The organism is Cypionkella sp. (assembly GCF_030652235.1).
GTDB lineage: Bacteria > Pseudomonadota > Alphaproteobacteria > Rhodobacterales > Rhodobacteraceae > Cypionkella.
Genome location: NZ_JAUSBA010000024.1, coordinates 1 through 56,284, shown reverse-complemented (window position 1 = coordinate 56,284; position 56,284 = coordinate 1). Strand labels below are relative to the sequence as shown.

52 protein-coding genes (1 of these 52 cut by a window edge) are annotated in these 56,284 nt (G+C 61.1%); 22 read left to right on the top strand and 30 right to left on the bottom strand.

Features of this window, described 5'->3' with window-relative positions; translation table 11 throughout:
* Window positions 1-53, bottom strand: partial view of a YqgE/AlgH family protein gene (locus Q7V03_RS06965; protein WP_304924880.1) — the 5' end (the start) only. The gene continues 502 nt to the left of window position 1, outside the view; the window shows 53 of its 555 coding nt (coding positions 1-53); its start codon is at window positions 51-53; its stop codon lies off the left edge, out of view.
* 115 nt (window positions 54-168) lie between these two features.
* Here Q7V03_RS06965 and Q7V03_RS06960 point away from each other — a divergent pair, with 115 nt between their 5' ends.
* Complete coding sequence (locus tag Q7V03_RS06960; protein WP_304924879.1) at window positions 169-981, top strand: protein-disulfide reductase DsbD domain-containing protein; 813 nt, start codon at window positions 169-171, stop codon at window positions 979-981.
* Between the two features lie 84 nt (window positions 982-1,065).
* On the opposite strand, the gene Q7V03_RS06955 is transcribed toward Q7V03_RS06960, so the two are convergent.
* Window positions 1,066-1,878, bottom strand: coding sequence for a uracil-DNA glycosylase family protein (locus tag Q7V03_RS06955; protein ID WP_304924878.1), 813 nt, complete (start codon window positions 1,876-1,878; stop codon window positions 1,066-1,068).
* A 76-nt stretch (window positions 1,879-1,954) separates the two neighbouring features.
* Here Q7V03_RS06955 and Q7V03_RS06950 point away from each other — a divergent pair, with 76 nt between their 5' ends.
* The 5 genes from Q7V03_RS06950 to plsY all read left to right on the top strand — a co-directional run bounded on the left by Q7V03_RS06950 (window position 1,955) and on the right by plsY (window position 6,285).
* Window positions 1,955-2,764, top strand: a complete 810-nt coding sequence (locus Q7V03_RS06950; protein WP_304924877.1) for a hypothetical protein — start codon at window positions 1,955-1,957, stop codon at window positions 2,762-2,764.
* Window positions 2,765-2,822: 58 nt separating this feature from the next.
* Window positions 2,823-3,785, top strand: coding sequence for an aspartate carbamoyltransferase catalytic subunit (locus Q7V03_RS06945; protein WP_304924876.1), 963 nt, complete (start codon window positions 2,823-2,825; stop codon window positions 3,783-3,785).
* A 161-nt stretch (window positions 3,786-3,946) separates the two neighbouring features.
* Window positions 3,947-4,408, top strand: a complete 462-nt coding sequence (locus Q7V03_RS06940; RefSeq protein WP_304924875.1) for a hypothetical protein — start codon at window positions 3,947-3,949, stop codon at window positions 4,406-4,408.
* Entirely contained in the window at window positions 4,405-5,670 is a 1,266-nt protein-coding gene (pyrC, locus tag Q7V03_RS06935) for a dihydroorotase (RefSeq protein ID WP_304924982.1), read from the top strand. The genes Q7V03_RS06940 and pyrC overlap by 4 nt, the downstream gene beginning before the upstream one ends.
* A 3-nt stretch (window positions 5,671-5,673) precedes the next feature.
* A complete protein-coding gene (gene plsY / locus Q7V03_RS06930; protein ID WP_304924874.1) occupies window positions 5,674-6,285 on the top strand; it encodes a glycerol-3-phosphate 1-O-acyltransferase PlsY in 612 nt (203 codons plus the stop codon).
* Between the two features lie 89 nt (window positions 6,286-6,374).
* Here plsY and Q7V03_RS06925 read toward each other — a convergent pair whose 3' ends face one another.
* The 3 genes from Q7V03_RS06925 to Q7V03_RS06915 form a co-directional block, all read right to left on the bottom strand.
* Window positions 6,375-7,718 carry a glutamate--cysteine ligase gene (locus tag Q7V03_RS06925; RefSeq protein ID WP_304924873.1) on the bottom strand — a complete coding sequence of 448 codons (1,344 nt, stop codon included), beginning with the start codon at window positions 7,716-7,718 and terminating at the stop codon, window positions 6,375-6,377.
* A gap of 95 nt (window positions 7,719-7,813) precedes the next feature.
* The gene (locus Q7V03_RS06920; RefSeq protein WP_304924872.1) at window positions 7,814-8,359 is read right to left on the bottom strand and encodes a hypothetical protein; all 546 of its coding nucleotides are present in this window, start codon (window positions 8,357-8,359) and stop codon (window positions 7,814-7,816) included.
* Window positions 8,356-9,081: a 16S rRNA (uracil(1498)-N(3))-methyltransferase gene (locus tag Q7V03_RS06915; protein ID WP_304924871.1), complete on the bottom strand. Its 726-nt coding sequence runs from the start codon at window positions 9,079-9,081 to the stop codon at window positions 8,356-8,358. The genes Q7V03_RS06920 and Q7V03_RS06915 overlap by 4 nt, the downstream gene beginning before the upstream one ends.
* Before the next feature lie 12 nt (window positions 9,082-9,093).
* On the opposite strand from Q7V03_RS06915, the gene ubiA reads away from it, so the two are divergent.
* From ubiA to Q7V03_RS06900, 3 genes are all read left to right on the top strand, one after another.
* Window positions 9,094-10,053, top strand: coding sequence for a 4-hydroxybenzoate octaprenyltransferase (ubiA, locus tag Q7V03_RS06910; RefSeq protein WP_304924870.1), 960 nt, complete (start codon window positions 9,094-9,096; stop codon window positions 10,051-10,053).
* Window positions 10,054-10,149: 96 nt separating this feature from the next.
* On the top strand, window positions 10,150-12,162 hold the full coding sequence (locus Q7V03_RS06905) for an OmpA family protein (protein WP_304924869.1): 2,013 nt from the start codon (window positions 10,150-10,152) through the stop codon (window positions 12,160-12,162).
* Window positions 12,163-12,178: 16 nt separating this feature from the next.
* On the top strand, window positions 12,179-12,508 hold the full coding sequence (locus Q7V03_RS06900; RefSeq protein ID WP_304924868.1) for a hypothetical protein: 330 nt from the start codon (window positions 12,179-12,181) through the stop codon (window positions 12,506-12,508).
* 86 nt (window positions 12,509-12,594) lie between these two features.
* On the opposite strand, the gene Q7V03_RS06895 is transcribed toward Q7V03_RS06900, so the two are convergent.
* Entirely contained in the window at window positions 12,595-13,377 is a 783-nt protein-coding gene (locus tag Q7V03_RS06895) for an alpha/beta hydrolase (protein ID WP_304924867.1), read from the bottom strand.
* A gap of 109 nt (window positions 13,378-13,486) precedes the next feature.
* Here Q7V03_RS06895 and Q7V03_RS06890 point away from each other — a divergent pair, with 109 nt between their 5' ends.
* Entirely contained in the window at window positions 13,487-14,965 is a 1,479-nt protein-coding gene (locus tag Q7V03_RS06890) for an NAD-dependent succinate-semialdehyde dehydrogenase (RefSeq protein WP_304924866.1), read from the top strand.
* 57 nt (window positions 14,966-15,022) lie between these two features.
* Here the strand turns inward: Q7V03_RS06890 and Q7V03_RS06885 are convergent, their stop codons facing one another.
* Window positions 15,023-15,592: a DUF1190 domain-containing protein gene (locus Q7V03_RS06885; protein ID WP_304924865.1), complete on the bottom strand. Its 570-nt coding sequence runs from the start codon at window positions 15,590-15,592 to the stop codon at window positions 15,023-15,025.
* A 4-nt stretch (window positions 15,593-15,596) separates the two neighbouring features.
* Complete coding sequence (locus tag Q7V03_RS06880; RefSeq protein WP_304924864.1) at window positions 15,597-16,775, bottom strand: glutathionylspermidine synthase family protein; 1,179 nt, start codon at window positions 16,773-16,775, stop codon at window positions 15,597-15,599.
* Between the two features lie 152 nt (window positions 16,776-16,927).
* On the opposite strand from Q7V03_RS06880, the gene Q7V03_RS06875 reads away from it, so the two are divergent.
* The 4 genes from Q7V03_RS06875 (at window position 16,928) to Q7V03_RS06860 (ending at window position 20,732) form a co-directional block, all read left to right on the top strand.
* The gene (locus Q7V03_RS06875; protein WP_304924863.1) at window positions 16,928-17,281 is read left to right on the top strand and encodes a cupin domain-containing protein; all 354 of its coding nucleotides are present in this window, start codon (window positions 16,928-16,930) and stop codon (window positions 17,279-17,281) included.
* A 159-nt stretch (window positions 17,282-17,440) separates the two neighbouring features.
* A complete protein-coding gene (locus Q7V03_RS06870; protein WP_304924862.1) occupies window positions 17,441-17,956 on the top strand; it encodes a peptidoglycan-binding domain-containing protein in 516 nt (171 codons plus the stop codon).
* Window positions 17,957-18,159: 203 nt separating this feature from the next.
* Complete coding sequence (locus Q7V03_RS06865) at window positions 18,160-18,696, top strand: RNA polymerase sigma factor (protein ID WP_304924981.1); 537 nt, start codon at window positions 18,160-18,162, stop codon at window positions 18,694-18,696.
* Window positions 18,693-20,732, top strand: coding sequence for a VWA domain-containing protein (locus tag Q7V03_RS06860; protein ID WP_304924861.1), 2,040 nt, complete (start codon window positions 18,693-18,695; stop codon window positions 20,730-20,732). Before Q7V03_RS06865 ends, Q7V03_RS06860 begins: the two co-directional genes overlap by 4 nt.
* Before the next feature lie 10 nt (window positions 20,733-20,742).
* On the opposite strand, the gene Q7V03_RS06855 is transcribed toward Q7V03_RS06860, so the two are convergent.
* The 6 genes from Q7V03_RS06855 to Q7V03_RS06830 form a co-directional block, all read right to left on the bottom strand.
* Window positions 20,743-21,990: a PLP-dependent aspartate aminotransferase family protein gene (locus tag Q7V03_RS06855; protein ID WP_304924860.1), complete on the bottom strand. Its 1,248-nt coding sequence runs from the start codon at window positions 21,988-21,990 to the stop codon at window positions 20,743-20,745.
* 105 nt (window positions 21,991-22,095) lie between these two features.
* Window positions 22,096-22,572: an Hsp20 family protein gene (locus tag Q7V03_RS06850; RefSeq protein ID WP_304924859.1), complete on the bottom strand. Its 477-nt coding sequence runs from the start codon at window positions 22,570-22,572 to the stop codon at window positions 22,096-22,098.
* A gap of 161 nt (window positions 22,573-22,733) precedes the next feature.
* Complete coding sequence (locus Q7V03_RS06845; protein ID WP_304924858.1) at window positions 22,734-23,534, bottom strand: serine protease; 801 nt, start codon at window positions 23,532-23,534, stop codon at window positions 22,734-22,736.
* Window positions 23,535-23,591: 57 nt separating this feature from the next.
* Entirely contained in the window at window positions 23,592-24,863 is a 1,272-nt protein-coding gene (gene glcF, locus Q7V03_RS06840) for a glycolate oxidase subunit GlcF (protein WP_304924857.1), read from the bottom strand.
* Window positions 24,863-25,924: a glycolate oxidase subunit GlcE gene (gene glcE / locus Q7V03_RS06835; protein WP_304924856.1), complete on the bottom strand. Its 1,062-nt coding sequence runs from the start codon at window positions 25,922-25,924 to the stop codon at window positions 24,863-24,865. Before glcE ends, glcF begins: the two co-directional genes overlap by 1 nt.
* 96 nt (window positions 25,925-26,020) lie before the next feature.
* Complete coding sequence (locus Q7V03_RS06830) at window positions 26,021-27,454, bottom strand: FAD-linked oxidase C-terminal domain-containing protein (RefSeq protein WP_304924855.1); 1,434 nt, start codon at window positions 27,452-27,454, stop codon at window positions 26,021-26,023.
* A gap of 109 nt (window positions 27,455-27,563) precedes the next feature.
* On the opposite strand from Q7V03_RS06830, the gene Q7V03_RS06825 reads away from it, so the two are divergent.
* Window positions 27,564-28,247, top strand: a complete 684-nt coding sequence (locus Q7V03_RS06825; RefSeq protein ID WP_304924854.1) for a DUF599 domain-containing protein — start codon at window positions 27,564-27,566, stop codon at window positions 28,245-28,247.
* On the opposite strand, the gene Q7V03_RS06820 is transcribed toward Q7V03_RS06825, so the two are convergent.
* From Q7V03_RS06820 to Q7V03_RS06805, 4 genes are read right to left on the bottom strand one after another with little or no spacing between them, the layout of a single operon-like run.
* Window positions 28,228-30,297, bottom strand: a complete 2,070-nt coding sequence (locus Q7V03_RS06820) for a hypothetical protein (protein ID WP_304924853.1) — start codon at window positions 30,295-30,297, stop codon at window positions 28,228-28,230. The two genes, Q7V03_RS06825 and Q7V03_RS06820, sit on opposite strands and share 20 nt — an antisense overlap.
* Entirely contained in the window at window positions 30,294-33,044 is a 2,751-nt protein-coding gene (locus Q7V03_RS06815) for a DUF4159 domain-containing protein (protein ID WP_304924852.1), read from the bottom strand. Before Q7V03_RS06815 ends, Q7V03_RS06820 begins: the two co-directional genes overlap by 4 nt.
* Complete coding sequence (locus tag Q7V03_RS06810) at window positions 33,041-33,907, bottom strand: DUF58 domain-containing protein (protein WP_304924851.1); 867 nt, start codon at window positions 33,905-33,907, stop codon at window positions 33,041-33,043. Before Q7V03_RS06810 ends, Q7V03_RS06815 begins: the two co-directional genes overlap by 4 nt.
* The gene (locus Q7V03_RS06805; protein ID WP_304924850.1) at window positions 33,904-34,908 is read right to left on the bottom strand and encodes a MoxR family ATPase; all 1,005 of its coding nucleotides are present in this window, start codon (window positions 34,906-34,908) and stop codon (window positions 33,904-33,906) included. Before Q7V03_RS06805 ends, Q7V03_RS06810 begins: the two co-directional genes overlap by 4 nt.
* Window positions 34,909-34,992: 84 nt before the next feature.
* Between Q7V03_RS06805 and Q7V03_RS06800 the strand changes: the two genes are divergently transcribed.
* Window positions 34,993-35,562 (top strand): DUF1285 domain-containing protein, encoded by a 570-nt coding sequence (locus Q7V03_RS06800; protein ID WP_304924849.1) that lies wholly within the window; start codon window positions 34,993-34,995, stop codon window positions 35,560-35,562.
* Window positions 35,562-36,338, top strand: a complete 777-nt coding sequence (locus Q7V03_RS06795; RefSeq protein WP_304924848.1) for a hydroxypyruvate isomerase family protein — start codon at window positions 35,562-35,564, stop codon at window positions 36,336-36,338. The genes Q7V03_RS06800 and Q7V03_RS06795 overlap by 1 nt, the downstream gene beginning before the upstream one ends.
* 240 nt (window positions 36,339-36,578) lie before the next feature.
* Here the strand turns inward: Q7V03_RS06795 and Q7V03_RS06790 are convergent, their stop codons facing one another.
* The 3 genes from Q7V03_RS06790 to Q7V03_RS06780 all read right to left on the bottom strand — a co-directional run bounded on the left by Q7V03_RS06790 (window position 36,579) and on the right by Q7V03_RS06780 (window position 42,303).
* Window positions 36,579-39,575, bottom strand: a complete 2,997-nt coding sequence (locus Q7V03_RS06790; RefSeq protein WP_304924847.1) for a DNA translocase FtsK 4TM domain-containing protein — start codon at window positions 39,573-39,575, stop codon at window positions 36,579-36,581.
* A 12-nt stretch (window positions 39,576-39,587) separates the two neighbouring features.
* Window positions 39,588-40,766, bottom strand: a complete 1,179-nt coding sequence (locus Q7V03_RS06785) for an aminotransferase class I/II-fold pyridoxal phosphate-dependent enzyme (protein WP_304924846.1) — start codon at window positions 40,764-40,766, stop codon at window positions 39,588-39,590.
* 205 nt (window positions 40,767-40,971) lie between these two features.
* The gene (locus tag Q7V03_RS06780) at window positions 40,972-42,303 is read right to left on the bottom strand and encodes an amidase (RefSeq protein ID WP_304924845.1); all 1,332 of its coding nucleotides are present in this window, start codon (window positions 42,301-42,303) and stop codon (window positions 40,972-40,974) included.
* A 77-nt stretch (window positions 42,304-42,380) separates the two neighbouring features.
* Between Q7V03_RS06780 and Q7V03_RS06775 the strand changes: the two genes are divergently transcribed.
* Complete coding sequence (locus Q7V03_RS06775) at window positions 42,381-43,607, top strand: UbiH/UbiF/VisC/COQ6 family ubiquinone biosynthesis hydroxylase (RefSeq protein ID WP_304924980.1); 1,227 nt, start codon at window positions 42,381-42,383, stop codon at window positions 43,605-43,607.
* Between the two features lie 135 nt (window positions 43,608-43,742).
* Here the strand turns inward: Q7V03_RS06775 and Q7V03_RS06770 are convergent, their stop codons facing one another.
* The 4 genes from Q7V03_RS06770 to Q7V03_RS06755 all read right to left on the bottom strand — a co-directional run bounded on the left by Q7V03_RS06770 (window position 43,743) and on the right by Q7V03_RS06755 (window position 46,436).
* Window positions 43,743-44,486 carry a hypothetical protein gene (locus tag Q7V03_RS06770; protein ID WP_304924844.1) on the bottom strand — a complete coding sequence of 248 codons (744 nt, stop codon included), beginning with the start codon at window positions 44,484-44,486 and terminating at the stop codon, window positions 43,743-43,745.
* A 173-nt stretch (window positions 44,487-44,659) separates the two neighbouring features.
* Window positions 44,660-44,854: a Trm112 family protein gene (locus Q7V03_RS06765; protein ID WP_304924843.1), complete on the bottom strand. Its 195-nt coding sequence runs from the start codon at window positions 44,852-44,854 to the stop codon at window positions 44,660-44,662.
* Complete coding sequence (locus tag Q7V03_RS06760) at window positions 44,851-45,492, bottom strand: LON peptidase substrate-binding domain-containing protein (RefSeq protein WP_304924842.1); 642 nt, start codon at window positions 45,490-45,492, stop codon at window positions 44,851-44,853. The genes Q7V03_RS06765 and Q7V03_RS06760 overlap by 4 nt, the downstream gene beginning before the upstream one ends.
* 26 nt (window positions 45,493-45,518) lie before the next feature.
* The gene (locus tag Q7V03_RS06755; RefSeq protein ID WP_304924841.1) at window positions 45,519-46,436 is read right to left on the bottom strand and encodes a co-chaperone YbbN; all 918 of its coding nucleotides are present in this window, start codon (window positions 46,434-46,436) and stop codon (window positions 45,519-45,521) included.
* 114 nt (window positions 46,437-46,550) lie between these two features.
* Between Q7V03_RS06755 and Q7V03_RS06750 the strand changes: the two genes are divergently transcribed.
* On the top strand, window positions 46,551-47,183 hold the full coding sequence (locus Q7V03_RS06750; RefSeq protein WP_304924840.1) for an SGNH/GDSL hydrolase family protein: 633 nt from the start codon (window positions 46,551-46,553) through the stop codon (window positions 47,181-47,183).
* A 315-nt stretch (window positions 47,184-47,498) separates the two neighbouring features.
* Here the strand turns inward: Q7V03_RS06750 and rfbA are convergent, their stop codons facing one another.
* The 5 genes from rfbA to Q7V03_RS06725 all read right to left on the bottom strand — a co-directional run bounded on the left by rfbA (window position 47,499) and on the right by Q7V03_RS06725 (window position 52,303).
* On the bottom strand, window positions 47,499-48,371 hold the full coding sequence (rfbA, locus tag Q7V03_RS06745; RefSeq protein ID WP_304924839.1) for a glucose-1-phosphate thymidylyltransferase RfbA: 873 nt from the start codon (window positions 48,369-48,371) through the stop codon (window positions 47,499-47,501).
* The gene (gene rfbD / locus Q7V03_RS06740) at window positions 48,368-49,219 is read right to left on the bottom strand and encodes a dTDP-4-dehydrorhamnose reductase (RefSeq protein WP_304924838.1); all 852 of its coding nucleotides are present in this window, start codon (window positions 49,217-49,219) and stop codon (window positions 48,368-48,370) included. The genes rfbA and rfbD overlap by 4 nt, the downstream gene beginning before the upstream one ends.
* Window positions 49,220-49,274: 55 nt before the next feature.
* Window positions 49,275-50,315 carry a dTDP-glucose 4,6-dehydratase gene (rfbB, locus tag Q7V03_RS06735; protein ID WP_304924837.1) on the bottom strand — a complete coding sequence of 347 codons (1,041 nt, stop codon included), beginning with the start codon at window positions 50,313-50,315 and terminating at the stop codon, window positions 49,275-49,277.
* Entirely contained in the window at window positions 50,312-50,875 is a 564-nt protein-coding gene (gene rfbC, locus Q7V03_RS06730) for a dTDP-4-dehydrorhamnose 3,5-epimerase (protein ID WP_304924836.1), read from the bottom strand. Before rfbC ends, rfbB begins: the two co-directional genes overlap by 4 nt.
* Window positions 50,876-50,950: 75 nt before the next feature.
* Window positions 50,951-52,303, bottom strand: a complete 1,353-nt coding sequence (locus tag Q7V03_RS06725; RefSeq protein WP_304924835.1) for an oligosaccharide flippase family protein — start codon at window positions 52,301-52,303, stop codon at window positions 50,951-50,953.
* A 163-nt stretch (window positions 52,304-52,466) separates the two neighbouring features.
* Between Q7V03_RS06725 and Q7V03_RS06720 the strand changes: the two genes are divergently transcribed.
* From Q7V03_RS06720 to Q7V03_RS06710, 3 genes are all read left to right on the top strand, one after another.
* Complete coding sequence (locus tag Q7V03_RS06720; protein ID WP_304924834.1) at window positions 52,467-53,738, top strand: glycosyltransferase family 4 protein; 1,272 nt, start codon at window positions 52,467-52,469, stop codon at window positions 53,736-53,738.
* Window positions 53,735-54,520: a hypothetical protein gene (locus Q7V03_RS06715; protein WP_304924833.1), complete on the top strand. Its 786-nt coding sequence runs from the start codon at window positions 53,735-53,737 to the stop codon at window positions 54,518-54,520. The genes Q7V03_RS06720 and Q7V03_RS06715 overlap by 4 nt, the downstream gene beginning before the upstream one ends.
* An 829-nt stretch (window positions 54,521-55,349) precedes the next feature.
* The gene (locus Q7V03_RS06710; RefSeq protein ID WP_304924832.1) at window positions 55,350-55,982 is read left to right on the top strand and encodes a sugar transferase; all 633 of its coding nucleotides are present in this window, start codon (window positions 55,350-55,352) and stop codon (window positions 55,980-55,982) included.
* Window positions 55,983-56,284 lie beyond the last annotated feature (302 nt).

The following is a 56,284-nucleotide window of genomic DNA, read 5'->3' as shown; positions in this document are numbered from 1 at the left end:
CTTGGATCGCCCATACCGGGCATCGCCACCAGTAGCTTTCCGCAGAGATCCATCGAATCGCGCCCTTTTTCTTGCTTCAGTCTTAAGATGGGCAAAGCCGGATTTGGTTACAAGCCTCTCGCCGGATCGTGATTTCCCCGAAGGCGATGCTTTGCTTATGACAGGGGGATGTTGAAAGTCTTAACCTTCGCGCTTTGTGCCGCCGCGCCCGCCCTTGCCTTCTGCGCCGCGACTTCTGCTTTGGCCACCACACAGGACGAGGTCTTGCAGGCCGATCTTTTGCCGGGCTGGCAGATGCAGAACGGCCACCATATGGCGGGCCTTCGGCTGCAACTTGCGCCCGATTGGAAGACCTATTGGCGCAGCCCCGGTGAGGCGGGCATCCCGCCTTTGTTCAACTGGTCGGGTTCGGTGAACGTCAAATCGGTGCTTGTGCATTGGCCAAGCCCGGTGGTGTTTCACACCAATGGCATGCAGACGATTGGTTATCATGAGGGCGTGGTGTTGCCGCTGGAGGTGGTGCCGCTGGATGCGTCCAAGCCTGTGGAGTTGCGGGCCGGGGTTGATCTGGGGGTGTGCAATCAGATTTGTATGCCTGCGGCGGTGCAGCTTGCCGCCGTTTTGGATGCGGGCGGGCCGGATGCGGCGATCAACTCGGCTTTGCAGGCGCAGCCTGTTGGCGGCAAGGCTGCGGGGTTGCGGGCGATTTCTTGTGAGGTCTCACCGATTGCCGATGGGTTGCAGTTGACCGCCGTGTTGGATTTGCCGCAGCGCGGAGCCGAGACGGTGGTGTTTGAGACGGCTGATGCTGGGGTTTGGGTCGGTGAGGCGAAAAGTGTGCGGGCTGGTGGGCGATTGACGGCATCGGTAGATTTGGTTGCTAGCAGTGGAGCGCCGTTTGCGCTGGATCGCTCGGGTGTGGTGGTGACGGTGTTGGGGGCGGGTGGGTCGGTGGAGATCGCCGGATGTCCAGCGCCGTGAGGGTTGTGGGTGGGATGCCTCCGGCGGGGATGTTTGAGCAGAGAGGATGGCCTTAAGGGCCATTTTCATCCGACCGAGATGGATTTAGCCGCGTAGTTTGGCGTGGAGTGACAAAAGATCAGCCCAAGCCTCACGTTTGGCAATCGGGTTGCGCAGCAGGTACGCGGGATGCGTCATTGGCAGCACGAGTTTGCCGAGAGCTTCGGTCCAGTTTCCCCGCGCGCGCAGGATGTCTTTGGTGTTTAGGATGGTTTGCAGCGGCGTGTTGCCGACCAGCACGATGACATCGGGGTTTATCAAGGCGATGTGACGTTCCACGAAGGGACGCATCATCGCGATTTCATCGGGCGAAGGGTCGCGGTTTTGCGGCGGCCGCCATGGCAGGCTGTTGGTGATGTAGATCGCGGTTTCAGGGTCTGGCGCGGTGCGCGACAGGCCGATGGCGGCGAACATTTTGTCCAGAAGCTGCCCTTCACGGCCGACGAAGGGGCGGCCTTCGCGGTCTTCCTCGACACCGGGGGCTTCGCCGAGGATCAGCACGCGGGCTTTGGGGTTGCCATCGGCGAACACCAGATTGCGCGCGCCACGTTTGAGTTCGCAATGCTCAAAGCTGGCGAGGGCTTCGCGCAGGGCTTCCAGCGTTTCGCATTGGCTGGCCGCCGCGCGGGCCGCGAAGATGGCCGCGTCGGGGTTGGGGGTTTCGGGTTCTGGTGGCGGCGTCGGGGTTTTCGGCGCGGCGATGATCGGCGTGGGCGGGGGGGCTTTGATCGGCTCGGGCAGGTCATAGCGGTTAAGCGGGGATTCGGCACTGATGTCGGTCAGGCCAAGATCAACTTGCCACGCCAATGCGGCCAAGGCGGCATGCCAGTCGCCTGCGATGTCATGCTCGATTCCCATGGTTGCAGGGTATTGGGGTTGGCGGGGGGGGGCAAGTGCGGTTGCGTTGCGTCGGTCTGGTGGGTAGCTATGCTACATGTTCAGCGCGATCATTTATGCCGTTTTGATATTCTTGCTGGGTGTCTTGCCGCCTGCGCGTTGGGGCTTGCGCATTGCGGCTTTGATCGTGTTGGCTTTGGCGTTCATGGCTTTGCTGTCGCCCACGCCTTATGATCCTGACTGGGGCTATGATGTTGTGCGTGCTGCGCTGTTCTGGGCAGTGGCGATTGGCGGCTTGGGGATTTTGCTGCGGGTTTTGGCCAATTTGGCCAAGTATAATACTGGCGCGCGCATTGCCACGCATCCGGAGGAACGCGCAGCACTTGCCGTTGTGGACGCGGCTTTGTGGCTGATTTTCGCGGGGTGGCTTGGCTGTGCGGTGTTCTGGAGCGCGGCGGTTGGATTGCAGGGCGTGCGCGGCGGCTTGGGCGTTCATCTTGCATTTTCTGGTATGGCGATGGCGGTGGGCCTTGCCATCGGTGTTGCCGCGCGAGGGCTGTGGCGATTTGTTGTGCCTGCTGCCGCTGTTGTGATGGCCTTGCTGTCGTTGGATGGTGGCTTGCGTTATCCGGGTTTGATCTTGGAAAGCGCGATGCGGCTAGGCCCTGAGCGTTGCCTGATGTTGGGTGATGATCTGCATCCGCCGCAATCTCGGGCCGATCTGATGGCGTTGACCTTGGCGAAAAATGCGCGCGGGCCGTCAGATGTCTTGCTGCTGGCGCGATCTGAACACGGCACACAGCTGTATCGCTGGTCATTTAGCGCGCGCAGCTTCGTGCACGCCCCGGCCTATGTTTATGACACGCCGCTTTGCACGCCAAAATCCGCGCCGATCCTGCCCGATTGAGCGTTGCCGCGGGGGGCCAGCTTTGGCATAAGCCCTTAAACATGCTCTGGAGATGCCGATGAGCTTTCGCGCCCGCCACCTGCTTGGGATCGAGCAACTTTCGCCCTTGGAAATCACCACGATCTTGGATTTGGCGGATCGCTATGTCGATCTGAACCGCCGCACGGTGAAATCGTCGGATGCTTTGGCGGGGCTGACGCAGATCAACATGTTCTTTGAGAATTCGACCCGGACGCAGGCCAGTTTTGAGCTGGCGGGCAAACGGCTGGGCGCGGATGTGATGAATATGTCGGTCGGCTCGTCTTCCGTGAAGAAGGGCGAGACGCTGATTGATACCGCGATGACGCTGAATGCGATGCACCCGGATTTGCTGGTGGTGCGGCATGGCGCGTCTGGGGCGGTGAATTTGCTGGCCTCGAAAGTGAATTGCGCGGTGCTGAATGCGGGCGATGGGCGGCATGAGCATCCGACGCAGGCTTTGTTGGATGCGCTGACGATCCGGCGGGCGAAGGGGCGGATACAAAGGCTGACGATTGCGATTTGCGGCGATATTGCGCATTCCCGCGTGGCGCGTAGCAATTTGATTTTGCTGGGCAAGATGGAGAACCGGCTGCGGTTGATTGCTCCGCCAACTCTGATGCCTGCGGGGGTCGAGCATTTCGGATGTGAGTTGTACGACGACATGCGCAAGGGGCTTGAGGGCGCCGATGTGGTGATGATGCTGCGCTTGCAGAAAGAACGCATGGACGGCGGGTTTATTCCCTCGGAGCGGGAATATTACCATCGCTACGGGCTGGACGCCGAGAAGCTGTCGTTTGCCAAGCCGGATGCGATTGTGATGCATCCGGGGCCGATGAACCGCGGCGTCGAGATTGACGGCGAGTTGGCCGACGACATCAACCGCAGCGTTATTCAGGATCAGGTCGAGATGGGCGTCGCAGTGCGGATGGCCTGTATGGATTTGCTGGCGCGCAATTTGCGGGCCGAACGTGGGCGGGCGGCTGTGGGGGTGATGGTATGAGCGAGAAGCCGAAGCGGAAATGGTCAGACGCCCGGATGAGCGGGATGGTGGCGACCGGGGTGCTGGTGTTTCTGGCGGTATTTACCGTGGCGTTTGTTTGGATGGCGGGGTGAGTTGATGCAAACCGACAGGCCACAGCTAACATTATTGGGGAGTGTCTGATGGATTTGATGATGGGTCTTTCCGCTATCAAGCAGACGCTGGACATAACAAAAGAGCTTAGAAGCATTGATGATAAGATAGTTGTCGCTGAGTTTAAGCTGAGAATTTCAGATATTGTTGATAGGCTACTTGATGCAAAACAGGCGCTCATCGAAGCCCCAGAGCGAGAGTTAGAGCTTCGAAATGAAGTGTCGGAATTGCGTTCTGCACAGGTTTTGAGGGCGAAACTTCAGGACGAAAACGGCCTTCTCTACGAAATTGGTGCAGATGGAGAACACGCGGGTGAACCATACTGTAATCTATGCTTCGTAACTCAAAACTCGCTGATCAGATTGCGTCACCACGCCGCCAAGGCTGGAGGCGACGCCCATTATCAATGCGATAACTGCAAGACGCGCATCACAACTGGTCCTGCACTTCCATTTCCGACAATTTCTAGGCGTGCAAAACAATGGCCATGACCCTCCACTTCACCAACGCCCGTCTGATCAACCCGGAGTCCGGCACCGATGAGATCGGTTCTTTGACCGTCGACAACGGTGTGATTGTGGCCCTCGACGGCGATGCGCCTGCGGGGGCGACGGAGGTCGATTGCGGCGGGCATTGTCTGGCTCCGGGCATCGTCGATATCGGCGTCAAGATTGGCGAACCCGGCGAGCGGCATAAGGAATCGTTCCGCTCGGCGGGGTTGGCGGCGTCAGCCGGGGGGATCACCACGATGGTGGTGCGGCCCGATACCACGCCCTCGATCGACACGCCGGAGGTGTTGGAGTTTGTGACCCGGCGCGCGGGCGAGGCGCGGGTGCGGATCAGGCATATGGCGGCGCTGACCAAGGGGCGCGCGGGGCATGAGATGACCGAGATCGGGTTTCTGCTGGATGCCGGGGCGGTGGCGTTTACCGATGTGTTCAAGGTCTCGACCGATACCAAGGCGTTAAGCCGGGCGTATACCTATGCGCGGTCTTTGGGGGCTTTGGTGATCGGGCATCCGCAAGAGCCGGGGCTTTCAGTTGGGGCGGCTGCGACCAGCGGTAAATTCGCCAGTTTGCGCGGGTTGCCGGGGGTTTCACCAATGGCGGAGCGGATTGGGCTCGACCGTGATCTGGGCCTCGTTGAGATGACCAGGGTGCGCTATCACGCCGATCAGATCACCACCGCGCGCAGTTTGCCTGCGCTGGAGCGCGCCAAGGCCAATGGGTTTGATGTGACGGCAGGGGTGTCTATCCACCATCTGACATTGAACGAGATTGATGTCGGCGACTACCGCACGTTCTTCAAGTTCACCCCGCCGCTGCGCTCGGAAGAAGACCGGATGGCGCTGGTGCAGGCGGTGGCCGAGGGGCTGATCGACGTGATCGGCTCGTTCCATACGCCTGCGGATGAGGAGAGCAAGCGATTGCCGTTTGAGGAGGCGGCGAGCGGGGCGGTGGGGTTGGAGACTCTGCTGCCTGCGGCGCTGCGGCTGTATCATGCGGGGCAGTTGGATTTGCCGACTTTGTTCCGGGCGTTGTCGTTGAACCCCGCGAAACGGCTGGGGTTGCCGCAGGGGCGGCTGGCGGTGGGCGCACCTGCGGATCTGGTGTTGTTCGACCCCTATGCGCCATATCTGCTGGACCGGTTCACATTGCACTCGAAATCCAAGAACACGCCGTTTGACGGCTGCCGGATGGAGGGTAAGGTGCTGGCAACTTATGTCGCGGGCCAAGCGGTTTATCAGGGGTAAGACATGCCAGAGATTACATCTGCGCCTTTGCTGTTGGGGCTGGTGGCCGTGCTGGCTTACCTGCTGGGGTCAGTGCCGTTTGGCGTGGTGATCACTAGGGCGCTGGGTTTGGGCGATTTGCGCAGCATTGGCTCGGGGAATATTGGCGCGACCAATGTGCTGCGGACGGGGAATAAAGGCGCGGCGCTGGCGACCTTGCTGCTGGATGCCGCGAAGGGTGGCGTTGCGGTGCTGATCGCGCGGTATGCGGTGGGCGAGGATGCAGCACAACTGGCGGGGCTCGCGGCGTTTCTGGGGCATTTGTTCCCGGTCTGGCTGGGGTTCAGGGGCGGCAAGGGGGTGGCTACATTCCTTGGCACGCTGCTGGCGCTGGCCTGGCCAGTGGGGCTGGCGGCCTGTGCGACTTGGGCGGCGGCAGCGGCTGTTTGGCGGATATCTTCGTTGGCGGCATTGGTGGCGGCGGCTTTGTCGGGGTTTTGGCTGTTCATCTTCGATCAGGGCCACATGCTGGTGCTGGTGTTTATCCTGACCGTGCTGATCTATGCCAAGCACTGGCCAAATTTGCTGCGGCTGAAGGCTGGGACCGAGCCGAAGATTGGTGCGAAGAAGGCCTAAGGGATTTGCTCTTTCTGAAATACTCCAGCCGGAGGCATCCGGCATAAATGCAGGCAGCCTCCGGCCGGGCATTCTGGCCAGTGTGGAAGTTAAAGGCTCGACGCCTCATAGATTGGTGTCAGGGCTTTGCCCCAGGCGCCGTTGTACAGATCCAGCCAGCGGTCGGCTTGGGTCTTCTCGGTGGCGAGGTTTTGCACCAGCGGGGCGAGGTAGCGCTGCTCATCAAGGCCACGGGCAGCGAGGCCTGCGTGCGACAGGCCGACAGCAGCGCGGGCGAGGTCTAGCAGTTTGATGCCATTGGCTTCGGCTTGCAGGGCGCTGACAGAGGCGTTGACGCGCAGGGTTTCGCGGGTCTCGGTATCAAAACCTTTGACCAAATCCCATGCGGCGTCCAATGCAGCGTCGTCATACATCAGGCCGACCCAGAAGGCGGGCAGCGCGTCAATATGGGCTTGATCGCCGCAATCGGCCCCGCGCATTTCGATGTATTTCTTGACACGGGCTTCGGGGAAAACCGTTGTCATATGGTCGGCCCAATCGGACAGCGTTGGTTTTTCACCGGGCAGGGCTGGGAGTTCGCCTTTCAGGAAGGCGCGGAAGCTCTGGCCCAAGGCGTTGATATATTTGCCGTCACGGTAGACGAAATACATCGGCGCATCCAAGACCCAGTCTACATATTGCTGGAAGCCGAAACCTTGATCGAAGGCGAAGGGCAGCATGCCGGTGCGGGCGTTGTCCAAGCCGCGCCAGATGCGGCTGCGCCATGATTTATGGCCGTTGGGCTTGCCATCGAAGAATGGGCTAGAGGCGAACAGCGCGGTGGCGACGGGCTGCAAGGCAATGGCGACGCGCAGCTTTTTCACCATATCTGCCTCGGACGCGTAGTCGAGGTTCACTTGCACTGTGCAGGTGCGATACATCATCTGGGTGCCGTGGGTGCCGACGCGGCCCATATAGTCGGTCATCAGGCGGTAGCGGCCTTTTGGCATCACGGGCATCGTCGTCGCGGACCATTCGGGGGCAGCACCAATTCCCATGAACTTGATGCCGAGGGGGTCTGCGATGGCGCGGACCTCATCGAGGTGGTTTTGCAGCTCCGCCGCACCTTGGTGCAGGTTTTCCAGCGGTGCGCCGGAGAGTTCAAACTGCCCACCGGGTTCCAGCGAGATGTTCGCGCCCGCGCGGGTCATGCCGATCACGTTGTCGGCCTCGGCCACGGGCATCCAGCCAAAGCTTTGCAGGCCAGCGAACAAAGCCGAAATCGAGCGGTCGCCAGCATAGGGCAGCGGCGCGCGGCTGTCAGTCAGCCAGCCGAATTTCTCGTGCTCGGTGCCAATGCGCCAATCGGCTTTTGGTTTGCTGCCAGACTCCATCATCTCTGCAAGCTGCGAAAAATCTTCGATGGGGCCGCCGCCGGACTGGGGAATCGACATGGGGCAGGGCCCTTTCGCGTTGGAAATTTCAGGATGCAACAGGTGGAGCGGAGCCGTGCCTAAGTCAAGAGAGGCTGCGCAGCGTTACAATTGCTTCACGATCCGGGCAACACCCCGCGACCGGGGCGATACCAGATGGTTTTTGTCTCGGCGGCGAGGGAAAGCGTGGTGCTGCCAGTGCTGGGTTTGGCATCAAGGGCGGCGACAAGGGCAAGGGTGTTCATGCCGGGCAGGCTGGCGAAGGCGTCGAACAATTTCTCCGCACCGGTGGCATCGATCGGGATCAGCAGGGCTTGGCCATCGGCTTGTTTCAAGCGCCAGACTCGGCGACCACGTAAGCTGAGCAGGCGCAGCTCGGTCAGTTCGGGAATTGAGACATAGCCGCCGGTTTGGGGGCCGAGATAACCGATCTGGCCCTCATCGACTTCGACAATGCCGGGAGCCTCGACGGTTTGGGCAAAGCGCAGGCGGCGCAGCGCGAGAAGGCCCCAAGCCACGCCAAATGCGCCGATGGCGGTGCCTAACGGGGTGAGCAGGTAGCCACCTAATAGGATCAGCCAGAGGCCGAAGCCTAAGATGGCAGCGGCCCAGATCACTTCGGAGAAGCGGTGCAGCAGGGCGCGGAATTCGGGGCGGATCATGCCCAATCGCCCAGGGCAGCTTGCCACAGGGTCAGGGCGGCGACGGCGGCGGTGTCGGCGCGCAGGATGCGAGGGCCGAGGGCAGTGGGATGGATTTGCGGCAGGGCACGCAGGCGCTGCTGTTCGTCTGCCGAAAAGCCGCCTTCGGGGCCTATAAGGATGGCCCATTTTTCGCCACGGGAGCCACTTAGGGCGGGGGCTTGGCCGACCATCGCCTCGTCACACCACAGCAGTTTGCGGTCGGTGGGGAAGGTGGTGAGGAATTTGTCGAGGGAGGTCAGGTCGCTGACTTCGGGGACTGATGTGGCACCGCATTGCTCGGCGGCCTCAAGCGCGTGGGCTTGCAGGCGGTCTTGCCGGATGCGTTCGGCATTGGTGTGGCGGGTTTGCACCGGGATGATGCGGGCAGCACCCAGTTCGGTGGCTTTTTCGACGATGAAATCGGTGCGGGCTTTTTTGATCGGTGCGAAGGCAAGCCAAAGGTCGGGCGGCAGGCGCAGGGGGGCGGTTTGTTCCGTGCAAATCAGGATGCCACCGCGCTTGCCAGCCTCGGCCACTTCGGCGCGCCATTCGCCATTGCAGCCATTGAACAGCGAGACGGCAGCGCCACGCGCAAGGCGCATGACGTTGAACAGGTAGTGGGCCTGATCGGCATCGACGGCCACGGCTTGCCCCTGTGCCAAAGCCTGATCTACATAGAGGCGGATTTTTGCATCTGTCATGCCGGGGAATCTATGTCTGAGTTTGCGGAAATGCCAGAGGCGAGCGTCGCGGATGCGTCGAAAGACAACTGGGTGGATCGCTTTGCGCCGCAGGTGGCGCGGCCCTATCTGCGATTGAGCCGTGCAGATCGCCCGATTGGGACATGGCTTTTGCTGATCCCGTGCTGGTGGGGGATTGCGCTGGCGGGGCTTTCGGATGGCTTTCAGCTGTGGGATCTGTGGCTGGCGGTGTCTTGTGCGCTGGGCGCGTTTCTGATGCGCGGGGCGGGGTGTACTTGGAACGACATTGCCGACCGTGAAATTGACGCGAGCGTGGCGCGGACGCGCAGCAGACCTTTGCCGTCGGGGGCGGTGACGGTGAAGGGCGCGCTGGTGTGGATGGCGGTGCAGGCGGCTTTGGCTGCGGTTATCCTATTCAGCTACAACTGGTTGGCGATTGGGTTGGGCGTGGCGTCACTGGCGCTGGTGCTGATTTATCCGTTTGCCAAGCGGTTCACGTGGTGGCCGCAGGCGTTTCTGGGGTTGGCGTTCAACTGGGGCGCGGTGCTGCTTTACGCGGCCCATGCGGGCGAAGTGCAGTTGCCTGCGGTGTTGCTGTATGGCGCGGGGATCGCTTGGACGCTGTTTTATGACACGATTTATGCGCATCAGGACCGCGAGGATGATGCGCTGATCGGGGTGAAATCGACGGCGCGGCTGTTTGGCGATAGCTCGCGGGTCTGGCTGCGCGGGTTCTTGGTCGTGGCGGTGATTTTGATGGCGGGCGCGGTGATCACCATCCCGATTCCCCCCAGCAAAGTGCTGGCGTTGATTTTGGCGTTGGCGGGCGTTTGGGGCTTTGGCTGGCATATGGTGTGGCAACTGCGCAGGCTGAATATCGACGATCCGGCGAATTGTCGGCGATTGTTTTTATCCAACCGCGATGCGGGGCTTATTCCTGCGCTGTTTCTTGCCGTTGCGGTGTTCCTTTGATTGATCCGGGGGAATGCGCGCTTTATGCAGACCGGAACAGAGCAGCCTGCTGTGCTCCGGCTGGCTTTCTGAAAGACCGAGTTGAATGACCCCGTGGTGACATTGCCCAATTTCAGCCTTACCCAGCTTCCCGCGAAGTACCTTGCCCCCTGCGCCTTTGTTGCGGCGGGGGTGGTTTCGGTGCTGGTGGCTTGGGGGGCGGCTGTGCTGGTTGAGAATATTTCGGCCCGTGTGGTGAAATCCATGCTGCTGACCGAGGGCATCACTTTTGCCAGTGTCGCCCCGGATGGCTTGCAAATTCACCTCAGCGGCACAGCCCCGAATGAGGCGATGCGGTACAAGGTGGTTAATCTGGTTGGCGGGCTGATCGATTCGGCACGGATCCGCGACCGGCTTGAGGTGACCCCGGTTAAAGCCATCGAAGCGCCTCGGTTCTCGGTGGAAATGCTGCGCAATGATGATGGCATCCAGATGATCGGTTTGCTGCCGGAAAGCGATGCGTTGCAAAGCGTGAAGGATAGCGCGCAGGCGCTTTCCCCGGATATTCCACTGTCAGATATGCTAGAGACGGCGGCTTACCCTGCGCCTGAAGGCTGGGACGCGGCGCTGACTTATGGGTTGAACGCGCTGAGCATGTTGCCGCGGTCAAAAATATCGGTGGCGGCGGATCAGGTGGCAATCACCGCAATTGCCAGTTCAGAGGCTGAAAAGCGCAGCTTTGAGCAGCAGTTGAACAGCGCCAAGCCAGCGGGGCTGGCGGTGACGATTGAGATTTCTGCGCCGCGTCCGGTGCTGACTCCGTTCACGCTGCGCTTTGTGAAGGATGCCGAGGGCGCGCGGTTTGACGCATGTTCCGCCGATACCGAGGTGGCGCGGGCGAAGATTTTGGCGGCGGCAGGGGGTGCGGGGACTGTTGGGCGCAACAGTTGCACCATCGGGCTGGGCGTGCCGACGCCGCGCTGGGCCGATGCCACCATCGCCGGGATCAAGGCGGTGGCGCAGCTGCAAAGCGCGACCCTGACCTTCGCGGATGCCGATGTGACCCTGCTGGCAGGTGCGGATGTGCCGCAAGCGGATTTTGACCGGGTGGTGGGCGAACTGGGCGCGGCGCTGCCGGATGTGTTCTCGCTGAAAGCCACGCTGGAGAAGAAAGCGGTTGGCGGGGTTGTTGGCCCCGCTGAGTTCACTGCCAAGCTTGCGCCCGAGACGCATCGGTTGGAAATGCGCGGTCGCCTGACGGATGAGGTGCTGCGCAAGGCCGTGGATAGCTTTGCCAAGGCCGAGTTTGGCAGCAACACTTACCTTGCGACCCGGATGGACCCGGATCTGCCGACTGGCTGGCCCATGCGGGTTTTGGCGGGGTTGCAGGCATTGAGCGAGTTGGACAATGGCACGCTGCTGGTGCGGGCGGATACGGTGGAGCTGAAGGGCATCACCGGATCGCAATCCGCCAAGGTGCGGATCTCGCAGATTCTTTCCGAAAAGCTGGGGCAGGGCCAGACCTTTAAGGTCGATGTGAAATATGACAAGGCGCTAGACCCGTTGGCTGGGATTCCAACGCCTGAGGAATGTGCGCAGGACGTTGATGATGTGGTGGCGCGGCAGAAGATCACCTTCACGCCAGGGTCAGCCGAGATCGACGCCGCGGCGAGCGGTGTGATGAAATCGCTGGCGGATGTGCTGAAATCCTGTCCCGGCGTGAAGCTGGAAGTGGCGGGTTATACCGATTCCCAAGGCTCGGATGGGGGCAACCTTGCGTTGTCGCAGGCGCGGGCGGAAACCGTGGTGCTGGCTTTGCTGGGGCGGCAGATTGATGTGTCGGGGATGGTGGCGCGCGGCTATGGCGAGGCGGATCCATTGGCTGACAATGGCACGGATGCCGGGCGTGAGGCCAATCGGCGGATTGAATTTCGGTTGATTGGGACTTTGAGGCCCGCCTCACCGGATGCGGGCAAGGCGGCGGCGACGGCGGCGCAGGGCTCGGATGCGGCACAGGGTGCTGCCATGGCCGCGCAGGAGGGGCCAGATTTTTCGGGCGATACCAGCCCCTCGGTGGCACCGCTGGAAAAAACCATCGCGCCGAAGCCACGGCCGAAGAAGTCAGAATGATGATGGGGGCACGCCTATGAACCGCACCGAATTTATCGCGGCCACCGCCGTCATCCTGCTGTTGGCCTTCGCGGCGGGCTGGTTCACTTATTGGCTGCTGCACCGTTTTACCCGGGTGGCGGGTGGCGATATGGCCGAAATGGACCGGATGGCGCAATCTTTGCACGAGGCGGAGGAGATGCGCGATCAGGCGATTGTTTACCTCGAAAGCCGTGAGGGCGAGTTGATGAACCAGATCGCCCAGACTGAAGCCGAATTGCGCGCTGCGATGGAGGGGTTGCGCGATGCGCGGCACGAGGCTGAAGAAATGCGCGCTTATATCGAGCGGATGCACGCGAATAGTTGAGCCGGCTTCGACGACAACCTTTGCCTCCAACGCCTCACCGCCCCGAGCTTGATCCGGGGCGGCGAGGTTCTACAGGGGTGTTGCGTTCACAGATCGCCCAAGCAGGTTTGCATCAGGGGCGAAGACGGGTCTTCCAGTGCGTTGATCACGTTGAAGTGGTGGGCGCCGGGATCGATCGTCCAAGGGCAGTTCCAGTTTTCGGATAGAGTGCGGGCTTGCCACAGGAAGGCGGGGCGCTCGGCGCTGCCGACCCAGATATGGGCTTGGGTGGTCAGGGCGTGGCGGGCGGGACTTTCTGCCGCGATTTCGGGCGGGTCGAGGCGCAGGTTGGTTTGCATCTCGGTTTGCGACAACGGCTCCAACTCGGCCAATGGCGAGATTGGCACAATGCGGGTGAGGCGGGCTCGCAGGGCGGGGCTACAATCGGGGTTGCCCATGCGGGCAGCGAGGTGGCCGCCTGCGGAATGGCCGGTGATCACCAACGGGCCTGCGACTTCGGCGCAGGCGGCGGTGATGGCCTGGTCAACTTCGGCGGTGATTTGGGCGATGCGGGCCTCGGGCGCGAGGCTGTAGCCGGGCAGCGCACAGGCCCAGCCTTGGGCCAAGGCACCGGCGGCGAGGTGGGACCAGAGGCTCTTATCGGTTTCCAGCCAGTAGCCGCCGTGGATGAACACCATCAGGCCTTTCGGCGTGGTTTCGGGCAAGAACAGATCGAAGCGGTTGCGCGGGGCGGGGCCGTAGGGAAGGTCAAGTCGTGCGCGCGGGCCGAGGGTGTCGCGGAATTGTGCGGCTTTTTGCGCCCAGAGTGCGGGCATCGCCTCGGACCCCGGAATGAAAGCGCCGTTTAGGTATTCGCGGGTCATGTCCATCGGGATCACTCCAGTTTGCCGCCAGCTTTAGGTCCAACATTGGTGGAGGATGTGGACTTTTATGTCCAGAGCGGGCAAGCAGGGGCAACCCGTGCTAATGGAGGCCCCCATGCTCGATTCCGTGACCGATCTGCGTTCTTTGTTGAAAGACGCAAGCCTGCTGCCGAATAAGGCCTATGTGGCGGGGCAGTGGATTGAGGCCGCCGATGGCGCGACATTCGCCGTGACCAACCCGGCGCGCGGCGATGTGATTGCTCATGTGCCGGATTTGACTCGTGCGGATGCGGCGCGTGCGATTGCGGCGGCGGACATTGCCCGTAAGGAATGGGCGGCGCGCACCGGCAAAGAGCGCGCGCAGGTGATGCGCAAGTGGTTTGATCTGTGCATGGCGGCGCAGGAAGATCTGGCGACGATTTTGACGGCAGAGATGGGAAAACCGCTGGCCGAGGCCAAGGGCGAGATTGCTTATGGGTCGGCCTATATCGAATGGTTCGGCGAAGAGGCCAAGCGCACTTACGGCCAGATCATCCCTGGCCATATGCGTGACAAGCGGATTTCGGTGCTGAAACAGCCGATCGGGGTTTGTGCCTCGATCACGCCGTGGAACTTTCCGAATGCGATGATTGCGCGCAAAGTGGCCCCGGCTTTGGCTGCTGGTTGCGGGTTTGTGGCGCGGCCTGCGGCGGAAACTCCGTTGTCGGCGATTGCATTGGCGGTGTTGGCGGAACGGGCCGGGGTGCCTGCGGGGGTGTTCTCGGTGATCACGTCTTCGCGGTCGTCTGAGATTGGCAAGGAGTTCTGCGAGAACCCGGCGATCCGCAAGATCACCTTTACCGGGTCGACCGAAGTGGGGCGGATTTTGCTGCGTCAGGCGGCGGAGCAAGTGCTGAAATGCTCGATGGAATTGGGTGGCAACGCGCCGTTCATCGTGTTTGACGACGCCGATCTGGATGCGGCGGTTGAGGGCGCGATGGTGTCGAAATTCCGCAACAACGGGCAAACTTGCGTCTGCGCCAACCGGATTTATGTGCAGGCGGGGGTGTATGACGCTTTTGCCGAAAAGCTGGCGGCGGCGGTTGGCAAGCTGGCGATTGGCGATGGCTTGACGGCGGGTGTAACCACCGGGCCGCTGATCAACGAAGATGCGGTTGAGAAGGTTGAAGAACATATCGCCGATGTGCTGGCGGGTGGCGGTAAGGTGTTGACGGGCGGTAAGCGGCACACTTTGGGCGGCACGTTCTTTCAGCCGACCGTGGTGACGGGGGTGACCAAGGATATGAAGGTTGCCAACGAGGAAACCTTTGGGCCGCTGGCACCTTTGTTCAAGTTTGACACCGAGGAAGAAGTGATCCGCCGCGCCAATGATACGATCTTTGGTCTGGCCAGCTACTTCTATGCCAAGGACATTGGCCGCATCACCCGTGTGCAGGAGCAGTTGGAATACGGCATGGTTGGGGTGAACACCGGGCTGATTTCCAACGAAATGGCACCGTTTGGTGGCGTAAAGCAGTCGGGTCTGGGCCGCGAAGGTTCGAGCCACGGCATCGACGATTATATGGAACTGAAATACGTCTGTTTGTCGGTTTGATCCGCTTAGACGACCACTGAGATGAGAAACGGCGCCGGGCAACCTGCGCCGTTTTGTTTACCCGCCCACCGCCCGGTTCGCGCCCGCGCTACCAAAGCCGCCGCGCGATTGGACTTGGGTTTTGGTCATCGGGGCCAAGCCTTTTGTCACCGGGGCTTTGTTGAACGCGCTGGCATTGATCGTGCCGCCGCTGTTGAGATTGCCGATCCGGGTGCCGCCATCTGGCGTGGCAAAACCGCCGCCCGATGTGCGCACCACCGGCTGCGACATCACCCGACCGCCGCCCAAAGCCTGCCCGATCATGTAGCCCATCAGCAGTGGCATGAAGACCGAACCGCCACCGCTGTTGGTCGCCGCTGCGTCGCCGCCGCACGCCCCCGCGCCATGCTCTGCCTCACACAGCTCTCGGCTTTCGTAGCGCGGCGCGGTTTCCTCGTGCAGCTTTTGCGCCTCGGCGAAGGCGGTGTCGCAATCGGCTGCTGAAAACCAGCCGTCAGGGCTGGCTGCGGCCAAACAGCTTGCCTTGTCGGCAAAGGCGCTGGCTTCGGTTTTTTCCTCGGTGCAGCCGGCGATCCCGAAGGCGGCGGCCCCAAGCAAGGCGAGTGCAACATGACGTGAGCGTTTCATCGCCTTACCCCTCAATAAAATGCGGCTTGAACCGCGACAAATCTTGCGTGATCCGGCTGCGATCTTCGCGCAGGCCCATGCCGACGCAGACCTCTCCAACCATCCACGCGCCGATCACCGGGCGCATATCGGCAAATATGGGCAGCGGGTGGTAGGCTTGGACGATCTTGGGGTGCTGGTCGTAGTCACGTGCGGTGGCGGATTCTAGCACGGTGCCATCTTGATGGATCGTCACCGACTGGCCTTCGCGTGAGAAGATCGGCTTGGTGACATAGCCTTGTGCCAGCAGATCGGGCGCGCGGCCCAAAGCGGCTTCATCCTCGAAATAGGCGGGCAGCAGGTTAGGGTGGCCTTCAAACATCTGCCACAGTACGGGCAGAATCGCTTTGTTCGACAGGATTGCCTTCCACGCGGGTTCGATGAAACGACAGCCTGAGGCCGCGATCTTGTCGGCAAACGGATCGCGCAGCAGGTCTTCCCAAGGGTAAAGTTTGAACAGCGCGCCGATCACCCGGTCTTCGGCATCGGTGAACTGGCCGTCCGGGCTGATGCCGATTTTGTCGAGATCGGTGTAATGCGCGCCCAAACCTGCCTCACGCGCGGCCCAAGCCATGGTTTCCACCGTGGCGTAATCTTCTGGTGCATCCGCTATGGCGGCGAAATGGATGTCGGTGTCGGGGGCAAACATCTCGGCCAGACGGGCAACCAAAGCCTCGTGCACGCTGTTGAACTGATCCGCGCCTTGCGGCAACACCCGTGCGGCCAGTTGTTGTTCAAACCACAGCCACTGGAAGGATGCGCTTTCATACAGCGAAGTCGGCGTGTCGGCGTTGTATTCCAGCAGCTTGGCCGGGCCGTTGCCATCATAGGCCAGATCGAAACGGCCATATAATTCCGGCTCGGCATCGTGCCAGCTTTGCGCCACCAGATCCCAATGCGCGCGCGGAATATCCATCCGCTGCATCAGGCTTTCTGATGCGATCACCTGTGCCACAGCCTCACGGCACATCGCATGCAGGGCTGTGCTGGGGTCTTCGATGTCATTTTCGATCTGGGCCAAGGTGAAACTATAGGCCGAGGTTTCATCCCAATAGGGTTCGCCATACATATCGGCGAAGGTGAAACCAAGCTTTTCGGCCTCAGTGCGCCAGTCGGGGCGTTCGGGCAAGGTTATACGGTGCAAGGGCTACTCCAGAAGGTTGTGGCAGATATCGGGTCTGGTCTGCGGCAAAGCAAGGCCCTTCTGTCGGGTCTGTCGAGGTGGATGTCGGGGATGGCAGCGACAAACCTAAGGCAAGCGCCAAACTGTGCCCCGACCCAAACAGGAGAATTCCCATGCAAAGCGTCACCAAACTTGCCTCAACCGAGGGGCTTGAGCCGTCAACCGCTGATCTGGATGGCTGGACTGTCACCGAAGGCAGCCCGAAAATGAAGACTTGGGCGCTGCACACTTCGGCTGCGGGCGACATGGTTTCCGGCATCTGGGAATGTACGGTTGGCAGCTATCATGCGACCTACACGGCTTACGAATATGTCGTGCTGATCGCGGGCAAGATCACCATCACGCCGGATGGCGGCACGCCGGTGACCGTCAAGGCGGGCGATTCTTTCGTGGTGGAGCCAACTTTCAAGGGTATTTGGAAAATCGAAGAAAACGTCCGCAAGCATTTCGATTTCCGTATCAAATAAACCATTTGCGGCGGGGTGCGTGCTGCATCCCGCTGCAAGCACCGCATTGTTATCGCCTATCAAGGCAACGATTTTGCTTATCGCGCGTTCAATCCACATGTTGCTCTCATCGGCCCACCGAGGCTGCTCTCGCCGGCCAACAACGTGAAAGGATATGACATGCTGCCCGCTGTCTCAAACATCAAACGGAACACCATCGCCGCATTGCTTGCCCTTGCGGTTGCTTTGCCTGCAGCCCCTGCATTGGCTTGGGGCCAACGCGAGCAAGATGTGCTGAAAGGCGCTGCTGGCGTCATTCTGTTGCAAGGCATCATCCGCGAAACCAAGCCGAACAAGAAGCACTATGAGCCACGTCACGAGCCTCGTTATGAACCACGCTATGAACAGCCGCGCTATCAGCAGTACCAACCACGCTATGAACCGCGTTATGAGCCGCAGCGCGTCTCGGTCTACAGCACCGCCGCCGCACGGGCGTTCAACAATTATTCGTGGTCCGAGCGTCGGCTGATCCAGCGCCGCCTGTCGGCCTATGGCTACTATCGCGGTGGCATCGACGGCTCGTTTGGTCCCGGCACTTACAACGCTGTGGTCGCCTATGCCAACGCCCAAGGCCAGACCCGGCAGTTGGCTTCGACCAATAGTGCTTATGGTGTCTATGACGGGCTGATCTATTGATCTGTTTCGGAGCGCATGCCTGAAAATCCATCCCCGCGGGGAATGACTTGTGGTTTTTGGCGATTTTATCTGCAGATTTCCACAACATGTTGTGATGATTTGCTCTTTAAGCGGTTTGGCGCGTCCGATGTTTCGGGCGCGCTTTTATTTTGCATGATTGCCAAGGATTGCCGGATAGCCTGCGTCTGAATAAAGTTATGCTGATGGAAACCCCGGATGAGATCCTTGCGACGGCTGCCGCTGGCGGTGATCGCAGCGCCTTTACGGCGCTGGTGGAGCGGCATTACGACCGAATCTATGGGCTTGCCTATCGGTTGATCGGACGGCAGGCCGAGGCGCAAGATCTGGCGCAGGACATTTGCGCGGCCTTGCCCGTGAAGTTGCGGCATTGGCGTGGCGAGGCACGGTTTACCACTTGGCTTTACCGGGTGGTGATGAACGCCGCCCACGACTTGCGCCGGCGTCAGGCCACGCACGCCAAGGCCGCAAGTGGCTGGGGTGATTGGGAAATTGCGCGGCAGGATGAGATTAAAGTGCAGGCCGAGGCACAGGATTGGCTGGCGCAGGCAATGGCGCGGTTGTCGGTTGAGTTGCGCGATACCGTGGCTTTGGTGTTGGGCGAAGAGATGACTCAGGCCGAGGCGGGCGCGGTGTTGGGGATTTCTGAAGGCACGGTGGCTTGGCGGATGTCCGAGGTGAAAAAACGCCTGCGCACGATGGCGGCGGAGGATGCAAGATGAGCAATGAATTTGATGCCCTGAAGGCTGCGCTGCGCGCGGTGCCGCCGCCTGATGCCAATGCGAAAGCGGCGGCGATGCGGTTGGCTGTGGAAAATTTTGATCGGCTCCAAGGATCGACGGAGGCTGCGCGTCCTATGCCAGACCGCCCTGTGAGGGCGGGTCTTTTGCAAAAGGGTCTCGCCATGTTGAACGCTTTAAAGATGAAACCTGTTCTTGCCGCTACCACTTCGGTTGCCGCCCTGCTGGTGGGGTTTGTGGTGATTTTGCCGCTGTCGGGCAAGGGGCCGATGCAGGAGGCGCAGAACGGCTTGCAGGTGCCTGTGCCGCCGGAAGTCGCAGTCAAAACTGCGCCTGCACAATCGCTGCCGACTGAGCCCGCAAAGCCCTTGGCTGAGATGAAACCTGCGGCAGTGCAACTCGCAACCGATGCTCTGGCCAAGACCGAAGCAGAGGCTCCGGCGCAGTCGATGGCAGATGCCTCGTCCGAGGTGGCGGGTCTGACCGGGCCTATGACGGAGGCCGCTCCAGCGCCGATGGCGAAAGCCCGCGCGGGCGCTGCGATGGACCAAGCCGTTGAAAGCTATGCGGCCCCCGCTGGCAGTGTCGCCGATATGCCGGTGATGGCGCCCGCGCCCATCCCGATGGAAAACACCGAAACCTTCGCCACTGCTGACGCCAATCCGGTGAAGGTGACGGAGGAGGAGCCGGTTTCGACCTTTTCGATTGATGTGGATACGGCATCTTATGCGACGGTGCGATCCAGTTTGAACGCGGGGTTTTTGCCCGATCCGCCTGCGGTGCGGATTGAGGAGATGGTGAATTATTTCCCCTATGCCTATCCGAAACCGGAAGGTGATCAAGCATTTCGGCCCACCATTACCGTGATGCCAACGCCGTGGAACCCGAACACGCGGTTGGTGAATATCGCCATTCAGGGTGCGGTGCCGTTGGTGGAACATCGGCCTGCGTTGAATTTGGTTTTCTTGGTGGACACCTCGGGGTCGATGGAGGATGCCAACAAGCTGCCGCTGTTGAAGCAGTCTTTGGGGCTGATGTTGGGGCAGTTGCGGGCGGAAGATCAGGTGGCGATTGTGGCTTACGCGGGAAGTGCGGGCGAAGTTTTGCCGCCGACCAAGGCGAGCGATACGGCGACGATCCTGGCGGCGTTGGATCAACTTTCGGCGGGGGGATCGACTGCGGGCGCGCAGGGGTTGGAGCTGGCCTATCAGGTGGCGGAAAGTATGGCTGCCAAGGGCGAGGTTTCTCGAGTGCTGTTGGCGACCGATGGCGATTTCAACGTCGGCATTGATGACCCAGAGGCGTTGAAAACCTACATCGCCAAGAAGCGCGAAAACGGGGCGTATCTGTCGGTCTTAGGTTTTGGGCGCGGCAATCTGGATGATGCGACGATGCAGGCACTGGCGCAAAACGGCAATGGCACAGCGTCTTACATCGACACGCTGAATGAGGCGCGCAAGGTGTTGGTTGATCAGTTGACCGGGGCGCTGTATCCGATTGCGGATAATGTGAAAATTCAGGTGGAATGGAACCCGGCAGAGGTCGCGGAATATCGGTTGATTGGCTATGAAACCCGCGCTTTGGCGCGTGAAGATTTCAACAATGACAAGGTGGATGCCGGCGATATTGGTGCGGGCACGGCGGTGACAGCGATTTATGAGGTGACGGCGCCGGGGAGTGCGGCTTTGAGGAATGATCCGTTGCGCTATGGTTCGGCTAAGGCGCCGGAAGGGTCCAGTGAGTTGGGTTATCTGCGGCTGCGGTCGGTGGCACCGGGGGGCAAGGACAGCACCTTGCAGGAAACTCCGATTGTGCCGGGGATGCCGGTGACGGATGAAACCCGTTTTGCCGCCGCGATTGCGGGGTTTGGCCAGTTGCTGACCGATGCCAAATATCTGGGCGACTGGGGCTGGGATCAGGCGATTGATCTGGCCCTCGCCTCACGCGGGGCGGATGAGTTTGGCTATCGGATTGAGGCGGTAAACCTTATGCGCACTGCCAAGGTTCTGTCTCGCTAAAGCAGGCGCATTAATCCGCCAGCGCGCGGTCCAGATCCTCGATCAGATCGCGCGCATCTTCCAAACCGACCGACAGGCGGAACACGCCTTCGCCGGCAAAGCGTTTGTAATCGGCAAGGCTTTCGCCTGTCATGCGGTAGGTCGAGGCCATAATATCATCGGTGCCGATATGGACGCAGATGCTGCGCTGATGGCCCAGCGAGAAGGCGTAGTGCATCACCCGGAACCGCGCGGCCATCTTTTGCGCCACCGCTTCGGGATCGGCGGTTTGGAAGGTGATCATGCCGCCGGGTAGCGTCATTTGGCGGTTGGCAAGGGCGTGTTGCGGGTGGCTGGCAAGGCCGGGGTAGGTGACGGCCAGCACTTTTGGGTGTGCCTCAAGATGGTTTGCCAGTTGCATGGCGTTTTCCGAAGCGGTGCGCAGGCGGGGGAACAAAGTGTCGATGCCGCGCAGGATCAGCCAAGCGTTTTGCGCTGATAAAGCCGCCCCGAGATAAACCCCGGAAGAGGCGCGGATGCGCGAGATCAGCTCTTTGCGGCCAATCACGGCGCCGCCTAAGGCATCGCCATGGCCGTTCATGAACTTGGTTAACGAATGGATCACCAGATCCATGCCATGGGTCAGCGGTTGCGTGATCACCGGGGTGGCAAGGGTGCTGTCTACCGAGGTCAGCACGCCTGCGGCGCGGCCGATCTTGGCCAGCGCGGAAAGATCCGTCAACCGAAGTAAGGGGTTACAGGGGCTTTCGGCATGGATCAGTTTGGTGTTCGGGCGCAGAGCTGCTTTCAGCGCGTCGAGGTTTGAGAGGTTCACGGGCGTGACCTCAATGCCAAAACCGGGTAGAATCCGGGTGGCGAGTTCGTAAGCCCCGGCATAACAGACGTCAGAAATGATCAGATGGTCGCCGGATTTCAGCAGCGCCAAGAAGGTGGCGGCGATTGCGGCGACCCCGGTGGCGGTGGCAAGCGCATCCTCGGCGCCTTCCAGACTGCACAGGCGACGTTCCAGGTCGCGGACGGTCGGATTGGTCCAGCGGGCGTAAAGGTAGGGCAGGTCGGTCAGATCGCCGATGCCATCAGCGGAAAACGCCGAGCCGCCGGGGGTGAAGACGTTGTTCACCGACATCGAAATTCCCGGCGCAATCGCTCCGGTGATCGGGTCGGGGCGCAGGCCGCCATCCAGCGCGCGGGTGGCGGGGTGCATCGGGTGCGCGGTTTCAACAGCCGTGATTTGCTTGGGGGGAAGGTGGGTTTTCATCTGCTCTCCATACGGCTGGTCGCGGCTGTGGCCAAGAGTATCGCAGAGCCTGGGCTAAAGCAAAAGGCCCGGCGCTGGGCCGGGCCTTTTGGGTTGGTGTGGTGTTTAGGCGTTGGCGGTTTCGACCTGTGCCTCAACCGCTTTCGTCTCAACATCGACGCGGCGACCGATTTCGATTCGGCGCGGTTTCAGCGCCTCGGGGATTTCGCGCACGAGGTCGATGTGCAGCATACCGTGTTCGTGGCCGGCCCCGGTGACGCGGACATGATCGGCCAAAGCAAAACGGCGATCAAAGGCACGGGTGGCGATGCCACGGTGCAGATAAGCGCGGCTTTCGGCCTCGGGCGCTTTGCGGGCGGTGACGTGCAGCGCACCGTCCTTCACCTCTACCGACAGCTCATCGGGCGAGAACCCGGCGACGGCGATCGAGATGCGATAGGCATCTTCAGCAGTTTTCTCAATGTTATACGGGGGATAAGTGGGCTGGGCTACGTCGGCGGTCAATGCCCGGTCGACCAGATCGGCGATACGGTCAAAGCCAACGGTGGCGCGGTAGAGCGGAGCAAAATCAAAATTGCGCATAGTCATCCTCTTTCAAGCGATGGCCGTCTTGCGACGGCGCGGAAGCCTTCCCAGACGGGCAAGGCGATTGAAGCCCCCGAAGCCCGATTGCGGCACCTTGGGGACTACGCTGATTTGGGAAGCGCCTTGGCGGGTTTCAAGACCCATCCAGAGTCGTGGAATCAGGGTTTGATGAATTTCGCGCCACTGGCTTTGCCACCCGAAAGGGTGTTGACCTTGGTGCCTGCGACCGAAACCGCCCGGCCTTCCTTCGCCAGTTCTGCCATCACCACAGCCAAAGGGGCTTCTAGCGTGGTGCCAAGCGAAACCTTTTTGCCATCCGATTCAGCCTTGGCCGAAACCACCGAGACAATCTGTGGCACGCCGTTTTTCACCGTGAAAATCGGCGCACCGGAGGAGCCGAAATCCACATCGCACGACAGCACCAGCACTTTGTCCGAGCCATCAATCACATGGCACATCTGTTGCAGCGAAGGCGCTTCAGCGCGATCCTGCGCGTAGGACACCACGCCCACCTCATCGCCGACGGAGGGCGGCGACGTGGGGCTGATCGGCTGGATTGAAGGTAAGCGGATCGGCTGATCGAGTTCCAGCACAGCTACATCAAAGGCGGTGCGATCTAGATCATCCGCGCCAGAATAGGCGTAATCGGGATGCGCGACGGCGCGGGCCACGTTGCGATAAGCCTCGGCGCGGCCATTGCGCAGACCAGCAAGGAAATGGATGTCGCGGGCGTCAATCCGCGCCCCGGTTTCTTTGTCGAACAGGCAGTGGGCGGCTGTCAGCACCAGATCGGGGGCGATCAGGGTGCCGGTGCAAAAGCCACGGTCGCCAAGGTTCAGCCGCCCAACCGCGTTCCAACCCTTTGAATCATTGGCAGTTTGCAGGCTGACAAGCGGGGATTCCTGTGCGCTTATGGGGAGGCTGGCAAGGCAAAGCAGGGCAATCAGGGCAAGGCGCATGGGTTCTCCGGTCTGGTCGCCCGATCTAGCCAAAAACTGCGGCAGATGTGAGGCAAATCACCCCAAGGCGCGCGGTTTCGGCCCACCTGTGGCCCAATCGAGCAACTCGACGGTATGCACGATGGGGATGGCGGTGGCCGCACCGATTTGCATCATGCAACCGATGTTGCCCGCTGCGATGATGTCGGGGCGTTTGGCTTCCAGGGTTTGCACTTTGCGGGTACGCAGTTGCGCGGAAATTTCGGGTTGCAGCAGGTTATAGGTGCCTGCCGAACCACAGCAGAGATGGCTGTCGGCAGGCTCGACCACGGTGAAGCCCACACGCTTCAGCAGGTCTTTTGGCGCGGTTTTGATTTGCTGGCCGTGTTGCAGGCTACAGGCGGCATGATAGGCCACGATCAGGCCCTTGGGTGCGCCTTCCGGCAAGGTAAGACGTTGCAACAACTCGGATATATCCAGCGTCAGGGCGGATACTTCAGCGGCATCAGGCGTGCCGATCATATGGCCGTAATCCTTGACGGTGGTGCCGCAGCCAGAGGTGTTGATGACAATCGCATCCAACCCCGCGCCCCGCGTTTCAGCGATAAAGGCGGCGATATTGGCCCGGGCGGACGCATGGCTTTCGGCTTCGCGCCCCATGTGATGCGTCAGCGCACCACAGCAGCCCATACCGCGTGGGATGACCACCTCGCAGCCCAAACGGCGCAGCAGGCGGATGGTGGCGTCGTTGATGTCGGTGTTCAGCGCCTTTTGCGCGCATCCGGTCATCAGCGCCACCCGCATCCGTTGTGGAGCGCTGGGTGCAAAGCTTTGCGGATCATCGTTGCGGCTGACCGGGGGAATGGTTTTCGGGGCCATTGCCAGCATGGCCCGCAGCCGCGCATCTGGGATCAACCGTGCGAAGGGGCGGCCCAATTTGGCGGCAAACAGCGCAAGCCGGAAGCGGGTGGGATTTGGGATCACTTTGGCGAGCAGCCAGCGCAGGGCACGATCTGACAGCGGGCGTTTGTAGGTTTTCTCGATATAGACCCGCGCCTGATCAATCAGATGCATATAGTCCACACCAGACGGACAGGTGGTGGTGCAGGCAAGGCACGACAGGCAGCGATCCAGATGCTTGACGGTGCGCGCATCGGCGGGCCGCCCGGTTTCCAGCATTTCCTTGATCAGATAAATCCGACCGCGCGGGCTGTCCAACTCGTCACCCAGCACTTGATAGGTCGGGCAAGTGGCTGTGCAAAACCCGCAATGCACGCAAGAGCGCAAGATCTTGTTGGCCTCGGCCAATTTGGGGTCTTGCAGTTGAAGGTCGGTGAAATGCGTTTGCATCAGCCCATCATCCCCGGATTGAAAACACCGCGCGGATCAAATTTTTCCCGCAGGCCTGCCGTGAGAGAGGCCACGGCGGGGGCTTCGGGTTGGAAAGTCGGCTGTATCATTCCGGGGATGGTGCGCATCAGGGTGGCATGGCCGAAGCCCGCCACGGCGGCGCGTACGTCGGCTGTGCCCGCTGGATCAAGCAGCCAGACCAGCCCGCCGCCCCAATCACAGATTGCCTCAAGCTCAAGACGGTGGATCAGGGCCGCAGCTTCGGTGGGCTTGACTGACAATTTCCACACAGCGCCGTGCCTTGCCGCAAAAGCTGTTACATCGCGGATTGCCGCCCAATCTGCCTCGGCCTGCTTAAATCCCAGCAAATCCTGCAACTTGCCCGCACGGTAGGCGACGGAACCTGCCATGCCCTCCAGCCGGATCATCGCCCTGCCCTGCGCCCAAGCCGCCCCCGAAATGTCGTAGGGAGAGCCAAGTGCGGCGCGCAGATCGGCCAACCCTTGCGGCACATCGCGCTCTGCCACCAGAGCAACACTGGCCTCTGGCATCGCTTGCACCTTGAAACTGATCTCACTCAGAACCCCCAAAGCGCCCTTTGATCCGGCCATCAGTTTGACCAAATCATAGCCGGTGACGTTCTTCATCACCCGCCCACCGTTCTTGATTACATCTCCCCGGCCATCGACAAAGCGCACCCCCAAAAGCGCATCGCGGCAGGCCCCAACCTGCACCCGGCGCGGGCCAGAGGCATTGCTCGCCACCACTCCGCCGATGGTCGAAACGCCCTGACGGCCCAAAAGTGCGCGCATATCGGGCACCTCGAAGGCCAAGCGTTGCCGTTCAGAGGCCAGTAAAGCCTCAATCTCGGCCAGCGGAGTGCCGGATCGCGCCACCAAGGTCAAAGCGCCGGGTTCATAAAGTTCAATGCCGCTTAACCCACTGGTATCCAAAACCTCGCCCACCGCATGCCCAACGCTGCGCGTGCCGCCGCCTTGGATATGCAAAGCCTGCGCGCCTAGGATGATCTCGCTTAATTCGCTTTCGGAAGCAGGCCGCATGGTCATCCTATATGCTCAAAATTCTTGGGGTGGTCCGTTGGTTTCGCCATTGGTTCAAGAAACCAATGGACTGGTGGGCAGACGGCCCCGGCGACTTCAACCCGCGCGCCGCGCGGCGGTTATATCCAGCGGAAACACCTTCGCCGGGTTCAAAAGCCAAGCCGGATCGAACACGTCCTTGACCCGCAGTTGCGCTTCAAGGTCCACTGGATTGAACTGCACCGACATCAGATCGCGCTTTTCGATGCCGACGCCATGCTCTCCGGTCAGGCAACCGCCAACCTCGACACACAGCTTCAGGATGTCGGCGCCGAAGGCCTCGCACAATGCCAGATCGCCGGGTTTGTTGGCATCATACAGGATCAAGGGGTGCATGTTGCCGTCGCCTGCGTGGAAGACATTGCCGACATCAAGGCCGTAGGCAGCACTCATCTCGCCGATTCGGCGTAGGACATAGGGCAGGGAGGACACGGGAATAGTGCCATCCAAGCACATATAATCATTGATCTTCCCCATCGCACCGAAGGCGGATTTGCGGCCCAGCCAGATGCGTTTGGCTTGGTCTTCGTCGGCGGCTTCGCGAAATTCGACCGGGTTGTGACGCAGGGCGATGGCCTTGATGCGGGCGAGTTGTTCGGCGATCTCGGGCGGCGAGCCTTCGACCTCGATTATCAGCAAAGCTTCGCAATCGGGGTAGCCGGCTTTGGCGAAGGCCTCGGTCGCGCGGATGCAGGGGCGGTCCATGAATTCGATGGCGACGGGCAGGATGCCGGCCTTGATGATGTCTGACACGCAAGTGCCTGCGACTTCGTTTGAGTTAAATCCAACCAACACCGGCCGCGCGCCTTCGGGTTTAGGCAGGATGCGGAGGGTGGCCTCTGTCACAACGCCAAGCTGGCCTTCTGCACCGCAGATCACGCCGAGAAGGTCGATGCCGGGGGCATCCAGCCAAGGCCCGCCGATTTCGATCACGGTGCCATCCATCTGCACCAAGGTCACGCCCAGCAGGTTGTTGGTGGTCACACCGTATTTCAGGCAATGCGCGCCGCCCGAATTCATCGCGATGTTGCCCGCGATGGCGCAGGCAAGTTGGCTGGAGGGATCGGGGGCGTAGAACCAGCCATCAGATTCGATGGCTCCGGTGACGGAGAGGTTGGTGCGGCCCGATTGCACCCGGATGAAACGGTTGTCGTAGTCGGTTTCCAGCACCGCGTTCATCCGCGCTACGCCCAAGATCACACAATCGGCAGTGGGCAACGCGCCTCCGGCCAGTGAGGTGCCAGAGCCGCGCGGCACGACGGGCACTTGTTCTTCATGGCAAATTTTCAGAATAGCGGCGACTTCGGCAGTTGTGCGGGGCAGGACGGCGACCATTGGAGCGCAGCGGTAGGCGGTCAGCGCATCACATTCGTAGGCGCGGGTTTCCGCCGGATCGCTGATCACCGCATCCGCAGGCAGAACGCTGCGCAACCGCGTGACGATGGCAGATTTGCGCGCGACGATGGCGGCATTGGGGATCGGCATATCCATGGCAGACTCCTTGCGTGGTCAGAAAATATAACCAATTTTTAGAAATGGCAAGATACTGTTGGCCCTTCCCAGATTTGCCGTGAAAGCATAGATTTGGCGGATGCAGAGCATGATCAGCATCGGCCCATTCAGCACCATTGACGCGCTTGCCGTGGCGTTGACTTTAATTGCTTGGGCGGGGATCGGCTGGTTGATCGAGCATCCGCCCGTCAGCCGCCCCTCGGTCACTGTGCTGATGAAAGAGTATCGGCGCGAATGGATGCGGCAGTTCTTGACCCGGCAGCCACGGATCTTTGACGCTTCGATGATTGACAGCCTGCGGCAAGGCACGGCGTTTTTTGCCAGCGCTTCGCTGATCGCGATTGGTGGCGGCATCGCGCTGATCGGCAATCCGGCAGCGATTGTCGGGCTGGCTGAAGATCTGACCCTGCCCGCCGATGCCTCCGGGTTGCAACTGCGGGTGCTGCTGGTGATCATGTTTCTGGCCAATGCTGTGCTGAAGTTTATCTGGTCGAACCGGCTGTTTGGCTATTGTGCGATCATAATGGCGGCGGTGCCGAATGATCCCAGCGAGCCGGTCGCGCCGCATCGGGCGCAGCAGGCGGCAGAGTTGAACATCACGGCAGCGAAAAGCTTTAACCGCGGCCTGCACTCGATCTATTTCGCTTTGGGCAGTCTGGGCTGGTTGCTGGGGCCTTATGTGTTGATCGCCACCACATTGCTGACCTCGGCGATGCTGATCCGGCGCGAGTTTGCGTCGGAATCGCGCAAGGTTATGCTGGACGCCGCTTAAAGCGGCCCTCGACCAGCCAAGCGGCCACTGCCAATCCTGCCGCCAAAATCAGCATCAGCCACCCGGGCACCAAGGGGCTGATGCGCAAATCCTCGGTGACAAAAGCGCCGCGTGGGGTGATGCCGATCCAGCCGCGACCCGCTGCGGGGCGGCCTTCACGGACGGTGCGGATACCGGGCAGGCCAGCCTCGATCGGCAGGATGCCGCCTTGCATGGTGGCGACGAGGGGGGCGAGGATTTCTGGGTTGGCGAGGGTTTCGACAAATTCCTTCGGGGCCGAAGGGCCGACCGCGACGACGCGGACGAGGTCACCCTGTTGCAAGCGATAGAGTCCCAAGACCGGGGCTTTCCATTCGGTGCTGTATTTGCCGGGGCCGTCTGCGGGCAGGGTCAGGGTTTGGATTTTGCCATCCGGCCCGGTGATGGTCAGATCTCCGGGTGGCTTCTCGGACACGGTGCGGCGGGTGATGGTCAGCAGGTCGGCTTTGTTGGTGGCAGTGAGGGATTCTTCCTCTAGCTCCGGCTCTTTCAGCATCCAGTGGGCGAGGCGGCGCAAAAGTTCCAACTGCGGCCCGCCGCCTTCATAGCCACGGCCCCAAAGCCAAGCCTGGTCGGAGGCGAGCACCGCGATACGGCCCTTTTCAACGCGGTCCAGCACCAGCAGGGGTTTGTCTTGCGGGCCGGACATCAGCACTTGGCCACGCAGCAGGTTCACGTCGATCAGACGGAACCAGCGACCCCAGCCTTTTGGAAACAGGGCTTCCAGCCCTTCGGTGACGGGATGTCGGCGGCCAAGATCTGTCAGTTTGGGCCTGTAACCTTCTTCGATGACTTGGCTGGTGGGCTCAACAGGCAGGATTTCTGCAAGCGGCGAGCGCCACAGGCTATCAACCGCCCCAAATTCGGGGCCTGCGGCGACCAGAACGGTGCCGCCATTTTTGACATATTGCACAACGTTATCAATATATTCCATCGGCAGAATGCCGCGCATCCGGTAGCGGTCAAAGATGATCAGGTCGAAATCGTTGATCTTCTCAACAAACAATTCGCGGGTGGGGAAGGCGATCAGCGACAGTTCTTCCACTGGCACGCCATCCTGCTTTTCGGGCGGGCGCAGGATGGTGAAATGCACGAGATCGACCGAGGGGTCAGATTTCAGCAGGTTGCGCCAGACGCGTTCGCCTGCGTGCGGCTCGCCCGATACCAGCAGCACGCGCAAACGATCCCGCACACCGTTGACTTGCACCACGGCTACGTTGTTTCGGTCGGTCAGTTCACCATCGACCGGGGCGACCGAGAATTGCAGCACGTTCATCCCCGCATGAGGCAAGCGCACGGGCAGTTCCATATCCTCATTCACCGGGATCTGAAATGTCATCGGGGCGTCTGAATCAACGCCAATGGTCAGGGCCACGCTTGTGCCTGCCGAGGCTGGCACTGCGCCCTTGTCTTCGACCTTCAGCTTCAGGGTGAATTCTTCGCCCAAGATCGCGAAGGCCGGGGCGTCTTTGATGATCAGGTGGCGGTCCCAATCTTGCGGCTTGCCTGTCAGCAGCACTTGCAACGGCGCGGGCAAAGCGGGGGCGAGGTTGAGGTCATGCACTTGGCCATCGGTGATCAGGATGGTGCCAGCAATGCGGGCGCGGGGTTCTTCGGCCATGGCTTGCGACAGCGCTGTCATCGCCAAAGTGCCCGCATCCTCTGCGCCATCGCCGAAGCGGATCAGGCGCAGCTCGGTGCCATCCAGCGCTGCGACTTCGGCGGTGATCTTGGCAACGGCGGCTTCTGATTGCGCTTTGCGGTCGGACAGGCTTTGGCTGGAGCTTTCATCGACCAGCAGTAAAACGATGTCCGACAAGGGCTTGCGGTTTTCTTCCTGCAAGGACGGGTTTGCCAAAGCCACGCCCAAAGCGATGAACGCAAGGCCACGCAGCGGCCAGCCACGCAGACCTTTCCACAAGGCGAAAGCCACCAGCAGGCCCGCGATGATCGCCAAGGCCCAGATCACGGGCAATGCTATCAGGGGGTCGAAAACCACGGTCCGGCTCATTCGCCTAGCCTTTCCAGCAGGGCAGGCACATGCACCTGATCCGATTTATAATTTCCGGTCAGCACATGCATGATGACGTTGATGCCAAAGCGGTAGGAAATCTCGCGCTGATCCTCGCCCGCATAGCCGCGCCCCACCGGGAACATTGGCACGCCGTCAGGGTCGGTGGCCCAAGCCGAGGCCCAATCGGCGCTGCCGATGATCACTGGCGTCACGCCATCATTCAGGTTGCGGAAGGGCATGCCTTCGGTCTGCTCGGCTGTGGGGTCTGACGCTTCGACCCAGACAGCACCGCCTGCGTAGCGACCGGGAAAATCTTGCAGCAAATAGAAGCTGCGGGTCAAAACGTGGTCTTTCGGCATCGGTTCTAAAGGCGGAACATCAAGACCAGAGGCGATCAGTTGCAGGGTTTGACCTTCCGGCGTGGTGTCGCCCGAATAGCCCGCGATATCGCCATCGCGGGTGTCAAACAGGATCATGCCACCCGTGCGCAGAAAGCGGTTCAGCTTGGCATAGGCAGAGGTCGAAGGGATCGGTTGGTTCGGGGTGATCGGCCAATAGAGGAAGGGGTAGAAGGCAAGTTCGTCTTTCTCTAGATCGATGCTCATCGGGGCTTCGGGCTCAACAGCGGTGCGCAGCCAAAGCTGATCGCTGAGGCCGCGCAGACCCGCTTCCGAGATCTGATCCATCGCCGCATCGCCGGTCTGGACATAGGCAAGAACGACGCCACGGGTTGCCTCTATCGCTTTGATGTCATCGGGGGTTTGGGCGCGGGCGTCGTGGGGCAGCATCAGGGCGAGGAGGATCGTGGCGGTGCGGCCAAGGCCACCAATGCGGCCTGACACCCAAAGCGCGGCGAGCACATCCAGAGCCAGCGCGATCATCGCGGCGGTCAGCAGGATGCCCTTCAGCGCTTGGGCTTTCACGGTTTCTATGCCTTCGATGCTGGTGCCTGCGGGCCAAGTGGCGGCGGTGATCTGGGTTTTGGCAGAGATCACGTTCAGCGCCACTTTACGATCTGTGCTGGCATAAAGTCCGGCTGGCAGGTTCGGGCCGGGGCCAGAGGCCATGGCTTTGCCCAAAGTTTCGCCGGGGACGCCTGCGATTTCGCCTGCGTCACGCTCCACCCCGTAGCCATCCATGATCTTTTGCGGCACCCATGTTAGGCCCGCGAGATCCTGTGCGTTAGGCTGCGCGGGTTTGGTGGACACCGCGAGGCGTTCCAGTATCTGCACGAACAGACCCGACAGCGGCAGGCTGGACCATTCGGCATTGGCGGTGACATGCACCAGCACCACTTGCCCCGCGCCGATTTCTTTGCGCGTCACCAAGGGAGTGCCATCGGCCAGCGCAGCAATGGTGCGGCTGGCGAGGTCTGGATCGGGTTGAGCCAAAACCTGCTGACTGACGGTCACATCCTCGGGGATGGCCAAGCCATGAAAGGGCGAATCTTCGGGGAAAGGTGCCAAGGTTTTCGGCTCGCCCCAGCTCATTGCTCCCCCTACTGACCTGCCACCCTCGCGCAGCCGCACGGGCATGAGCGGGTCTTCTTCAACGCGGGAGAGTTCCGAGGCGGCAAGGCGGGGGCCAGCAAAGCGCAGCAGCAGGCCGCCTTTGTTGATCCACTCCAGCAGAGAATCGGCTTCCACCGGGGTCAGCTTGGCGACATCGGCAAGGATGATCACATCGGGGTTGGCCGGGATTACGTCTGACAGGCCGCCTTCCACCAGATCGGCGACGGGGGTGAGGGCTTGGCGCAGGTAGTAGGTGGGTTGCAGCAGCGGTAGGCCCTCGCGGTCAGTCGTGCCGCCGATCACCGAGATTTTGCGGCGTTTCAGGCTGTCATCGCTGAGGCTGACCGACCCTGCGCTGCGTTGGCCCAAGAGTTCAAAACGGTTAACGCGGTTGCGCAGTTCGGGCGGCAGGTCGAGTGTGGCTTTGGCCTCGGGTGCATTCGCGTCGAAATGCAGCGGTGCGCGGGCGAGTTCGCGGTCGATGCCGGAAGGGTCGGGGCCGCGCGCGATCACGTCAAGGTCTGCCGGATCACCCGGCAGGCGGGCGGCGGTGAGGATGATTTTGCCATCCTCAAATGCGGCGGGGCGCAGAGCGAACACCGGGCGGGGGGAGAGGAATGCGGTGAGGCTGCCTTTGGATTGCAGGGTTTTGAGCAGCGCATCGCGGCCCGGATGGTCTAGGCCGTCGGAAAGCCAGTAGCTGTCAAAATTGTCCGCCGTCAGGATTTTCGCCCAATCGGCGTAACCTTGCGGGGCGAAGGGTTGCGGCTCCATCGCGGCCAGACGGCTTGCCCAAGCGTCGGCATTTTGGAATTCCACCGGCTGCGGCAGGTCTGTCAGGCGGATCACCGCGACAGTGCGACCTGCCCGCCCCGCGTCGGTGAGCAAAGTGCTGGCCTTATCCAAGCGACCCGTCCAGTCGCGCGCGTCGGCCCAGCCGCCATCCAGCACGATCAGCAAAGGCCCGGACCCCGACGCGCGGTTTTCGGGGTTCAGAATCGGCCCCGCAAAGCCGATGATCGCAGCGGCAACGGCCAAGGCACGCAGAAGCAGCAGCCACCACGGGGTTTTGTCGGCTTGGCGGTCTTCGTCGGCGAGGCCAAGAAGCAGAGCCACCGCCGGAAAGCGGCGGCGGATCGGCGCCGGAGGAATGGCGCGCAGCAAGAGCCACAGGATCGGTAAAGCGATCAGGCCCCAGAGCAGCCACGGCGTGGTGAAAGCCAGCGCACTCACCGGCCGCCCTCCAGCGCGCTATAGGCCCAAAGCAGCGCCGTTTGCGCCGATTGTCCGGTGTGGTGGCAATGATAATGCCAGCCCATCGCGCGGGCGAGGGTTGCCAAGCGGGCTTTGCGCTCGGCGAGGCGATCAAGGTAGCGGGTGCGCAGATCGCCTGCGGATTGGGTTTCGTGACGGAGGCTGCCTTGCATGGATTCGAACACAGTGCGGCCTTGGTAGGGGAAATCTTCCTCTGCCGGATCAAGCACTTGAAGCAACACGCCGCGCACGCCACGATCTGCTGCAAGGGTCAGCGCGGTTTCCAGCGGGTCGATCTGCCCGAGGAAGTCTGACAGAAACACCGCGCGGCCATGGCTGACCATGCCAGCGACATCGGCGGTGCCGTAGTCGTCGGGGTTATCCGAAGACAAACCTTCGACCAAGGCCATGATCTGCGCTCGGCCCGGTTTTGGGGCAGTGCCAGACAGGCCAACACGCTCGCCCCCGCGCAGCAGCAGGACGGAAAGTGCCAAGGCCAGCAGACGGGCGCGGTCAAGTTTCGGCGCGCGGTCTTTGTCGCCCGAAAACGCCATCGAGCGCGCGGCATCTACCCAAAGCGTCACCGATTGCGCGGCTTGCCATTCGCGTTCGCGGACGAAATGCGCGTCTGATTTTGCCGATCTGCGCCAGTCAATCGAACGTGCGGCATCGCCCTGATGCGCGGGTCGATATTGCCAGAATTCGTCACCTTGGCCGGCGCGGCGGCGGCCATGTTCGCCCAGCATCAGCGTTGCGGCCAAATGTTCGGCCTCTGCCAAAAGCGCTGGCAGGGATTGACCGAGCGTTTCGGCCCGCGCACGCAGATCGGCGGAAATGCTCACGCAGCGGCCTCAAGGCGCAGGCTGCGGGTGATGGTGCGGTCAATCAAGCCCGACAGAGTTTCGCCCCGCGCACGGGCAGCGAAGGACAAAGCCATGCGGTGTTCCAGCACCGGCTTTGCCATCGCGGCCACGTCAGCGATGGAGGGCACCAAGCGGCCATCCAGTAGCGCGCGGGCGCGGACGGTCAGCATTAGGGCTTGGGCAGCACGCGGTCCCGGCCCCCAAGACAAGCTGCCCGCGAGATCGCGGCCCTCGGGTTCGCCCGGACGGCAGGCGCGGACCAGATCAAGGATGGCTTCCACCACCTGATCGCCGACCGGCATCCGGCGCAGAACGGTTTGGGCGGCGAGCAGTTCATCGGCGCTAAACACTTGATGCGCTTGCGATTCTGTCGCGCCTGTGGTGGCAAGCAGGATGTCACGTTCATGCGCGCGGGTGGGGTAGTCGACATCGACTTGCAGCAAGAAGCGGTCCAACTGCGCTTCGGGCAAAGGATATGTGCCTACCTGCTCGATCGGGTTTTGCGTCGCCAAAACATGGAACGGGCGGCCCAAGGCGCGGTGCTGGCCTGCGATGGTGACCTCTTTTTCCTGCATGGCTTGCAGCAGGGCCGATTGGGTGCGGGGCGAGGCGCGGTTAATCTCATCGGCCATCAAAAGCTGGCAAAACACCGGGCCTTCGATGAAACGGAAGGCGCGAGAGCCATCGGCGGCGGTTTCTAGCACCTCGGACCCCAGAATATCGGCAGGCATCAGGTCTGGCGTGAACTGGATGCGGTTGCCTTTCAGGCCCATTACGGTGCTGAGGGTATCGACCAAAAGCGTCTTGCCGAGACCCGGCAGACCGACCAGCAGCGCGTGACCGCCACACAGCATCGCTGCCAAAACCTGATCCACCACTTTGTCTTGCCCGATAAAGCGCTGGTTGATCGAGGCCTTCGCCTGCGCCAGCCGCACGCCTAAGCTTTCGATCTCGGCGACGAGTTGGGTGGGATCGGCCATGACAATTCTCCGGAACAGGTTATATGCTGTCATATGATCTAATCTGGACGCCGGGTACAAATGCCAAAAAGCGAAGATGCACAAATGATCGTGAAACCGCTGGCCGAGGGGCTGGCTGCTGTGCAGCTTGCCGCAAAAAAAGGCCCGCCGCCGGTGCATTTGTGGCATCCGCCATTTTGTGGCGACATAGATATGCGGATCGCGCGGGATGGGAATTGGTTTCACGATGGGTCGCCGATTGGGCGGATGCCGATGGTGAAGCTGTTTTCCTCGATTCTGCGACGGGAGGGGGATCAGTATTTTCTGGTCACTCCGGTTGAGAAGGTGCGGATCCGGGTCGATGACGCGCCGATGCTGGCGGTGGATTTTGAGGCGGAAGGTTCGGGGGAGACGCAGCGTCTGCGGTTCTTCACCAAGACCGAGGATGAGGTGGTGGCTGGGGCGGATAACCCGATCCGGGTGGTGCTGGGGGAGGGTGGCGAGCCTTCGCCCTATGTGCATATCCGGGCGGGGCTGGAGGCTTTGATTGACCGCAAATCCTTCTATCGGTTGATCGAATTGGGGGTGCATCACGACCATTTAGGGGAACGCTGGTTCGGGCTTTGGTCAGATGGTTGTTTCTTTCCGGTGATTCCTTCGCTAGACCTGCGCTGATGCCTTTATTTGCCGCAAACCTGACGATGTTGTTTACCGAGGTTTCCCCCCTCGACCGCCCCGGCTTGGCCGCGCAGGCGGGGTTTGATGGCGCGGAAATCCTGTTTCCCTATGATTACCCGGCGAAGGACTGGGAGACTGCTTTGGCGGGCCTTCCACTAGCGATGATCAACACGCCGCCCGGCGATTGGGCGGCGGGGGATCGTGGCTTTGCGGCTGTGCCAGGCGAGGAGACTCGGTTCCGCGAGGGCTTTTTGCGGGCGGCAGAACTGGCATCTCGGCTGGGGGCGTCTCGGGTGCATGTGATGGCCGGGGTGGCGAAGGGGCCGCAGGCGGAGCAGGTTTATGTGGAGAACTTGTTGTGGGCTGCGGGACAGGCGCCGGATTTGGCGATCACGCTGGAGCCTTTGAACCCGGATGATATGCCGGGGTATTTCCTGAACGACTTCGATCAGGCGGGGCGGATTGTGGATGATCTGGGGCTGACGCAGGTTGGGATTCAGTTTGATCTGTGGCACGCGGCGCGGATTCATGGCGATGCGGCGGCGGTTTGGGCCAAGCATGGCGCGCGGGTCAATCATGTGCAGATCGCGGGTTTTCCGTCGCGGAATGAGCCAGGCGGCGGCGGGTTTGATTTGACGGGACTGTGCACGGCCTTGGATGAGAGCGGATATGCGGGCTGGGTCGCGGCGGAGTATCGGCCTTCGCGCGCTACCGTGCATGGGCTGGCTTGGCTGGGGGCTTTGAAGGCGCGATCGCGGTTGATCGGGGTTTGAGGCTGTGGTCCCAACGCGGGACCTTTTTTTATTGTTTTATTTCAATAAGATGATCTTGACGCGTTAAGGTATTTTTAAGAATTTGTTTGTGATGGTGGGGTGAAACCCCACCCTACGCTGGCTTTCGGGCTGCTGTATCGAAGTCTTCGTCGGTAGTATTTTGGCCAATGTGAAATGGCAAAACGCGCGAAGTTGCCTTCGCGCGTTTTTGTATGTTTGGGGTGTTTTGCGGTCGCGCGCTTAATGCTCTGGCAGCAAAATCTCGCGTTTACCGACGTGGTTTGCCGCCGTGATGACTGAGTGTTCTTCCATCTGTTCCACCAGTTTCGCGGCTTTGTTATAGCCGATGCCGAGTTTGCGTTGGATATAGCTGGTGGAGCATTTGCGGTCTTTGGCGACGATGGCGACGGCTTGGTCGTAGAGGCTGTCGTCTAAGCCGTCAGAGCCGAGGCCCAGCAGGCCGTCGATTTCGGCGGCGTTCTCATCCTCGGGGCCTTCCATCACGCCTGACATATAGACGGGGGGGCCGTAGGATTTCAGGTGGTTGACGATTTCTTCGACTTCTTCATCAGACACAAACGGGCCGTGGATACGACTGACGCGACCGCCGCCTGCCATGTACAGCATGTCGCCCATGCCAAGCAGTTGTTCGGCACCCTGTTCACCGAGGATGGTGCGGCTGTCAATTTTGCTGGTGACTTGGAAAGAGATCCGGGTCGGGAAGTTGGCTTTGATTGTGCCGGTGATCACATCGACCGAAGGCCGCTGGGTGGCCATGATCAGGTGGATGCCGGACGCGCGGGCCATCTGGGCGAGGCGTTGAATGCAGGCTTCGATTTCTTTGCCTGCGACCATCATCAGATCGGCCATCTCATCGACCACCACCACGATATAGGGGATGGTGACGGGCTGGAATTCATCGGTTTCAAACATCGGCTCGCCGGTGTCTTCATCGAAGCCCGTTTGAATTGTGCGCTTGAACATCTCATTTTTGGACAACGCTTCGCGGACGCGGCCATTATAGCCTTCGATGTTGCGCACGCCCATTTTCGACATTTTGCGGTAGCGTTCTTCCATTTCCGACACGACCCATTTCAGGGCCACGACGGCTTTTTTGGGGTCGGTGACGACAGGAGACAGCAGGTGTGGGATGCCGTCGTAAACGCTGAGTTCCAGCATTTTCGGGTCGATCATGATCAGGCGGCATTCCTCGGGGGACAGCTTATACAGCAGCGACAGGATCATGGTGTTGATGGCCACCGATTTGCCCGAGCCGGTGGTGCCTGCGATCAGCAGGTGGGGCATTTTTGCGAGGTTGGCGATGATGGGCTCGCCGCCGATGTCTTTGCCCAAGGCAAGGGGCAGGCGCATGTTGCTGTCGCCAAAGTCGCGGGCGGCGATGATTTCGCGCAAGACCACCTTTTCGCGGGTGGCGTTGGGCAACTCAATGCCGATCACGGTGCGACCAGGGACGGTCGAGACGCGGGCGCTGAGGGCGGACATCGAGCGCGCGATGTCGTCGGCAAGGCCGATCACCCGGCTGGCTTTCAGGCCGGGGGCGGGTTCGAGTTCATACATCGTGACGACCGGGCCGGGGCGGACCGAGACGATTTCGCCTTTGACGCCGTAATCGTCGAGGACCGATTCCAACATGCGGGCGTTTTCTTCGAGGGCTTCATCGGACAGGGCGTGGCGTTGCACGGAGGACGGCGGGGTGAGGAGTGAGATGGGGGGCAGTTCGTAGGCGGGGGCGGGGTCGTCAAAGCGCAAGCGGGGCTGCGCTTCGGATGCCGCACGGGCCGAAGGCGCGATGGGTTTTTTGACGGCGTGCTGAACGACCGGGCGACGCTCGGGCGTGGGGGCAGGGCGGGGGGCGGTGAGGACGGGGATGTAGGGTGCTGCGTCATCCACGGCGTTGTCGTCTTCATCTGCGGCGTAGTCATGGGCATCATCGCTTAGCGTGAAGCCGTGATCGTCAGGCAGATCAAAGGCTTGATCGTCTTCGGATTCGACAAAGGCGTTGTGAAGGGGGGCTTTTGGGGCAGTGACGGGCGGCTCGATGCGCGTGATAGGGCGGGTGTCGGCGATCAGCGGCGCGGGGCTGCGCGGGCGTTGCAAAGGGGGCTCGCGGCGCTGGATGGCGGCGGCGAGCGGGGAGAGTTGGGCTTCAGGCGGGCGGGTGCGCGAGCGGATGGCGTCTGAGATGCGCGACTTGATGCGGTCATCAGAGGGCATATCGGCGTGGTCGGCGGCTTGCGAGAGGGTGGGTTCGATCAGTTCGGGTTCAGGATCGACGGCGCGGCGCATCAGGGCGGGCATCCGGGCCAGCAGCCCGAGTTTTTCGCGCGGCGGGGCGTATTGGGGGGCCTCGGCCAGCGGTTCGGCGTAGCGGGCGTCGGCGCGTAGGGTGGAGGGGCGACCGAAGGCTGCGGGCTCTACGCTTGATTCGGCGCGGCGGATGGTGGATTGCGGGCGGTCTTCGCGCCAGTCGGTTGGCGCGCGCAGGGTTTCGTCTGGACGGGCGGTCGCGGCGGCGTTGCGGCGGCGGCGGGCGTGGATGGCGGCCGCCGCGCGGGTGGTGCCTTGCGCACCTTTGCCAGCAGCCCCAAGCAGGATGGAATAGCTGTAGATCAGGCTGGTGATCAGAAAGCGGAAGCCTGCGCGAATTTCGGGGAAGTTGAAGCCGGTGACGAACAGCATCAGGGCGACCATTGCGACACCGGAGGCCAGCGAGATCAGTTTCAGCCCAATGGCCGATCCGCCGGGGATGATGTTCATCAGCGCGCCGACCACGGTGTCGCCGAACAAGCCGCCCATGCCGAAGCTTTGCACCCACATGGCAGAGGGCAAAAGGGTGGCTGCATAGACCGAGGCCATGGCGATGGCGATTACGGCGAAGACCATGCGGGAGACGGCGCGCTCGGCCCCGCGGTGGAGGACGAAACGCAGGCCCCAGGCGGCGAGGATCAGCGGGATCGCCCAGGTGCCTTTGCCGCCAATGATGATCAGGGTCGAGGCAAGGGCAGCGCCGAAGCGGCCCAGGGTGTTGGCGGCGGGCTCGTCTGTGGCGACCATCCAGCCGGGGTCTTCGGGGGAATAGCTGTTCAACATCAGCATGAATGCGAAGGCGAGCGCGATCAGGGCCAGCCCCAACAGCTCACGCCCCCGGCGTTCCAGCATCGCTGTGGTGCCTTGGTCGAGAAGCGGATCGCGTTGCCGCGCTTGATAAGATGCCATGTTACCCTGTCCTCAACCGTAGAGGCAGTCGCGGAGTTGGATCAACCCGCGCTGCATTTCTTCTTTGGGGGCCACAAGTGCGACCCGAATATAGCCTGTTCCGGGGTTTTCCCCGTTCGCATCGCGCGACAGATAGGCGCCGGGGAGAACCCGGACGCCGGTTTCGCGCCATGCTTTGAGCGCGGCCTGCTCGCCATCTTCGACGGGCAGCCAGAGGAAGAATCCGCCTTCGGGGGTTTTGAAGCCCTGTAGGCCTGCGAAAATTGCATCCGCCGCGTCGAATTTCGCGTGATAAAGCGCGAGCGAGGCCGCGACATGGGCGTCATCGTTCCAAGCGGCTTCCGAAACCTTTTGGATCGGCAGCGGCAGGGGCGCGCCCGCGAAAGAGCGCAGCTTGCGGATTTGCGCGATGCCTTTGGCCCCGCCCGCGACGAAGCCAGAACGCAGGCCGGGCAGGTTGGAACGTTTGGAGAGCGAGTGGAAGGTGAAGACGCGCTCGGGGTCGGCGTTGGTGGCTTGCGCTATTTCGAGGATGCCTGTCGGGGCGGTATTGCGCCAGATCTCAGAGTAGCATTCGTCGGCGAAGATGGTGAAATCGTGTTTTTCGGCCAAGGCCAGCAGGGATTTCCAATAATCTGCACTGGCAACTGCGCCCTGCGGATTGGCGGGCGAGCAGATGTAGGCCACCGTCACACGATCTAGGATTTCGGACGGCAGGCCAGCATAATCGGGTAGGAACCCGGTGGCGGCGGTGGCGGGGACATAGAGCGGTTCGGCCCCGACGGTGACAGCGGCGACAGCGTAAACTTGGTAGAAAGGGTTCGGCATCAGCACGATGGGCTGTTTGCCGTTCTTGGTTTCAGGGCAAAGCGCGATGCAGGCGTTGTAGAGGCCTTCGCGGGTGCCGTTCAGCACCATCAGTTGATCTTGCGCGATCTGCGCGTCGTAGCGGCGTTTGATCCAACCGCAAATCGCGCCCAGCAGTTCGGGCGTGCCGTCATTCGGCGGATATACTGCGAAGTCTTGGATACTGGCCGCCAGAATCGGCGCGACAAAATCGGGAATCGGGTGCCGGGGCTCTCCGATGGTCATCGAAATGGTCTCGCCACCGGGCGCATGCGCGTCCAGAAGCTTCCGCAAACGCGGAAACGCATAATCCGGCAGGTTCGAAAACCGCTTGGGAAACGCCATGACTGCCTCATCTCAGGGTCATATCGCCCCGTTCTGGATCAGGATAACCAGATCATGCGGGCGCGTCCAGAAAAACCCATATGGGATATGGGCTTGGTTACTGCGGTTGTGGCTTTTTCGCCGGAGGTGACACATGGCGGCCCTTGCAGGCCTTTTCGCTTGCGCCAAGCGATACCCGTTGCGCCAGCGAGGGCAGAGCGGCGGGTCAAGCCAGCGCGCGTTCGGCGGCAGCCCCTATGCGCAGCAGGCGTTCTTCTTGGCCGGGACCCGCCATGAAAGAGATGCCGCAAGAGGGCTGTGCGGTGGGCAGGGTCAAAGCGCAGAGGCCCATCAGATTGCCGATGCGGGTGTTGCGCAGGGCCAGCAGATTTTCTGCGACATAGTAGGCGTCGTCAATCATCAGGCGGTGGGCGTTGGGCGGCAGAATGGGCGAGGTGGGCAGCAGGATTGCATCGTATCCAGCGGTTTTCTTGGCCCAAATCTGGCGGATGTCGTGCAGGCGGCGCCATGCGGCGACGTAATCGGTGGCTTTGAACGCAGCGCCTGTGCGGAAGCGTTCGAGGATGCGGGGAAACATCTTTTCGGGGGCCGCTTCGATGGTTTTACCCCAGATGCCATAGGCTTCGGCGGTGAACAGGATGCCTGCAAGGGCCATGGCTTCGGCGGTTTCGGGGATGTCTGCGTGAGAGATTTGCGCACCTGCACGCGAAAGACGGCTGAGGGCGTCTTCAAATCCTTGGGCGGGGCGGGGGCGCAGATCTTCGAGCGCTACAGTGTTGAGGACGAGGAAGCGGGCGTTGCTGAGGCTCGCGCCTGCAAGGTCGGCGGGTTTGCCGGATTCGAGGGCGGCAAGGAGCAGGGTACAGTCTTCGACGCTGCGGGCCAGTGGACCAACGGTGTCGAATTGCTCGCACAAGGGCACGGATCCGGTCAAAGGCAGGCGGCCGTGGCTGGTTTTCAGGCCGACAAGATCGTTCCACGCGGCGGGGATGCGGACGGAACCGCCGGTGTCCGAACCAATCGCGGCGGGGGCGAGGCCGTAGGCGACCGAAGCGGCACCGCCCGAGGTCGAACCGCCCGCGACGGCTTGCTCGTCATTGATGCAGGGCGGGGTGGCGGTGACGGGGTTGAGGCCGAGGCCAGAGAAGGCGAGTTCGGACATATGGGTTTTACCAAGGCAAACAAGGCCTTGGCGGGTGGCAGTTTCCAGAACAGTGGCGTCGTTCAGGGGTATGCGGTTTTTCAGCAGGGCCGATCCGGATTCGGTGGCGATGCCTGCGGTGTCGAACAGGTCTTTCCAACTGATGGGCACGCCATCCAGCAGGCCCCGGCGCAGGCCAGATTTGGCGCGGGCGGCTGCGCCCATCGCTTCGCCGCGCGCACGGGACGGGGTGGGACGGGCGTAGATCCGGGTGGAATGTTCATGGATGGCGATTTTTTCGAGGAAAAACTCGGTCAGTTCAACGGGGTTAATGCGACCTTTGCCGATGTCACGGCCAAGCTCGGCGGCGGTCATGTTGGACCAGGTTTTGCTCATGTTATTCCCCATTTTGGACAAGCGTAGCGGCAAGGCGGCGCATGGACAATCCTGTAGGTTGGGCCATATTTGACGGTATGGAAAAATATGCTGACATTGTGATCGTGGGCGGGGGCTTGAATGGCCCGGCCTTGGCTTTGGCTTTGGCTAAGAGCGGTTTTCGGGTGGTGGTGGTGGATGCGCGGGTGGCAACGGCGCGGGCGGATGTGGGGTTTGACGGGCGGGCTTATGCGTTGGCTGTGGCGTCCAAGCGGTTGCTGGAGGTGATCGGGGTTTGGCCCCGGCTTGAGGGACGGGTGCAGCCGATCTTGCAGATCAAGGCCAGCGACGGGGTGGCGGGGCAGGGGCCCGCGCCGTTCTTTCTGACCTTTGATCATGCCGAGATGGAAGAAGGCCCGATGGGGTTTATGGCCGAGGACCGGCTGCTGTATGCCGCGTTTTTGGCGGCGATGGCGGAGGTGGGGATTGAGTTGATTTCCGGGGAGACAGTTGTTTCTCAGGAGGTTACGGCGCAGGGGGCTGAGGTTATTTTGGCCTCTGGCCGTGTCGTTCGCGGTTCGGTTCTGATCGGCTGTGATGGGCGTGGGTCTGGTGTGGCTGCACGGGCGGGGATCGGACGAACGGGTTGGCGCTATGGCCAGACGGCGCTGGTGACGGCCATTCGCCACGAGAAGGATCATCAGGGGATTGCGCAGCAGTTTTTCATGCCCTCTGGCCCGCTGGCGATTTTGCCACTGGCGGGGGGGCATTTAAGTTCAATTGTGTGGAGTGAGACAGAGGCGCAAGCGGCGGCGATACAGGCGTTGGGGGATGCTGACTATCTGGAGGCATTGCGGCCAAGGTTTGGCGATTTTCTGGGGGAAATTGCGCTGGCGGGAGAGCGCTTTACCTATCCGCTGAGCCTGACTTTGGCGAACAGTTTCGTCGCCCCGCGCGTGGCCTTGGTGGGCGACGCGGCGCATGGGGTGCATCCGATTGCCGGGCAAGGGCTGAACTTGGGGCTGCGCGATGTCGGGGCTTTGGCGCAGGTGCTGATTGAGGCGCAGCGCAGGGGTGAGGATATTGGGGCAGCCGACGTGCTGGAGCGGTATCAGCGTTGGCGGCGGTTTGACTCTACCGCGCTGGCGTTGGGGATGGACGGGGTGAACAGGTTATTCTCGAACGACAATCCGGTGCTGCGGTTGGGGCGTGATCTGGGGATGGGTCTGGTGAACGCGGTGCCGGGGCTGCGGCGCGGGTTTATGCGGCAGGCGGCGGGGTTGTCGGGCGAGGTGCCACGGTTGTTGAGTGGGTTGGAGGTTTAGGCGGAGTGAGCCTTTCAATGATTCCCAGCTGGGAAGAGATATGGGTTTGGCCGAGTTTTTCTGCTATATATAGTGTATGACCGCTAAATGAAGCAGGTGCGTTTGAACACCTGCAAGTCGTCAATGGCGCGCGGTTCATGTGGTGGGAAGCAACGACGTCAAGCCGTTTTCGTTCAGATAGGCCAGCAGCGCCCCCCAATTCTCGACGCCTTCGGATAGCGGTTTTGCGTATTGCTTGACGTGGTCGCTGGTCAGGTGATTGGCGCTGGCTTGTGAGCCGACAAACTTCAGGATGTCTTGCAGATGCCGCGGGTCGGACAACCGTTCGTATTGCGCGGTAAACACCACCGCATCGCCGTGTTTTTGGTGCAGGTTTTGCGCCACCTCGACAAAGCGCATGTGGTTTTTCAGGAATTGGTTGAAACTTTCGGCATCAAAGCTGATTTTTGCGTGCAGCAGATCGGCGGTGACGGCCTCGCCCTGTTTGACCACGAAAACCCCGGTTTCGGCGGCGCGGCGGCGCGAGATGTACCGCTCGATCGGGTTGCGCAGCAGGATGATTTTTTGCCAGTTTTCTGAATGGCCAAGTTTGCCGAACACTTTCACGCGGTTGAGGTTGGGCAGGAAATCCTTGAAGCCAAAGATCGTGCCGCAGGCTTCGGTATCCTTGCGCAGACGGTTCAGCAGGCCGATGGGGTCGGCATCACGGGCGGCCATATCGCGGTTGGTCAGGCCGAGTTTGGCAAGCTGGGGTTTGGGCAGTTCCAGCGCGTTTTCTTTGAAAATCTCGCCAAAGCAGGTGATATCCGGCGCCGAGTTCAGCAGAGCGGCCAGATGATAAGAGCCGCTGCGGGCTTGGGTCAGGATCAAGAAGGGCATCGGCTACCTCGGGGTTGAGGCGTGATACCCGGGTTGGGGGGGAGGCGTAAAGGGGGGAGGATATTTGAGATTTTGCGGAGAATAGGCGTCGTCACACAGTTCTGCGTACGGACGATTAACATCGTGAGACCATGCGCTTAGAACTGTACAACAACAGCCTTTGAAAATCTTGATCACTCCACCGCTCGCGCCTCGCTTACCAGCATGATCGGAATGCCGTCTCGGATCGGGAAGGCCAGATGCGCGGCTTTCGAGATCAGTTCCATCTTGTCCGCGTCATAGGTCAGCACGGCTTGGGTGACGGGGCAGACGAGAGCTTCTAGCATGCGGCGGTCGTGCAGGGGGGTGTTTGCGGACGTGTCGGTCATTGCAAAGTCTCATCGCGGCCATCGGAGTGCAGCGCGATTTCCAGAAGGGTGACGAGGGTTTCGCGGCGGGTGACCAGCGAAGGGGCTTCCAGCAGGGCTTGTTTGTCTTCGGGGCCGAACGGCAGCAGCATCGACAGCGAGTTGATCAGAAGTTCGGTGTCGGCGGCTTTGATACCGCTCCAATCGGTGCCGAGATCGCGGGTGGCGAAGTAGCGGGCCAAGAGAGCGAGGAAGGGTTCGCGGGCGAAATCCTTGTCGGATTCCTCGCGGCCCAGATCGCGGGCGAAGGCTTGCCAATCAATATGGGCGCGTTTGTAGGGGGTGAAGCCTTCGACCTCAGCCCGCAGCCGGAAGCGCGACACGCCGGTCAGGGTGATCATATAGCGGTGATCTTCGGTTTCGGAAAAACCGGTCAGACGGCCGGCGCAGCCGATGGCGGAGAGGCGCTTTTCACCGTTCGGGCCTTCGCGCGGCTGGATCATGCCGATCAAGCGGTGCGGGGTTTTCATGCAGTCTTCCAGCAACGCCAGATAGCGCGGCTCGAAGATATGCAGTGGCAGGCGGGCGCGCGGCAGCAGCAGCGCGCCTGGCAGCGGGAACAGTGGCAGGGTGTCGGGCAGGTCGGTTTGCTTCATCATGCCCTCTAGCTAGTGTGCCATTTCGATTAGGCAAAGATCATCGACGACAGGCGGCGGCGGCCTGCCAATACGATGGGGTCTTGCGGCTTCAGGGCCTCAAAGAGGGTGAACAACTGGGTGCGGGCGGCGTTGTTGTTCCACTCGCGGTCGAGTTTGAACAGATCAAGCAGGGTGTTGATCGCCTCTTCCACCTTGCCATTGGCGTATTGGGCGGTGGCAAGGTCGAACAGGATCTGCGGGTTTTTCGGATCGGCGGCGTGGGCTGCTTGCAGATCAGCCTCGGGGCCAGCGGAGGCGGCTTGGCGGGCAAGGTCGAGCAGGGCGCGGGTGGAGTCGACCTCTTTGGCTTTTGCAAGCGTGCCGGGGGCGGTGGTGATCAGGGTTTCTGCAAGGTCAAGATCGCCAAGAGCGAGGTGGGCGCGGATCAGGCCAGCGTAAGCTGCGGTATTCTCGGGGTCTTCTTCCAGGATGGCGGTGAAGGTTTCTACCGCATCGGCGTAGTCCCCGTCATCCAGCATGGTCTCAGCGGCGGCGATCGCATCGGCGAGGCCATTGTCTGGCTCGGGCCCCATGGCGGCAAGTTTGTCGACGAAGCGTTTGAGTTCGGACGGGGCGACATTGCCTTGGAAGGCGTCCACCGGCTGGCCTTGGAAGAAGGCGAAGACGGCGGGGATGGATTGGATGCGCAACTGCGCGGCGAGGGCTTGGTTTTCATCGACGTTGATTTTCACCATCCGCACGCGGCCTTTGGCGGCAGTGACGGCGGCTTCCAACGCAGGGCCGAGGGTTTTGCACGGGCCGCACCAAGGGGCCCAGAAATCGACGATCACCGGCACGGTTTGCGACGGTTCGATCACGTCTTGCAGGAAGGTAACTTCCGAGCCGTCGGTGATCAGGGTCTCGGTCGGGGCTGTGGGTGCCGGGGCGATGGTGGTGCCGAACATGGAAAGCCTCAAATGTTTTGGGTCGGGCTATATATGGGGGGTGGGGGGCGAAAGGGGAAGGGGGTTTACGCTTGGGCGTGGGCTTCGTAACTTGGTGCGAAATAGGGGGATGAGATGCCAGTTGTGATGTGCTTTGGCGATAGTAACACGCATGGGACGCCGCCGATTACCGATCTGGCGAAGTATGAGCGGTATGGGGCGGGGGTGCGCTGGCCCTCGCTTGTGCGGGTTGCTTTGGGCTGCGAGCTGATCGAGGAAGGTCTGCCGGGGCGCACTGCGCAGTTCGATGATCCGATCATGGGGGCGCAGATGAACGGTCAAACCGGGTTGAAGATCGCGCTGGAAAGCCACGGGCCGCTGGATGTTTTGGTGCTGATGCTGGGCACCAATGATGTAAAAGCGCGGTTTACCTCAACGCCCGAGGCGGTGGTCGGCGGGATCGCAAGCCTGCTCGACATAGCGCAGCACCGGGTGATGCAGGAGCGGCACGGCGGTTTTAAGGTGTTGTTGGTGTGCCCGACCCCGGTGATTGAGGTCGGGCCGATCAAGGATGAATTTTGGGGTGGGGCTGCGCGCGCGCAGGCTTTGGCGCCGATGTATGCGGCTTTGGCCAAGGCGCGTGGCATTGAGTTTCTGGATGCGGGTCAGGTGATTAAGGTCAGCCCGTTGGATGGGGTGCATTTTGATCAGGGCGAACATGCCAAGCTGGCGGTCGCGGTGGCAGCTAAGTTGCGCGGGATGATTTAGGCGCTGTTGAAGTTCGGGATTTTCAAATCAGCTGACGTCTTATTCATGGTTGTAAACAGACGAGAGCAGCCTTGACGCGACGCGTTTTGAACGATGTTTAGTGGGCCGCTGTTGAGCCGCATTGCGTTGGGAAGTCATCTGATCCTGGCCAGACCGGGCGCGATCCGCGGCTGTGAACAATTTGGACCACGGTGCCCCCTTCGATTCCAAGGAAAAGATTGCGCCATCAATGTCCAAATTGAAATACACAGCGCAAAATGCAAAAAATTCGCTCGGACGCTACAAATTTCAACCCTGACGTGAGTCATTATCTATTTATTCTGAAACAATCCCCAGTAAATAACGGCCATAATCGTTCTTTTTGAAAATATCCGCCCGCGCCAGCAGCGCGGCTTTATCAATCCAGCCTGCGCGATAGGCGATCTCATCCGGGCAACCGACTTGCAAACCCTGCCGGGCCTCAAGCGTGCGCACAAAATTCCCGGCGTCCAGCAAGCTGCCATGCGTGCCGGTATCCAACCATGCAAAGCCCCGACCCATTTTTTCCACCGTCAAGCTGCCCTCGGCACGGTAGATTTCCAACAGATCGGCGATCTCCAATTCACCGCGCGACGAAGGCTTTACCCGCGCCGCCAATTCCGGCGCGCGACCATCCAGATAATACAACCCGGTCACCGCATAATTTGACGGCGGCACCTCGGGCTTTTCGATGATCGCCTGCACGTTTCCCTGCGCATCAAACTGCACCACGCCATACCGCTCCGGATCAGACACGCGGTAACCAAACACCGTGCCGCCCACCGTTTTCGCCGCAGCCGAGGCCAAAATCTCGGGTAAGCCGTGGCCAAAGAAAATATTATCGCCCAACACCAGCACACTCGGCGCACCGTCCAGAAAATCCTTGGCCAACAGATAGGCTTGCGCCAAGCCATCCGGGCTGGGTTGCACGATATAAGTTAAAGAAAGCCCCCATTGGCTGCCATCGCCCAGCAAGCGGATGAACTGAGCCTGATCGTCCGGCGTGGTGATAATTGCAATCTCGCGCACCCCGCCCAGCATCAGCACCGACAAGGGATAATAGATCATCGGTTTGTCGTAGATCGGCAGCAGTTGCTTGGACACCCCCATGGTGATCGGCCACAACCGCGTGCCAGAGCCGCCTGCCAGAATAATCCCCTTGCGCATCATACCGCCAACTCCTGCAATATCTTGTCCAAACCAACCCGCCACTCTGGCCGCGCAATCCCAAATAGCGCCAATCCGCTGCAATCGAGCCGCGAGTTTAGCGGGCGTTTCGCTGGCGTCGGATAGGCGCTTGAAGGGATGTCATGCACCACACAAGCCAACCCCGCCCGCGCCATGATCTCGCGCGCAAAATCCGCCCAAGAGCAATCCGGCCCGCCCGCAAAATGCTGCACGCCGCCCGGCTTGCCCGCAAGCAACCCCGCCGCCATTTCGTAAAGTGCGTCGGCAATATCCGCCGCTGGCGTTGGCCCACCAATCTGATCCGCCACCACGTTCAGACTGTCCCGCTCTGCCCCCAACCGCAGCATAGTCTTGACGAAATTGCTGCCATGCGCCGACACAACCCAAGAGGTCCGCAGGATCAGATGCCCGCCGCCCGCCGCCTGCACTGCCTGTTCCCCCGCCAGCTTCGTGCGCCCATAGGCCCCCAAAGGTGCCACCGGATGATCCACCCCAAACGGCTGATCCCCCGCGCCATCAAACACATAATCGGTGGAGATGTGCAAAAACGGCAGCCCCCGTGCCGCACAGGCCTGCGCCATAGCGCCCGGAGCATCGCCATTCACCACCAAAGCCGCCGCTTCCTCGGTCTCAGCTTTGTCCACGGCCGTCCAGGCCGCCGCGTTGATCACGACATCGCCTTCGTAAGCCATCACCGCTGCCGCACAAGCTGTAGGGTCCGCCAAATCCGCTTGCCCGCGCCCGATAAACTTCGCCGAGATGCCCAAAGGCATCCGCCGCGCCAATTCCCGCGCCACCTGCCCGGTTTGGCCAAAAACCAAAATTCTCACAACGACCCCCACGATTTTCGCACGAAAATCGCTCCGGAATTCGCGCGAATTCCGATCACGCTTTCATCCCCAGCCGCACGCCGACACCCGCGCGCGCCTGCAACGGCTTCCACCATGCCTCATTATCCAGATACCACTGCACGGTTTTCTCCAAACCTTCCTCGACCGTCACGCTTGGTCTCCAGCCCAATTCCTCGCGTATCCGCGACGGATCAATCGCATAACGGGCATCATGGCCGGGGCGGTCAGTGACATAAGTGATCTGAGCGGCATAGGGCGCAGCTTTGGGGCGCTTGGCGTCTAAAATCCCGCAGATGGTCTTCACCAGATCAATGTTGCGCCGCTCGTTCTCGCCGCCAATATTATAGCTGCGCCCGAGCGCGCCTTTTTCCACCACCATCAGCAGCGCGTCAGCGTGATCCTCGACATAAAGCCAGTCACGCACGTTTTCACCCCCGCCATAAACCGGAATAGGCTTGCCCGCCAAAGCGTTCAAAATCACCACTGGCACCAGCTTTTCTGGGAAATGGAACGGCCCGTAGTTGTTCGAGCAATTCGTCAGCACCACCGGCAAACCGTAAGTTTCATGCCAAGCCCGCACCAGATGATCGCTGGCCGCTTTGCTGGCCGAATAGGGGCTGCGCGGGTCATAAGAGGTGTCTTCGGTAAACTGCCCCTCCGCGCCCAGTGAGCCAAACACCTCATCCGTGCTGATATGGTGAAACCGGAATCCCGCTGGACGCCCCGCACCCTGCCAATAGCTGCGCGCCGCCTCCAGCATGTTATAGGTGCCGTTGATATTGGTCAGAATGAAATCCCCTGGTCCGTCAATCGAGCGATCGACATGCGATTCCGCCGCCAGATGCATCACCACATCCGGGCGGTGGATGCTGAATATCTCATCCAACCTAGCCCGGTCGCGAATATCCGCCTGCTCAAAACTGTACAGGTTCGAGCCCGCCACGCTCGCCACATTCTCCAGACAGGCCGCATAGGTCAGCGCATCCAGATTGACCACCTCATGCCCGCGCGACACCGCTAATCGCACCACAGCCGAGCCAATAAAGCCAGCCCCACCCGTTACCAAAATTTTCATGCGGCCACCCACTCAAACGGCGATACGATGTCGCGCAGCAACGGCGCCACTGCGTCCTTACCCGACAGAACCGGAGCCCCTGTAAGCCCCCAATCAATGCCAATCTCGGGGTCATCCCAGCGCACGCTGCCGTCACAGTCTGGCGCATAGAAATCGGTGCATTTATACTGAACCTCGGTGTTCGGCACCTTCGTCACGAAGCCATGCAAAAACCCTTTCGGCACAAACAACTGCCGCCCATTCGCCGCCGACAACTCGACCCCAACCCAGGACGCAAACGTGGGCGAGCCACGCCGGAAATCCACCGTCACATCAAAAATCACCCCGGCCGTGCAGCGCACCAGCTTGTCCTGCGCGCGTGGCGGCGCCTGATAATGCAGCCCCCGCAGCGTGCCCGCCTGCGCTGACATTGAGTGGTTGTCCTGCACAAAGCCCACACCCAGCCCGGCCGCAGCCATCGCCGCCGCATTCCAAGTCTCGGAAAACCAGCCACGATCATCGCCAAACCGCTTCGGTGTGACAATCACAACACCCGACAGCGTCGTCTGTTCAATCTGCATGTCTCAAACCCATTCGCACATCCACCGTCCCGCTTTACCGCAAGCGCGCAGCTTGTCACAGACCAGATTTCGGTCCTACAGCATCCCCAGCATATCGGCATTGACCCAAAACGCCAAACCCACAAGCGCCGCCGCTAAACCGAACAGCACCATGTCATTCACAGGATCCCAAGCCCGATGCTTGCGCGCCAGCAAAATCACCGCCGGATGCAGCGCCAACAGCGCCACCGCCTGCGCCAACAACGCGCCTTCCAGCCCGCCCTGCGTGATGCCGATCAAGAAAGCCACCGTCTGCACCAAGGCCTTCAACGCTTGCAGCCAGAAATAATTCCGCCCATCGCCCGCAGCCAAAGCCGACTGATCATACGTGATGCCAACCGTCTCGGGCATCTGGATCAGCGCCACCATCACCACGATGAACCCGGCCGCCGCATAGCGCGCGTCATACATAAAGCCGACCAGAGGCACGCCAATCACCGCCAGAAATCCCAGCAGCAGCAATGTTCCGCCCGAAATCGTCCAACGCAGCTTGCGCATCTTGGCGAAATTTGCAGCCGAATCCGCCGGATGATGATCGCGGTACAACGGAATCATGATCCGGCTGTTCACCGCGCGTGCCAGCAGCAGTGGGAAGGACGCAAGGAAATAGCCGATGTTATAAACACCCAACTCCTCAAGGCTTAGATAATGCCCAAAGATCGCCTTATCGCCCTGCGCCAAAGCAAACCCACAGGCGGTGGACATGAAAATCCATTTGCCGAAATGGATCAACTCATGCCCCGCCGATTTATCCCAGTGAAACCGATTGCTTGGCCCCGGCAGATAAACCCAGGTCAGCACCAGCTTTGCCAACGACCCAACAATGGCACCGACCACAAGCCCCCAGACCGAATGAGTCATCAGCGACAATACCACCATCGCCACAATGCCAATCGCCTGCGCGATCAGATCCAGCAGCGTCACGCGGCCCAGCAGCAAGTGCCGCGTCGCGGTATCAATCCGCGTCGGGTTGAACCCCGAGATGAACAGCGAAATCCCGGCCACGGGCAGCAGATATTTCAACTCGGGCGCATGGTAAAACTGCGCCAGTGGCCAAGCCAAGCCACACGTCACCAGCCACAGCATCGTGCCGCGAAACGCGTGAATGGTGAACGCGGTGTTCAGAAAATCCGGGTCATCGCCGCGCTTGTTCTGCGCAATCGAGGCCGAAACCCCGACATCCGAGAACATCACCATGCCGACCAGCACCACAGACACCAGAGCCATCACGCCAAACGCATCCGGTGCCAAAATCCGCGTCAGAATCAGGTTCGATCCCAACCGCATCACCTGCGTCAGCGCGTAAGACCCAGCCGTAAACGCCGATCCCCGCAGCGCCCGCGCGAACAAACTTCGTCCCGCAGGCGCAGTCCCATTCAGCTCAGACATAAAGCAAACCCTTTAAGACTTTGCCGCGACCCTAGGCGGATGCGGGTAACGCGTCAATGAAGCCCGATTTGGCAACAATCTATGCACGAAATCATTGAATTTGCCTTACTCTTGCCAAAAGCCCAGCCTATTGACCAAGGCCAAGATCCAATTCGGTGCCGCCATGCAAATTGCCTACCTGATCAATACCTATCCAAAGCCTTCGCACACCTTTATTCGGCGCGAAATAGCCGCGTTAGAGGTGCTTGGCTGGCAGGTTCACCGCTTTGCCATGCGTTCGGATCGCGCAGCCTTGGTCGATCCATTGGATTTTATCGAGGATGACAAGACTGAACATGTGCTGGAAATTGGCGGCAAAAATCTGCTGCGGTCCGGCCTTGGCTGGATGATCAAACACCCGAAACACGCGCTGGCTGGTCTTGCCATGGCGATCCGCTGCGGTGCAAAGGGCAAATCCGGCGGCCCTGGCACCGGCGGCGTGCCGCGCCATCTGATTTACCTGCTGGAAGCCGCCCATATCGCGCGTCGCGCCAATGATCTGGGCATCGCCCATATCCATGCACATTTCGGCACCAATTCCACAACCGTCGCTATGCTGACCGAAGCTTTGGGCGGCCCCGGCTTTAGCTTCACCGTCCACGGCCCGGAAGAATTTGACGCCCCCCGCGCCTTCTCCTTCCCCGAGAAAATCGCCCGCGCCCGCTTCACTGTCGCCATTTCCAGCTATTGCCGCAGCCAGCTGTTCCGGTGGAGCCAGATCCCGGAATGGCCAAAAATCAAAGAGGTGCATTGCGGCGTCGATACCGCAGGCTACCCCGCGCCTGCGCCGATGCCCGAAGGTGGCCCGCATCTGGTCGCCATTGGCCGTCTGTGCGAGCAAAAGGGCTTTCCCGTGCTGATCGAAACCATGGCCATCGCCGCCCAACGCCTGCCCGGCCTGACCCTGACGATCTGCGGCGACGGCGAGTTGCGCGAACTGATCGACGGCGAAATCGCCCGCCACGGCATCAAAGACCGCATCCATATCGCAGGCTGGGTGGATGAGGCCGGTGTCCGCGCCGCCATCGCCGCCGCCCATGCGCTGATCCTGCCCTCGCTCGCCGAGGGCCTGCCGATGGTGGTCATCGAGGCGATGGCCTGCGGTCGCCCGGTGATTTCCACCTGCATCAACGGCGTGCCGGAACTGCTGACGCCCAAGGAAGGCTGGCTGGTGCCAGCAGGTGACCCCGCCGCTTTGGCCGAAGCGATTGCCGAATTGTCCAACACCCCAATCGACGTGCTGGCCGCAATGGGTCTGGCCGCCCGCGCCCGCGCCATGGCTCGCCATGACGGCAACACCGAAGCCGCCAAATTGGCGCAGCATTTCGCTGAAGCGCTGAAATCCGCCGCCGTGGCCAGCCACCTGCTGCACACCGAAACTGTGAACCACGCATGACCTACGTCCTCATCTGCGCCAGCCACAGCGATGAGATCCTGAACGCCAACCTCGCGCGCTCGCCCATGATCGTCGAAGCCGCCGTGCCTTTGCACCTGGAACGCGATGCCCCCTCCGCCGCCGTGGCCTATAACCGTGCCATTGACGCCACCGATGCCGAGATTCTGATCTTCGCCCACCACGATGTCTACCTGCCGCGTGGTTGGGAAAAACTGCTCGGCCGCCGCTTGCGTGAATTGGAAGCCGTCGACCCCAACTGGGCGCTTTACGGCCCGTTCGGCGTAGGCCTAGACGCCAGCCATATCGGCCCGGTCTGGTCCTCCAGCATCGGCCTGATCGTCGGACGCGTCCCCACCACTCCCGCGGAAGTGCAAAGCTACGACGAAATGGTCATCATCCTGCGCCGCTCGGCAGGTCTGCGCTTTGACGAAACCCTCCCCGGTTGGCACATGTATGGCACCGATATCGTCACCTCGGCCCGCGCACGCGGCCTGCGCGCCTATGCGGGCGCGCTGCCCACCTTGCACAACGACCGCTACCACGACCACCTGCGCGAGGATTTTGTCGAAAGCTACACCGCCATGCGCCGCAAATGGCACGATCATCTGCCCCTACGCACCCCGATCATCAAAATCAGCAAATCTGGCCTGCACCTTTATAAGAACCGCTGGCAAGACTACCGATCCGAGACATTCCGCGCCAATATGTCCGTGGGCATCGCCCACCCCCCGGAATATCTCGCCTCGCTCTGCGGCTGGTCCGACCTGACCGCCTCGGCTTAACACAAACAAGATCATAATTTGCATCCCGCCCCAGCGGCCTTGCCCCTTCGGGTCTTGGCTGAACGTAAGCTCGCAGTGTTTCGGATTCCCGTCAGGCTTTGCCTGTGAGGAATAGTCAGATCAAGGCGCGACGGATGAGGATTGTCGGCGTGCTGCTCGGGGCGATTTCGGACGGGGCGACTGCTTTGGCAGGCTTGCTTGTGCATGGCAGTCGGGTGGCGCACAGCGTTGCTGTCATATCTTTGGGGGGGGCTGGCGATTATGGCATTTGCAGTGCTCGGTTTGGGCCGACAAGATGCCGGACACTTGTAAGCGTCGCGCGGCATTAGTGATTGGGTCGAAACAATAGCTTGGCGGTGCGGATGCACAGCTAAGCTTACCGCGGGCTGGGTGATTCGCACCCCGATGCTGCGCTGCCGTATTCGCCGTGCACTTGCGGCGGAGAGGCGTTTCATCGGTTCACGTCAGGGTTGCGCTTGTTTTAAACATGGCAAGATCATGGCGGCAATATGGCAAAAAATCTTGCTTAAAATGGTTTAAATATGTTCGTCCCCCCTCAATAGCTGTCGCCAAGCCCGCCTTGAAACGGCTAACTTGGCTTTGGGGGCGTACTTATTAAGTGCGGCAAATGAACTGCTAATTTCCGATCGAATCCGGGCAACCGGGCGCTTGGTTTGTTTCCTGAAACCTGCGGGACCGTGGGGCAGGAGGGTGGTGTCATTGTGTCGTTTGGTGACGCGCAATGACGATCAATTATCGAGAATTTTACAGTTTCAGATCTGCCTCAGTCGACCCCGCACGGGGGTCTGGCGACATTGGGGCGACACCGATGATCCTGACCAGCCCGATGGGGCGCGGGCCGTATCGGCGGTTTTTCAAACGCGCCTTTGACATCACGGCGATTGTGTTGGCGGCCCCTGCGGTGCTGCCGATTGTAGTGATCGCGGCGGCGATGGTGGCGCGCGATGGTGGCAGCCCGTTCTACACGCAGATGCGGGTTGGCAAGGACGGCAAGCGGTTTCGGATGTGGAAGCTGCGCTCGATGGTGCGCGATGCGGATGAGCGGATGGAGGAATTCTTAGCCTCTAACCCCGATGCGCGGATGGAGTGGGACAGCACGCAAAAGCTGAAAGCAGACCCGCGCATCACCCGGATGGGGAAGTTCCTGCGCAAATCGTCGCTGGATGAGCTGCCGCAGCTGTGGAACGTGCTGGTGGGCGATATGAGTCTGGTGGGGCCGCGCCCGATGATGATCAGCCAGCAGAGCCTGTATCCGGGACAAGCCTATTATGCGCTGCGGCCGGGGATCACCGGCTATTGGCAGACCTCGGGGCGCAACCGCACGACATTTGAGGCGCGGGCCGAATTTGACGATGCTTATGAGGCCGATTTGTCGTTGCTGACCGATATGAAGGTGCTGGCTGCGACCGTGGGCGTTGTGGTGCACGGCACTGGTTACTGAGACTGCACGGCTGGCATGAGGCCCGCTTCGTATGTGGAGCGGGCTTTTTCATGTCTTGTGCTTGGCAGAAGATGGGGGTTTCACACCCCACGCCGCCAAAGCGGGCGGCTTCCCCTGTGGGATATTTGCGCTCGGCGGATGATAATTTTAGATAAATTTGCGGCCTTTAGCCGGCCGCTGAAATAGTCTGGGAACTGGAACGGTTTTCCTTCGGCTGGATTGGTGAGCCTGTTGTCCGGCCCTTCGGCGCGAACGGCCGTCGTGTGTGTTGCCGATTTTCGGCGTTATGCCCTCAGCAACCT

Coding starts and splice junctions, on each gene's coding strand:
- Q7V03_RS06960 (WP_304924879.1), top strand. CDS start 169: ATGTTGAAAGTCTTAACCTTCGCGCTTTGTGCCGCCGCGCCCGCCCTT.
- Q7V03_RS06955 (WP_304924878.1), bottom strand. CDS start 1,878: ATGGGAATCGAGCATGACATCGCAGGCGACTGGCATGCCGCCTTGGCC.
- Q7V03_RS06950 (WP_304924877.1), top strand. CDS start 1,955: ATGTTCAGCGCGATCATTTATGCCGTTTTGATATTCTTGCTGGGTGTC.
- Q7V03_RS06945 (WP_304924876.1), top strand. CDS start 2,823: ATGAGCTTTCGCGCCCGCCACCTGCTTGGGATCGAGCAACTTTCGCCC.
- Q7V03_RS06940 (WP_304924875.1), top strand. CDS start 3,947: ATGGATTTGATGATGGGTCTTTCCGCTATCAAGCAGACGCTGGACATA.
- pyrC (WP_304924982.1), top strand. CDS start 4,405: ATGACCCTCCACTTCACCAACGCCCGTCTGATCAACCCGGAGTCCGGC.
- plsY (WP_304924874.1), top strand. CDS start 5,674: ATGCCAGAGATTACATCTGCGCCTTTGCTGTTGGGGCTGGTGGCCGTG.
- Q7V03_RS06925 (WP_304924873.1), bottom strand. CDS start 7,718: ATGTCGATTCCCCAGTCCGGCGGCGGCCCCATCGAAGATTTTTCGCAG.
- Q7V03_RS06920 (WP_304924872.1), bottom strand. CDS start 8,359: ATGATCCGCCCCGAATTCCGCGCCCTGCTGCACCGCTTCTCCGAAGTG.
- Q7V03_RS06915 (WP_304924871.1), bottom strand. CDS start 9,081: ATGACAGATGCAAAAATCCGCCTCTATGTAGATCAGGCTTTGGCACAG.
- ubiA (WP_304924870.1), top strand. CDS start 9,094: ATGTCTGAGTTTGCGGAAATGCCAGAGGCGAGCGTCGCGGATGCGTCG.
- Q7V03_RS06900 (WP_304924868.1), top strand. CDS start 12,179: ATGAACCGCACCGAATTTATCGCGGCCACCGCCGTCATCCTGCTGTTG.
- Q7V03_RS06895 (WP_304924867.1), bottom strand. CDS start 13,377: ATGGACATGACCCGCGAATACCTAAACGGCGCTTTCATTCCGGGGTCC.
- Q7V03_RS06890 (WP_304924866.1), top strand. CDS start 13,487: ATGCTCGATTCCGTGACCGATCTGCGTTCTTTGTTGAAAGACGCAAGC.
- Q7V03_RS06885 (WP_304924865.1), bottom strand. CDS start 15,592: ATGAAACGCTCACGTCATGTTGCACTCGCCTTGCTTGGGGCCGCCGCC.
- Q7V03_RS06875 (WP_304924863.1), top strand. CDS start 16,928: ATGCAAAGCGTCACCAAACTTGCCTCAACCGAGGGGCTTGAGCCGTCA.
- Q7V03_RS06870 (WP_304924862.1), top strand. CDS start 17,441: ATGCTGCCCGCTGTCTCAAACATCAAACGGAACACCATCGCCGCATTG.
- Q7V03_RS06865 (WP_304924981.1), top strand. CDS start 18,160: ATGGAAACCCCGGATGAGATCCTTGCGACGGCTGCCGCTGGCGGTGAT.
- Q7V03_RS06860 (WP_304924861.1), top strand. CDS start 18,693: ATGAGCAATGAATTTGATGCCCTGAAGGCTGCGCTGCGCGCGGTGCCG.
- Q7V03_RS06855 (WP_304924860.1), bottom strand. CDS start 21,990: ATGAAAACCCACCTTCCCCCCAAGCAAATCACGGCTGTTGAAACCGCG.
- Q7V03_RS06850 (WP_304924859.1), bottom strand. CDS start 22,572: ATGCGCAATTTTGATTTTGCTCCGCTCTACCGCGCCACCGTTGGCTTT.
- Q7V03_RS06845 (WP_304924858.1), bottom strand. CDS start 23,534: ATGCGCCTTGCCCTGATTGCCCTGCTTTGCCTTGCCAGCCTCCCCATA.
- glcF (WP_304924857.1), bottom strand. CDS start 24,863: ATGCAAACGCATTTCACCGACCTTCAACTGCAAGACCCCAAATTGGCC.
- glcE (WP_304924856.1), bottom strand. CDS start 25,924: ATGCGGCCTGCTTCCGAAAGCGAATTAAGCGAGATCATCCTAGGCGCG.
- Q7V03_RS06830 (WP_304924855.1), bottom strand. CDS start 27,454: ATGGATATGCCGATCCCCAATGCCGCCATCGTCGCGCGCAAATCTGCC.
- Q7V03_RS06825 (WP_304924854.1), top strand. CDS start 27,564: ATGATCAGCATCGGCCCATTCAGCACCATTGACGCGCTTGCCGTGGCG.
- Q7V03_RS06820 (WP_304924853.1), bottom strand. CDS start 30,297: ATGAGCCGGACCGTGGTTTTCGACCCCCTGATAGCATTGCCCGTGATC.
- Q7V03_RS06805 (WP_304924850.1), bottom strand. CDS start 34,908: ATGGCCGATCCCACCCAACTCGTCGCCGAGATCGAAAGCTTAGGCGTG.
- Q7V03_RS06800 (WP_304924849.1), top strand. CDS start 34,993: ATGATCGTGAAACCGCTGGCCGAGGGGCTGGCTGCTGTGCAGCTTGCC.
- Q7V03_RS06795 (WP_304924848.1), top strand. CDS start 35,562: ATGCCTTTATTTGCCGCAAACCTGACGATGTTGTTTACCGAGGTTTCC.
- Q7V03_RS06790 (WP_304924847.1), bottom strand. CDS start 39,575: ATGGCATCTTATCAAGCGCGGCAACGCGATCCGCTTCTCGACCAAGGC.
- Q7V03_RS06785 (WP_304924846.1), bottom strand. CDS start 40,766: ATGGCGTTTCCCAAGCGGTTTTCGAACCTGCCGGATTATGCGTTTCCG.
- Q7V03_RS06780 (WP_304924845.1), bottom strand. CDS start 42,303: ATGAGCAAAACCTGGTCCAACATGACCGCCGCCGAGCTTGGCCGTGAC.
- Q7V03_RS06775 (WP_304924980.1), top strand. CDS start 42,381: ATGGAAAAATATGCTGACATTGTGATCGTGGGCGGGGGCTTGAATGGC.
- Q7V03_RS06770 (WP_304924844.1), bottom strand. CDS start 44,486: ATGCCCTTCTTGATCCTGACCCAAGCCCGCAGCGGCTCTTATCATCTG.
- Q7V03_RS06765 (WP_304924843.1), bottom strand. CDS start 44,854: ATGACCGACACGTCCGCAAACACCCCCCTGCACGACCGCCGCATGCTA.
- Q7V03_RS06760 (WP_304924842.1), bottom strand. CDS start 45,492: ATGATGAAGCAAACCGACCTGCCCGACACCCTGCCACTGTTCCCGCTG.
- Q7V03_RS06755 (WP_304924841.1), bottom strand. CDS start 46,436: ATGTTCGGCACCACCATCGCCCCGGCACCCACAGCCCCGACCGAGACC.
- Q7V03_RS06750 (WP_304924840.1), top strand. CDS start 46,551: ATGCCAGTTGTGATGTGCTTTGGCGATAGTAACACGCATGGGACGCCG.
- rfbA (WP_304924839.1), bottom strand. CDS start 48,371: ATGATGCGCAAGGGGATTATTCTGGCAGGCGGCTCTGGCACGCGGTTG.
- rfbB (WP_304924837.1), bottom strand. CDS start 50,315: ATGAAAATTTTGGTAACGGGTGGGGCTGGCTTTATTGGCTCGGCTGTG.
- rfbC (WP_304924836.1), bottom strand. CDS start 50,875: ATGCAGATTGAACAGACGACGCTGTCGGGTGTTGTGATTGTCACACCG.
- Q7V03_RS06725 (WP_304924835.1), bottom strand. CDS start 52,303: ATGTCTGAGCTGAATGGGACTGCGCCTGCGGGACGAAGTTTGTTCGCG.
- Q7V03_RS06720 (WP_304924834.1), top strand. CDS start 52,467: ATGCAAATTGCCTACCTGATCAATACCTATCCAAAGCCTTCGCACACC.
- Q7V03_RS06715 (WP_304924833.1), top strand. CDS start 53,735: ATGACCTACGTCCTCATCTGCGCCAGCCACAGCGATGAGATCCTGAAC.
- Q7V03_RS06710 (WP_304924832.1), top strand. CDS start 55,350: ATGATCCTGACCAGCCCGATGGGGCGCGGGCCGTATCGGCGGTTTTTC.